Source organism: Streptomyces sp. YIM 121038 (genome assembly GCF_006088715.1).
GTDB lineage: Bacteria > Actinomycetota > Actinomycetes > Streptomycetales > Streptomycetaceae > Streptomyces.
Genome location: NZ_CP030771.1, coordinates 2,119,619 through 2,176,934 on the forward strand (window position 1 = coordinate 2,119,619; position 57,316 = coordinate 2,176,934).

Sequence of the window (57,316 nt, forward strand, 5' to 3'; positions counted from 1 at the left end):
GCGCCCTCGGAGGCGAGGCGGCGTGCGGTGGCGAGGCCGATGCCGCTGCCGGCGCCGGTGATGACGGCGGTGCGGCCGACGAGGCGGCGGCAGACAATCTCTTCGGTCACTGGGCGGGCCCTTCCGTGCTGATGAAGACGTTCTTGGTTTCGGTGAAGGCGGCGAGCGCGTCCGGGCCGAGCTCGCGCCCGAGCCCGGACTGGCCGTAGCCGCCGAAGGGGGTCCAATAGCGCACGCTGGAGTGCGAGTTGACGGACAGGTTGCCTGCCCGCACGGCCTGGGACACGCGCAGCGCCCGGCCCACGTCCCGGGTCCAGATGGAGCCCGAGAGGCCGTACTCGGTGGCGTTGGCGAGGCGGACCGCGTCGGCCTCGTCCTCGAAGGGCAGCACGACCGCGACCGGCCCGAAGACCTCCTCGACGGCGACCGGCGACGTGGGCCCGGCGTCGGTGAGGACGGTCGGCGGGAACCAGAAGCCGGGCCCTTCGGGGGCGCTGCCGCGGATGCCCGCCCCCGGGGGCACGTACGACCGCACCCGGTCCAGCTGGGCCCGCGAGATCAGCGGGCCCATCTGGGTCTTCTCGTCGGCCGGGTCGCCGACGACGTACGACTCGACCAGGGGCGTCAGGAGCTCGACGAAGCGGTCGTACACGGAGCGCTGCACGAGGACGCGGGTGCGGGCGCAGCAGTCCTGGCCCGAGTTGTCGAGGAACGAGCCGGGGGCGGCGAGGGCGGCGGCCTCCACGTCGGCGTCGGCGAAGACGATGTTGGGGCTCTTCCCGCCGAGTTCGAGGGTCACGCGCTTCACGCGGTCCGCGCACTTGGCCATGATCTGCTTGCCGACGCGGGTGGAGCCGGTGAACACGATCTTGGCGACGCCGGGGTGCTCGACGAGCGCGTTCCCGGCGACGGCGCCCTCGCCGGGCAGGACCTGGAAGAGGCCCTCGGGAAGGCCCGCCTCCAGGGCGAGTTCGGCCAGCCGCAGGGCGGTCAGCGGGGTGGTCTCGGCGGGCTTGAGGACGACCGCGTTGCCCGCCGCGAGGGCCGGGGCGGTGCCCCAGGCGGCGATGGGCATCGGGAAGTTCCAGGGCGCGATGACGCCGATGACGCCGAGGGGTTCGAGGATCGTGACGTCGAGGCCGCCGGGGACGGGGATCTGGCGGCCGTTGAGGCGCTCGACGCCGCCCGCCGCGTAGTCGAACAGGTCGCGGGCGTTGCCCGCCTCCCAGCGCGCGTTGCCGATGACGTGCCCGGCCTCGCGGACCTCCAACCGGGCGAGTTCCTCGATGTGGCCGTCGATGACGGCGGCGAAGCGGCGCAGCAGGCGCGCCCGGTCGGCCGGGGCGACGGCGGCCCACGCGGCCTGCGCGGTGACGGCGCGGGCGACGGCCGCGTCGACGTCGGCCGGGCTCGCGGCGGGGACCGTCGCGACGACGTCCTCCGTCGCCGGGTTCAGTACCTGGAGTTCTTCGAGCAAGACGTGCCTCACATGCGTTCGAAGGAGCGGCGCAGCTCCCAGTCGGTCACCGCGGAGTCGAAGGCGTCCAGCTCGACCCGCGCCATGTTGCGGTAGTGCGCGACGACCTCGTCGCCGAACGCGGCCTTGGCGACGGGGCTGTTCTCCCACAGCTCGGCGGCCTCGCGCAGCGTCGTCGGGACGTGTTCGTAGTCGGCGGTGTAGGCGTTGCCCGTGCACGCCTCGGGCAGTTCGAGGCGCTGCTCGATGCCGTACAGGCCCGCCGCGACCAGGCCCGCGACCGCCAGGTGCGGGTTGACGTCACCGCCGGGCAGCCGGTTCTCGAAGCGCAGCGAGCGGCCGTGGCCGACGACGCGCAGGGAGCAGGTGCGGTTGTCGTAGCCCCAGGCGGCCGCGGTCGGCGCGAAGGAGCCGGGCTGGAAGCGCTTGTACGAGTTGATGTGGGGCGCGTAGAGGAGGCTGAAGTCGCGCAGCGCCACGAGCTGCCCGGCGAGGAAGTGGCGCATGACGGGCGACATGCCGCCGGGCCCGTCCCCGGCCATGGCGTTGTTGCCGTCGGCGTCCTGGAGCGAGAGGTGGATGTGACAGGAGTTGCCCTCGCGCTCGTTGTACTTCGCCATGAAGGTGATCGACACGCCTTCCTGGGCGGCGATCTCCTTGGCGCCGGTCTTGTACAGCGCGTGCTGGTCGCAGGTGACGAGGGCCTCGTCGTAGCGGAACACGATCTCGTGCTGACCCGGGTTGCACTCGCCCTTGGCGGACTCCACCGTCAGGCCCGCGCCCGCCATCTCGTTGCGGATGCGGCGCAGGAGCGGCTCGATGCGGCCGGTGCCGAGGACGGAGTAGTCGATGTTGTACTGGTTGGCCGGGGTCAGGCCCTGGTAGCCCGCGTCCCAGGCCTGCTCGTAGGTGTCCTTGAAGACGATGAACTCAAGCTCCGTGCCGACGTGCGCGCTGTAGCCGTGCTCGGCGAGCCGCTCCAGCTGGCGGCGCAGGATCTGGCGCGGGGCCGCGACCACGGGTGAGCCGTCGTTCCAGGCCAGGTCGGCGATGAGCAGGGCGGTGCCCTCGTGCCAGGGCAGGCGGCGCAGGGTGGACAGGTCGGGGCGCATGGCGAAGTCGCCGTAGCCCCGGTCCCAGGAGGACATCGCGTAGCCGTCGACCGTGTTCATCTCCGTGTCGACGGCCAGGAGGTAGTTGCAGCCCTCCGTGCCGTGCTCCAGGACCTCGTCCAGGAAGAACGGGGCGGCGAACCGCTTGCCCTGGAGCCGCCCTTGCATGTCGGGGAAGGCCAGGACGACAGTGTCGATCTCGCCGCTCGCCACGAGGGCACGCAGCTCCTCGACACCGAGCGGGGGTGTGCGGTCTGCCACGGGAAAAGCCTCCTTGGGTCAGCCGAGTGGCCATAAGGTATGGGCAAGAACCATTGCTTGGGAAGGGGGTACGGGCAGATGTCCCACGCGCGGGGCGAGGATCGCCTCATTCAGGTGCTGCGACCGGTCCGGGCGGGCAACGGCTTCGAGGAGGCCCTGGAGCAGATCCTCCAGGTGGTCCGCCTCGGCCTGGTGCCCGGCGGCGAACGGCTGCCCGCGGAGCGGGAGTTGGCCGATCTGCTCGGCATCAGCCGGGTCACGCTGCGCGAGGTCCTGAAGGTGCTCCAGGACCAGGGCCTGGTCGAGTCGCGGCGCGGGCGCTACGGCGGCACCTTCGTGCGCCCGCGCGCCGGGGCGCCGGGCGAGGCCGAGCTGCGCCGCCGGGTCACCGACGTGGACGTGGAGGACGCGCTGCGCTTCCGCGAGGTGCTCGAAGTGGGCGCGGCGGGCCTGTGCGCGGCGCACGGCCTCACCGCCGAGCAGACCGGCCGGCTGCGCGAGGCCCTGGCCCGCACCCATGACGCGCCGCTCGCCGACTACCGCCGCCTGGACACCCTGCTGCACCTCACGCTCGCCGAGCTGTCCGGCTCCCCCACGCTGGCCGCGCAGTACGCGGCGGTCCGCGCGACGGTCAACGACCTGCTCGACTGCATCCCCCTGCTCGTGCGCAACCTGGAGCACTCGCAGCGCCAGCACACCGCCCTCGTGGAGGCCGTGCTCGACGGCGACGCGGACGGGGCGCGGGAGATGATGCGCGAGCACTGCGCGGGCACGGCGGCGCTGCTGCGGGGATTCCTGACCTGAGCCGCGGGCGCGCGGGCACCCTCGCGCGGGCCGGACGAGCGCCCCTTCGCGGGCCGGACGAGCGGACCCCCTGCGGGCCGGACGAGCGGACCCCCTGCGGGCCGGACGGTTAACCAGCACGTTACGCACGGGTCTTGCTTTCTGTCCGCCCGCACCGCGAAGGTATGCCTCCACACCGCAAAGGTATGCCGTCAATCCATTGAATCCCGCAGGGGGAGCCCCGCATGAGCCTGGAGTCCACGGAACCGCCGAAGGCGCGCGCCGCCGAAGGCGACGACTATCTGGAGCGGCGCGCCCTGCGCCGCGGCAACGCGGGATGGGTGCTGCTCACCGGCCTCGGCGTCGCCTACGTCGTCTCCGGCGACTACTCGGGCTGGAACTCCGGCCTGAAGGAGGGCGGTTTCGGCGGCCTGGCCATCGCGATGGCGCTCATGGGCGTGATGTACACCTGCATGGTCTTCTCGCTCGCGGAGCTGTCGTCCGTCCTGCCGACGGCGGGCGGCGGCTACGGCTTCGCGCGCCGCGCCCTCGGCCCCTGGGGCGGCTTCCTGACCGGCACGGCGATCCTCATCGAGTACATCCTCGCGCCCGCCGCGATCTCCATCTTCATCGGCGACTACGTGGAGTCGCTCGGCCTCTTCGGCCTGGAGTCGGGCTGGCCGGTCTACCTCGCCTGCTTCGTGATCTTCATCGGCATCCATCTGTGGGGCGTCGGCGAGGCGCTGCGGTTCAGCTTCGTGGTCACGGGCATCGCGGTGGCGGCGCTCCTGGTGTTCGCGGTCGGCGCGTTCATGGACTTCGACGGCTCGAAGCTCAACGACATCCCCGTGGACCACGACGCCTTCGGCGCCACCTCGTGGCTGCCGCTCGGGATCCTGGGCATCTGGGCGGCGTTCCCGTTCGGCATGTGGTTCTTCCTGGGCGTGGAGGGCGTACCGCTCGCGGCCGAGGAGACGAAGGACCCGGCGCGCACGCTGCCGCGGGCGATCCGCTGGTCGATGCTCATCCTGGTCGCGCTCGCGCTCCTGACGTTCTTCGCCTCGGCCGGCGCGCGCGGCTCCGCCGCCCTCCAGTCGACCGGCAATCCGCTGGTGGACGCGCTCCAGCCGGACGGCGAGCGCACGGGCCTGAGCCGCGTCATCAACTACGCGGGCCTCGCGGGCCTCGTCGCCTCCTTCTTCTCCCTGATCTACGCCGGTTCGCGCCAGCTCTTCGCCCTGTCCCGGGCGGGCTACCTGCCCCGCTTCCTGTCCCTGACGAGCAGCCGCAAGGCGCCCTACCTGGGGCTGCTCGTGCCGGGCGCGATCGGCTTCTCGCTCGCCGCCGCCAGCGGCGACGGCGCCCGCATGCTGAACGTGGCGGTCTTCGGCGCGACCATCTCGTACGCCCTGATGTCGCTCTCCCACATCGTGCTGCGCCGCCGCGAGCCGGGCCTGGAGCGGCCCTACCGCACGCCCGGCGGGATCCTGACCTCCTCGGTGGCGCTCGCCCTCGCCTGCGCCGCCCTGGTGGCGACGTTCCTGGTGGACGTCACGGCGGCGTTCATCGCGCTCGGCGTGTACGGAGTGGCGATCGCGTACTTCGGCCTGTACAGCCGCAAGCATCTGGTGGCGCGGGCACCGGAGGAGGAGTTCGCGGCCCTGGCCGCGGCAGAGGCCGAACTGGAACGGAACTAGCGCGAGTGCAGAGGGAGCAGAAGGTGAACGGGAACGGCAAGCGTCCGCTGATCGGCGTGAGCACCTATCTGGAGGCCGAGGCGCGCTGGGGCGTGTGGACGCTGCCCGCCGCGCTGCTGCCCGCCGGGTATCCGCGCCTGGTGCAGGCGGCGGGCGGCCTCGCGTCGATGCTGCCGCCGGACGACCCCGCGTACGCGGCGGACGTCGTGGCCCGCCTCGACGGCCTGGTCGTCGCGGGCGGCCCCGACGTGGAACCGGCCCACTACGGCGCCGCGCGCGAGGACCGCACGGGCCCGCCCGCGAGGGAGCGGGACGCCTGGGAACTCGCCCTGATCCGGGCCGCCCTGGCCGCGGGCACGCCCCTGCTCGGCATCTGCCGCGGCATGCAGCTCCTCAACGTCGCCCTGGGCGGCACCCTGATCCAGCACCTGGACGGCCACGCGAAGGCCCCCGGCGTCTTCAGCACGCACGCGGTCACGCCGGTCCCCGGCACGCGGTACGCCGCGGCCGTGCCCGACGCGGCCACGGACGTGCCCACGTACCACCACCAGGCGGTGGACCGCCTCGGCCGGGGCCTGCTGGCCTGCGCCCACGCGGACGACGGCACGGTCGAGGCCGTCGAACTGCCGGGCCCCGCCTGGGTCCTGGGCGTGCAGTGGCACCCGGAGGCGGGCACGGACACCCGGGTGATGGAGGCGCTGGTACGGGCCGCGGCAGCGCGCGGCTGAGCGCTCGGCCGACGGTACCGCGCCGGGCGGCCGCGGGCCCGTTGTAGCTGGTCGCGCAGTTCCCCGCGCCCCTACGGGGCACTCCCCCGCGTGAGCCCGAGCAGCTCCCGCGCGGGCCCGGCAGGCACGTGCCCGGTCGGCCACACGGCCCGCAGCTCGCGGCGCAGCCGCACCCCCTCCACCGCCACCCGCACCAGACGGCGGGCGGCCAACTCGTCACCGAGGGCCAACTCGCTGACCACAGCGGGCCCGGCCCCGCTCACGGCGGCCGACTTCACCGCGGTGGTGGAGGACAGCTCCATGAGCGGCGCCGCGAGCCCGCCGAGGGCCGTGTCCAGGACCTGCCGGGTGCCGGAGCCGCGCTCGCGCAGGATCAGCGGGGTCCCGGCGAGCTCCGGGGCGGCGAGCGGCGCGCGCCGCCGCGCCCAGGGGTGGCCGGGCGCGACCACCACGATCAGCCGGTCGTGCCCGATCACCGCCGCGTCCAGGCCGGTCGGCACCTTGAGGCCCTCCACGAACCCCAGGTCCGCGTCGCCGCCGAGGAGCCGCTGCGCGACCTCGGCGGAGTTGCCCGCGAGCAGGGAGACGGCCGTGTCCGGGCGCCGGGCGCGCAGCGCGATCAGCCAGCCGGGCAGCAGGTACTCGGCGATGGTCATGCTCGCGGCCACCCGCAGGCGCGAGTCCCTGCGGTCCCGCAGCGCCTGCGCGCCCGCGTCGAAGGCCTCGGCCGCCTCCACGACCCGCCGCGCCCAGTCGGTGACGAGGGCGCCCGCCTCCGTCAGCCGCGAGCCGCGCGGGGAGCGGTCCACCAGCGCCACGCCGAGCTGCCGCTCCATGGACCTCACGCGCCCGCTCGCGGCGGGCTGGGAGATGCCGAGCTCCCGCGCCGCCCGGCCCAGGCTGCCGAGCCGGGCCACGGCGAGCAGCAGCTCCAGGGCCGCCAGGTCCGGCACCCGGTGCGCGAGCGGCACCCCCGGCACGGGGTCCGAAGGGCCGGTCCGGTCCGGCGGGGGCGACGACGCTGAGCTCATAACTCCAGGTTATGCCCTCATAGCTCCAAGATCTCTGGTGGGCCGGGCCGCCGGAGCGCACCGTGGAGTCATGGTCACCGCAGCACACAGTCGCCCCCGGGTGCGCCCCGGCACCCCGCTCGCCGCCGTCCGGCACCTCGGCCCCAACTGGTACGCGTCCGTCATGGGCACCGCGATCATCGCCAACGCGGGCGTCGCGCTGCCGTACGACGTACCGGGTCTGCGCACGGCCTGCGCCGCCGTGTGGGCGCTGTCCCTGCTGATGCTGACCGTGCTCCTGCTCGCGCGCGCCGCGCACTGGGCGCACCACCGGGACCAGGCCCGCGCCCATCTCCTCGACCCGGCCGTGGCGCCGTTCTACGGCTGTCTGTCCATGGCCCTGCTCGCGGTCGGCGGCGCCACCCTGCTCGTCGGCCGGGACTGGATAGGCGTCGGCGCGGCGGTCGTCCTCGACACGGTCCTGTTCACCGCCGGGGCGGCGCTCGGCCTCGTGGCCGCGGTCGCCATCCCGTACCTGATGGTGGTCCGGCACGAGATCGCCGCCGACCAGGCGTCCCCGGTGTGGCTCCTTCCCGTCGTGGCCCCCATGGTCGCCGCGGCCCTCGGCCCGCTGCTCGTGCCCCATCTGCCGCCCGGCCAGGCCCAGCGGGCCCTGCTCTACGCCTGCTTCGCGATGTTCGGCGTCAGCCTGCTCGCCACCCTGGTGATGCTTCCGCTGATCTTCGCCCGCCTGGTCACCGGGCCCCCGCTGCCCCTCGCGCTCACCCCCACCGTCTTCCTGGTCCTCGGCCCCCTCGGCCAGTCCACGACCGCAGCGAACAAGTTCGCCGACGTGGCCCAGGGCGTCCTGCCCGCCCCCTACGACCAGGGCTTCGCGGTCTTCGCCGTGCTGTACGGCGTCCCGGTGCTCGGCTTCGCCCTGATGTGGCTGGCCCTCGCGACCGCGATGGTGGTCCGCGCCCGGCGCGCGGGCATGGGCTTCGCGATGACCTGGTGGGCCTTCACCTTCCCCGTCGGCACCTGCGTCACCGGTGCCGCGGGCCTGGGCCGGCACACCGGTCTCGCCGCCTACGACTGGCTGGCCGTAGCCCTCTTCGCCGTCCTCGTGACCGCGTGGTCGGTGGCCCTGGTGCGGACGGCCCGGGGCCTGCTCAGCGGACGGCTGCTCGCAGCGCCGCGCTGAGCACCCCCGGCGCCTCGCGCAGCGACGGTCCGTACCAGGTGAGGTGGCGCCCGCTGACCAGTGCGGCGGGCGTCCCCGCGAAGGCCTCGGGGCCGTCGTCGGGCGTGAAGCGGTACGGCTCGTCCGGGAGCACCACCAGGTCGGGGCCCGCGGCGCGCAGCTCGTCGAGCGGGACGCGGGGATAGCGCTCGGCGTGCGCCGCCCAGGCGTTGTCGACGCCCAGGCGCGCGAGCAGGTCCCCCGCGAACGTGTCGCGGCCGAGCACCATCCAGGGCCGCCGCCAGATCGGCACGGCCGCGCGCAGCCGGGCGGCCTGCCGCGGCGGGTCGTCCCAGGCGTCCTCGGCCTCGGCGAGCCACCGCGGCCGGGCGGGACCGCCGCAGGCGGCGAGCGCCCGGGACAGCTCACGGAACGCCTGCTCCAGGCCGCGCACCTCCGTGACCAGGACCTCCAGGCCCGCGGCGCGCAGGGCGGCCAGATCGGCGGGGCGGTTCTCCTCCTCGTTGGCGAGCACCAGGTCGGGGGCGAGCGCCACGACCGCGGGGACGTCCGGGTTCTTCGTGCCGCCGATCCTCGCCACGCCGAGGTCGTCGAGGTCCGCCGGGTGGCTGCACCACGCGGTGGCGCCGACCAGGGCGCCCGGCACCGTCACGGCGACCGCTTCGGTCAGGGACGGCACCAGGGAGACCACCCGGGCGGCGGGCATCGCTCAGCGCCGCCCCGCGTCCAGGGCCTCGATGTGGTCGCCCACCGCGACGACGAGCACCCGCGCGTCGGCGGCCGTGGCCCGCCAGCGGTGCCGCACGCCGCCCGTCAGATACAGGGAGTCCCCGCGCCCGAGGCGGTAGGCGCGGCCCTCGGCCTCGACCTCGACGGCGCCCGCGATGACGTACATCAGCTCGTCGTTGCGGTGCTGGAACTCGCGGCCCTCGTCGTGGTCGCCCAGGTACTCGAAGGCGTGCAGCTGGTGGTGGCCGCGCACCAGGTCCCGTACGTGCGTCTCGCAGGTGCCGCCCGCCAGGCTCACCTCGTCGTCGGCGCGCACCAGATCGACCGTGCCGGTCGGGTCGGCGGCGGCGAGCAGTTCCACGGCGGTGGTGCCGAGCGCGTCCGCGACCCGCTCCAGGGAGCGCATGCTGGGGCGGGCCCGCTCGTTCTCGACCTGGCTCAGGAACGGCACCGACAGGCCGCTGCGCCGGGAGACGACCGCGAGGGTGAGCTCCAGCTGACGGCGGCGCCGCCGTACGGCCGAGCCCACCCGGAGGTTTTCCTTGTGCTCGTCCATCGCCTCGGCTCCCTTCTTCTCTTGCGCGCTTGGGCCGACTCGGGCGAGCCAGTGCCTTCACCCTGATGGGTTTTCTGCACCCTACGCATGTTCGCCAAACGGTTTTACCCAGTTGGGCGGTCCGTGTGCAGGTTCCAGCCGGGCGCTGGGGCGCGCGCCGTCGCGGGTTGACCGCGCCGCGCGCTCGTCGTCCAACGCCCCTCGGACCGGAAATCGTCGCCGCAGGGCCCGCCGGACCGCAACTCCGGCAACTCCCGGGCCCGCCCGGCGCACCTTCTCCGCCCTCGTCGGGCCGCGTCCGGGCACGCGTACGCCCGCCCACCCGTCCCGAAGCGGGCGGGTGGGCGGGCGTGAATCCGCCGCGAAGCGACGGGGCACCACGACGGCGCGGACTGCTTCAAGCCGTCGGCCACGCCGTCGGCGGGGCCGAAGGCCGGGCGGCCCGGCCGTCGGCTACTGCGGAGTCATCCGGTCCGGGACCTCCGGGTGCTCCTTCAGCCAGGCGGCGACGGCCTGCTCCTCGTGGCCCTTGCCGCGCTTCTTGATCTCGTTCTCCAGACCCGCGAGCTCCGACTCGCTCATCTTGAACTTCTTGAACCACTTCGTGAGCTGCGGGTACTGCTCGGGGAACTTCTTGCTGGTGATCGTGCGGATCGTGTCGCCCTTGCCGAAGGCGCCCTTGGGGTCCTTCAGCTTGGTCAGGCCGTACTCGCTGTACGCCCAGTGCGGCGACCACAGCAGCACCGCGACCGGCTCCTTCTTGGCGTACGCGCGCTTGAGCTCGGCGAGCATCGCGGGCGTCGAACCGCTGGCGATCTTGTACTCGCCGTTCAGCCCGTAGCCGGGCATGACCTCGTCCTTGAGCTTCTGCATGACGCCGGTGCCCGGCTCGATACCGACGATCTTGCCGCCGAACGTGCCGCCCTTGCCCTTGAGGTCGTCGAGCGACTTGACGCCCTTGACGTAGGACGGCACGGCGACTTCCAGGGACGTCGGGCTGTACCAGGTGCCCATGTCGACGAGGTTGTCCTTGTGCTTGTCCCAGTAGTTCTTCTGAGTACTGGGCAGCCAGGCGTCGAAGTTCACGTCGATGTCGCCCTGCGCGAGGCCGGTGTAGACCGGACCGACGTCGGACTGCGACAGCTTCATCTTGTAGCCGCGCCGCTCCAGGACGTTCTTCCACAGGTACGTGACGGCCACGTCCTCGTCCCAGGGGAACCAGGCGACGTTCAGGGTCCGCTTGGCCTCGGCCGGAGCCGCGCCCTTGCCCGCGGCCACCGGGGCCCACTTGTCGACCAGGCCGGGGTTCTTCTCCAGCCAGGCCCGCACGGCCTGCTGCTGGTTGCCCTTGCCCGCCTTGTTGATCTCCGCCTCAAGACCCGTGAGCTGCTTCTCGCTCATCTTGAAGTCCTTGAGCCACTCGGCGACCTCGGGGTGATCGCCGCCGAAGCCCTTGCGGGACAGGGTGTGCACGCCGTCGCCCTTGCCCCAGGCGCCCTTGGGGTCCTTGAGCTTCTTCAGGTCGAACTCGCTGTACGCCCAGTGCGGCGACCACAGGGTCACGACGATGGGCTGCTTCTTGGCGTACGCGCGCTTGAGCTCGGCGAGCATCGCGGGCGTGGAGCCGTCGACGACGTCGAAGTCCTTCTCCAGGCCGTACGCCTTGAGCACCTCGTCCTTGAGCAGCTTCATCATGCCCGCACTGGACTCGATGCCGATGACCTTGCCCTTGAAGGTGCCCTTCTTGCTCTTGAGGTCCTCCAGGGAGTCGACGTCCTTCATGTACGAGGGGACGGTCAGCTCCAGGGACGTCGGCCCGTACCAGCGGCCGAGGTCGTCCAGCTTGTCGCCGTACTTCTCCCAGTACGAGGCGTGCGTGGTCGGCAGCCAGGAGTCCGTCTGGAAGTCGATGCCGCCCTGGGCGAGCGAGGTGTAGAGCGGGCCCGCGTCGAGCTGCTTGGCGTTCACCTTGAAGCCGCGCTGCTCCAGGATCTCCTTCCACAGGAAGGTGGAGGCGACGCCCTCGTCCCAGGGGATGTAGCCGACGTTCAGCTGCTTGCCGTGGCCGACGTTCTTGCCGTCCGCGGCGGTGGTCGCGTCGTCGTCCGAGCCGCCGAAGACGCCCACGCCGCCCGCGACGAGCGCGAGGACGACGACGCCGATCACCGCGAAGGCCGGGCGCGGCCGGTAGCTCCACAGCTTCAGGCCCTGCGCGGCACGTGCCTTGGCGGCGGCGCGGCGGCCGAGCGGGGAGACCTGGGTCCCCAGGGACGCGGTCATGCGGTCCAGGTAGATCGCGAGGATCACGATGGAGACGCCGGACTCGGCGCCGAGGCCGACGTCCAGCTGGCCGATGGACTCGTTCACGTCGGCGCCGAGGCCGCCGGTGCCGACCATGCCCGCGATGGCGGCCATGGACAGACCGAGCATGATGACCTGGTTGACACCGGCCATGATCGTCGGGAGCGCGAGCGGCAGCTGGACGCGGAACAGCACGTTGCGCGGTGTCGTACCGAACGCCTCGGCCGCCTCGACCAGCTCCTTGTCGACCTGGCGGATGCCCAGCTCGGTCATGCGCACGCCGGGGGCCAGGGCGAAGATCAGGGTCGCGACGATGCCCGCCGGGCCGCCCATGCCGAAGAACAGGATGGCCGGGATGAGGTAGATCATCGCGGGCAGCGTCTGCATCAGGTCGAGCACCGGCCGCAGCAGCGCGCTGACCCGGTTCGAGCGGGCCGCCCAGATGCCGAGCGGCACCGAGACGACCAGGGCGATGATCGTCGCCACGAGCACCAGGGACAGCGTGATCATCGCGTTGTCCCACAGTTCGAGGGAGTCGATGAACGCGAAGCCGACGAAGGTGAGGGCTCCCGCGGTCAGCCCGCGCAGCCAGAACGCCACGACGGCGAAGATGCCCGCGAGGAGCAGCGGCTCGGGCGCCTGAAGGACGTCGATGATCGTGTCGTTCATGCCGCTGAGCACGGACTCGATGAAGCTGAACAGCCAGTCGAGGTGTTTCGTGAGCCAGTCGACCGCGTCGTTGACCCAGTCGCCGAGATGAATCCTAGGCACCGCTGCTCACCTTGCCCACGCTCTTGCCGCCGTCGTCCCCGGCGTTCCGCCCGTCCTCGACCGCGTCGCCCGCGGCCGCGGCCGCGGCCTTGACCTGCTCCGGTATGACGGCACTCACGGCGGGCTCCTGCTGCGTGGCCGGCTCCCCGAGCACGGCAAGCAGCCGCGCCCGCGGTACGACGCCGACGAGCGCCCCGTCCGCGCCGGTCACGGCGACGGCGACGCCGCTGGTGGAGCACGGCGTGAACAGCTCGATGATCGGGGTGTCCTCGGCCACCGTCGCGGGCGCGGCCTTGAAGACGTCGGCGGCGGTGCGCAGCTCGGTGCCCTCGGGCGTCGTGGTCCCGTACACGGTCTCCGGGTCGGCCATGATGGCGCCCGCGGTCAGCACCCGGGCGCGGTCGACGTCCTGCGTGAACGCGGCGACGTAGTCGTTGGCCGGGGTGACCAGGATGTCCTCGGCGCTGCCGGTCTGGACGATGCGGCCGTCGCGCATGACGGCGATCTGGTCGCCGAGGCGCATGGCCTCGTTCAGGTCGTGGGTGATGAAGACGATGGTCTTCTTCAGCGTCTTCTGGAGTTCGAGGAGCTGGTCCTGCATGTCGCGCCGGATCAGCGGGTCGAGGGCGCTGAACGACTCGTCCATGAGCAGCAGGTCGGCGTCCGTGGCCAGGGCGCGGGCCAGGCCCACGCGCTGCTGCATACCGCCGGACAGCTCGTCGGGCCAGGACTTCTCCCAGCCCTTGAGCCCGGCGAGTTCGAGCGCCTCGGTGGCCCGGCGCTCGCGCTCCGCGCGCGGCAGGCCCTGGACCTCGAGGCCGTACGCGGCGTTCTCCAGCACGCTGCGGTGCGGGAACAGCGCGAAGTGCTGGAACACCATGCTGATCTTGCGGGACCTGACCTCGCGCAGCTCGCGAGGGCTGAGCTTCGTCAGGTCCTGGCCGTCGAAGAGCACCTGCCCGGCCGTCGGTTCCGAGAGCCCGTTGAGCATGCGCAGCAACGTGGACTTGCCGGATCCGGAGAGACCCATGACGACGAAGATCTGGCCCGGCTCGACGGTGAAGGACGCGTCGACCACCGCGGCGGTGGTCCCCTCGGCGCGCAGTTCCTCACGGTCGGCTCCGGCGCGGAGCCTGGTCACCGCGTCGTCGGGTCGTCTGCCGAACACTTTGTACAAGTGCTCGGCTTGCAGCCTGGACACATACACCTCTCGGGTCGAACGAAGACGGCCCGCCTCCCCCGCCGGCGGGCCGTGGAGCGACACGGGATCGCCCGTTCACCCGTCAAGAAGTTGAAAACGAGACGGGTCGCTCCGCGTGCGCGCCTGCCCCCGCCGCCACCACCCAAACCAGGAAGTGTCCCAGGTCACAAAAGGCCACACTTGTCCCGAGTGCCGGTTCCCGGCCGGGCGGCCCTGGGGCGCCCCCGCGAAGCCCCGCCGCCCGTGCGGCAAGATGCACTCGTGACCCACCAAACCCGACGGCTCATGCTGCTCGACACGGCGTCCCTGTACTTCCGGGCCTACTTCGGCGTCCCCGAATCCGTGAAGGCCCCGGACGGCACCCCGGTCAACGCGGTCCGCGGCCTGCTCGAATTCATCACCCGCCTCGTCCAGGACCACCGCCCGGACGACCTGGTCGCCTGCATGGACGCGGACTGGCGCCCGCACTGGCGCGTGGAGCTGATCCCCTCGTACAAGGCGCACCGCGTGGCGCAGGAGTCCCCGCAGGTCTCCGCGGCCCCGGACGTCGAGGAGACCCCGGACACCCTCTCCCCCCAGGTGCCGGTCATCGAGGAGGTCCTGGACGCCCTCGGCATCGCCCGCGTCGGCGTGGCGGCGTACGAGGCGGACGACGTGATCGGCACCTATGCGGCCCGCGCCACCGGCCCGGTCGACATCGTCACGGGCGACCGCGACCTGTTCCAGCTGGTCGACGACGCGCGCGGGATCCGCGTCCTGTACCCGCTCAAGGGCGTCGGCACCCTCCAGATGACGGACGAGGCCCTGCTGCGCGAGAAGTACGGCGTGAACGGTCCGGGCTATGTGGACCTGGCCCTGCTGCGCGGCGACCCCAGCGACGGTCTGCCCGGCGTGCCCGGCATCGGCGAGAAGACCGCGGCGAAGCTGCTCGACGCCTTCGGCGACCTGGCCGGGATCATGGCGGCGGTGGACGACCCGAAGTCCAAGCTGACGCCGTCGCAGCGCAAGCGCCTGGACGAGGCCCGTCCGTACGTGGCCGTCGCGCCGACGGTGGTGCGGGTCGCGAGCGACGTGCCGCTGCCGGATGTGGACGTCGCGCTTCCGCACGCGCCGCGCGATCGGGCCGCCCTGGACGCGCTCGCCGCCCGCTGGGGCCTCGGCGGTTCGCTCGGCCGACTGCTGACCACGCTCGAGGCGTGAGCAAGGGCCGGATGTTAGGTTAGGTGAACCTAACAAGCTGGATCAGGGGAGGCACACCATGGCAGAGCGGCCCGCACGCAAGAGTCCCACGCCTCATGTCGCGCAGGTCGTCCGCACCGAACGGCTCACCCCCCATATGCAGCGGGTGGTCCTCGGCGGCGACGGCCTGGCGGAGTTCACGACCGGCGACTGCACCGACCACTACGTGAAGCTCCTGTTCGCCCCCGCGGGCGTGACCTACCCCGAGCCGTTCGACCTCCAGCGCATCCGCGAAGAGCTGCCGCGCGAGCAGTGGCCCGTCACCCGTACGTACACCGTGCGCTGGTGGGACCCCAAGACGCGCGAGCTGGCCCTGGACTTCGTCGTCCACGGCGACCAGGGCCTCGCCGGGCCCTGGTCGCTGCGCGCCGAGCCGGGCGACACGGTGCGCCTGCTCGGCCCCGGCGGGGCCTACGCCCCGGACCCGGCCGCCGACTGGCATCTGATCGCCGGTGACGAGAGCGCGCTGCCCGCGATCGCCGCCGCCCTCGAAGCCCTGCCGGAGGGCTCCGAGGTGCGCGCCTTCGTGGAGGTCGAGGGCCCCGAGGAGGAGCAGGTCATCGCCACCGGCGCGGAGGTCGTCTGGCTGCACCGCGCGGGCCGCCCGGTCGGCCAGGCCCTGGTCGAGGCCGTGCGCGCCCTGGACTTCCCCGCGGGCACCCCGCACGTCTTCGTGCACGGCGAGGCGGGCTTCGTGAAGGAGCTGCGCCGCGTCCTGCGCGTCGAGCACCAGATCCCGCGCGAGCGCCTGTCCATCTCCGGCTACTGGCGCCTCGGCCACAACGAGGACGGCTGGCAGGCCTCCAAGCGCGACTGGAACGCCCAGGTGGAGGCCGAGCAGGAAGCGGCCTGACCGCCGCGCTCCGCCTCCGCCCCTCCCCCGGCACCCGGGCCGTACCCCTCCCCCGCGGGGTACGGCACCGGCTACGCGCGGATCCGCGCGTGCAGATGCATGTCGTGCCAGCCGTCCCCGTGCAGGACCGCGCTGCGCTGGACGCCCTCGGCGACGTAGCCCGTCTTCAGGGCCACGCGGCAGGACGCCTCGTTGAGCGTGGAGTGGCGCAGTTCGAGGCGGTGGAAGCCGAGGCCGTCGAAGGCCCAGGTGGTCAGCGCCGACACCGCGCGCGGGGCCACGCCCCGGCCGCGGGCGCGCGGCATGGTCCAGTAGGCCATCTCCGCCTGGCCGTCGATGAAGTTGATCATGCGCAGGGCGACCCGGCCGAGGACCTCGTCGGTGTCCGCGTCGACGGCGGCCCACTGGGCGCTGGTCTCCTCCTCGTACTCCGTGCGCCAGGTCTCCAGCCACTGGCGGACCTCCTCCTCGGAGTCGGCCACGCGCGCGTGCCAGCGCTGGAGGACGGGGTCCTGGAAGGCCTCGTAGACGGCGGGCGCGTCCTTGGCGGCCCAGGGGCGCAGAAGGAGGCCGCCGGAGGCGGGCAGGGTCGGCTGCGCCCGGCCCGCGAGGGCGCCGGGCTCGACCGCGTTCGAGATCATGAAGGGCATGCCCCTCATAGTGCTGCCGGAGCCCGGCGCGGCACAGCGGTTTTCGCCACCGGATCCGGGCCGCCCCGCGGGCCGCGCCCCTCGACCGCCCCGTACGCTGGGCCGACGTGAGACGAAAGCCGCGCGTGCCCCCGGCACCGCTCCCCCAGCGCGACGGCGTCGACCCGGTGCGGGTGCGCCTCCCGGCGGACGGCACCTGGGCGACCGTGCGCGACCACCTCGTGGCGCGGCTCGCCGCCGAACCGGGTGTCGTGGACCGGATGCTGCGCGAGGGCCGGATCGTCGGCGCCGACGGCACGCCGCTCGCCCCGGACACCCCGTACGCCGCGGGCCTGTACGTGTGGTTCCACCGGGATCTGCCCGCCGAGCCCCGGGTGCCGGGCGCCCTCACCGTCGTCTACCGCGACGAGCACATCGTCGTCGCCGACAAGCCGCACTTCCTCGCGACCATGCCGCGCGGCAGCCACGTGACGCAGACCGCGCTCGCCCGGCTCCGCGCCGACCTCGGCATTCCCGCGCTCGGCGCCGCGCACCGCCTGGACCGGCTCACCGCCGGGCTGCTGCTCCTCACCGTGCGGCCCGAGGAGCGCGGCGCGTACCAGACCCTCTTCGCCGACCGGCGGGTGCACAAGGAGTACGAGGCCGTGGCCGCGTACGACCCGGCCGTCGCGCTGCCCCGCACCGTCCGCAGCCACATCGTGAAGGAGCGCGGCGTGCTCGCCGCCTACGAGGTGCCGGGCGCCGGGCCGAACAGCGAGAGCCGCGTCGAACTGCTCGCGCACGACGGCCGCATCGGGCGCTACCGGCTCGTCCCGCACACCGGCCGCACCCATCAGCTGCGCGTCCACATGAACGCCCTCGGCCTGCCCCTGCTCGGCGACCCGCTCTACCCGGCGGTGCTCCCGGCGGTGGCGCCGGACGACTTCCGGCGCCCGCTGCAACTCCTCGCCCGCTCCCTGGAGTTCACGGACCCGCTCACGGGCGCGGCGCACCGCTTCGTCAGCGAGCGGACCCTGGACGCCTGGTCGTCGTACGGGACGTGGGCCGACGGCTGAGCTACCGGAGCGGCCTCCGGCAGCCCCGGCTCTAGTAGCCCCGCCACCACTCCAGGAAGCGCCGCCACGCGCCCTTGCGGCGGGCCGGCGTCTGCGCGGCCGCCGGGGCCGCGGGGGCGTTCGCCGCGGGCTGCGGTGCCGGGACCGCGGGCGGAACCTGCGCCTCCGGCAGCGGCGACGACACCTCCCAGCTCGTGCGCGGCGTCGGCACCTGCGCCATGGGCCGGGCGGTGACGTCCTGCGGCGGCCGCTTGCCGAACGTCACCGGAAGCGACACCAGATGCCGGGACAGGATCGACGAGCGCCAGGACAACTCGTCCTCGTCCACGGCCAGTTCGACGTCGGGGAGCCGCATCAGGAGCGCGTCCACGCCGGTGTCGGCGATGGCGCGCCCGATGTCCTGGCCCGGGCACTCGTGCGGCCCGCCGCTGAAGGCGAGGTGGGAGCGGTTGCCCTGCATGTTGGCGGACAGGTCGGGGCGCACGACCGGGTCGACGTTGCCGGGCTGGATGCCGAGCAGGAGGCCGTCGCCCGCCTTGATCTGCTGGCCGCCGAGCTGGGTGTCCTGCTTGGCGAAGTAGCCGACCATCGCGCTGAACGGCGGTTCGTCCCACAGCGACTGCTCGACCGCCTCGGGGACGGTCATCTGGCCGCCGCTGAGCTGGGCGCGGAAGCGCGGGTCGGTGAGCACCATCCGCAGCACGTTCGCGATGAGGTTCGCCGTCGCCTCGTACGCGGCGATGAGCACGAGGCGCAGGTGCTCCGCCATCTCGGTGTCGGTGAGCTGCTGCGGCTGGGCGATGAGGGCGCTGGTGAAGTCCTCCTCGGGCTGGGTGCGGCGGCGCACCACGTGCCGGGTGAGGGCCTCCATCACGTACGCGTTGCTGGCGATGGCCGTCTCGGTGCCCTTGATCATGTCGCGGGCGGCCTGCACCATGCGGTCACTGTAGTCCTCGGGCATGCCGAGCACGTGCAGCATCACCATCATCGGCAGGTGCTCGGCGAACTGGCCGACCAGATCGGCCTCGCCCTTCTCGCAGATGCCGTTGAGGAGCTTGTTGCTGTAGCGGTTGATGTGGCGGCGGATGCCGCGGTGGTCGAGGCCCGCCATGGCGCCGGTGACCGCGCCGCGCAGCCGCTGGTGCTCGGCACCCTCGGCGAAGCTGCACATCGGCTGCCAGGTGAACACGGGCGCGAGCGGGTGGTCGGGCCCCGCCTTGCCCTCCTTGACGGCGCTCCACACGCGGGAGTCGCGGGTGTACTGCGAGGGCGTGCGCACCATGTGCAGGTTCTCGCTGTGGCCGAGGACCGCCCAGACGCGTACGTCGTTGTGGATCAGCGCGGGAGCCACGGGGCCGTGCTCGGCGCGCAGCTTCTCGTACACGCCCGCGAGGTCCTCGTCGGCCTCGGGTCCGTACAGGCGGCGCAGTCCGTCCGGGCCCAGCGACGCGCCGTGGTGCGCGGGGCAGCCGGGCGGCGCCGCGGTGCCGGCCGCGGGGCCGGACGAGGCGGGAGAGGGAGGTGAGGAGGGAGTCGTCACGGTGGTCGCTCCGGGGTCGCGAAGGGTCGTGCGGCCGGGCCTAGGCCCGGGCCATGGCGAGGGAGTGCAGATAGTGCATGAGGGTGAGGAGCGCGTCGCGGCTGGAGGAGCGCCGCCGCGCGTCGCAGTGCACGATCGGCACCTCCTTCTCCAGGTCGAGTGCCGTACGCAGGGCCTCGACGGGGTGCCGGGGCGCGTCCGGGAAGTCGTTCACGGCGATGATGAACGGGACGCCGCGCTCCTCCAGGCGGCCTATCACGTCGAAGCTCACTTCGAGGCGGCGCGTGTCGATGAGCACGACCGCGCCGAGCGCGCCTTCGAAGAGGCCGTTCCACAGGAACCAGAACCGCTCCTGGCCGGGAGTGCCGAACAGATACAGGACCAGTTCGTCGGAGATGCTGATGCGCCCGAAGTCCATGGCGACGGTCGTGGCGGTCTTGGTCTCGGAGCCGTAGTTGTCGTCGACGCCGATGCCGGCCTGCGTCATGGTCTCTTCGGTGGTCAGCGGGCGGATCTCGCTGACGGAGCCCACCATCGTGGTCTTGCCGACCCCGAAGCCGCCCACGATGACGATCTTCACCGCGGCGGCGGCCGTGGCGGGCAGGACGTCCTGCTCGCGCGGCCCGGCACAGGCGCCGGAGGTGAGCGTGTCAGAGCTTTTGAAGTCCATGCATCACCGCTTCGAGGAGGGAACGGTCGGGGAGCGCGGAGCGCACGAGCGGAGCGCGCGCCTGCACTAAGTCCGCCGCGAGCAGCTCCGTGAGGAGCACGGTCACCACGCTGAACGGCAGCACCAGATAGGCCGAGAGCTCCGCCACGGACAGCGGGGTCCGGCACAGGCGCAGCAGGGCGGAGTGCTCCGGCTGCGCCGTCGGCGACGGCTGTCCTTTGGCGACGATCAGCGTGACCAGGTCGAGCGGTGCCCGCTCGGAGTCCTCACCGGTGAGGATGTAGAGCCGGGCCGGGTTGGCGGCGGGCTCCTGGCTGCGGCGCTCCCGCTGCGCGGTTACCTCGGCCTGGAAGCGGGGGTCGTGGGGATCGTCGTACGGGGGGTCTTGCGGATGAGTCATACGGCCTGCCCGTCTCGCCGCGGCGGGCTCGTCAGGTGGGCGCCGATGCGCACGACGAGGTCCCGCATGCGGTTGCCGATCAGGCCCGCGTCCACGGTCTCGTCGGCGAGCACGGCCAGGAAGGCTCCGGCGCCCGCGGCCATCATGTAGAAGTAGCCGCCGTTGACCTCGATGATGACCATGCGCATCTTGCCGTCGCTCTCCGGGATCTCGGTGGCGACGGCCGCGGCGAGGCTCTGGAGTCCGGCGCAGGCGGCGGCGAGGCGGTCGGCGCCGTCCGGGTCGCCGCCGTGGCGTGCGATGCGCAGGCCGTCGGCGGAGAGCACCACGATCTGCCGGGTGCCGTGCACGCCGTCGGCGAGCTCCTTGAGCATCCAGTCGAAGTTGGCCCGCTGCTGGATCACTTCCAGCCCCCCTCGTCGGCGTGGTCGGTGCTGCCGTGGTCGTTCTCGGTGCGGTGGTGCTGCGGGGCCGCCGGGTCGTCCGGCCGGTCGGCCGGGTCCTCGCCGTTGACGCCCTTCATGAAGGCCTCGATCCACAGACCGGGCTCGGGCTCCTCCTTCTGGGCGGGCGGGCTGACGGCCTGCGGGGGCGCGGCGGCCATGGCCGCCTCGGCGCGCCGCTGTGCCTCCGCCTCCTGCGCGTAGCGCTGGCTGAGGGGCATCTTGACTCGACTCCTGCGCTGGGGAAGGCCGTTGGCCGTCCACTCGGTGACTTCGGGGATCTCGTCCTCCATGGACGCGGTGAGCGGCATGGAGGGGCGCGGCACGGTGGTGACCTTGCGCGGCTTCTTGCGCCGGATGTCGCGGGCCTCCTCGATGACCGTGCCGTCGGCGTTGACGCGCGGTACCGCGGAGGCGCCGATGCCGTGCGCGAGGCCGTGCGCGGGTTCGGCGGTGAGCATGTCGCGCGGCACGATGAGGACGGCGCGCACGCCGCCGTAGGCGGACTGCCGCAGGGAGACCTGCATGTCGTACATCTGCGAGAGCCGTCCCACGACCGCCATGCCGAGCCGCGGGGTCTCGCCGAGGTCGTTCAGGTCCATGCCCTGCTGGGCCTGTTCGAGCATGCGCTCGGCGCGGCCGCGGGCCTCCTCGCTGAGGCTGACGCCGCCGTCCTCGATCTCGATGGCGATGCCCGTCTGCACCTCGACCGCGGTGACGTGCACCCGGGTCTGCGGCGGGGAGTAGCGGGTGGCGTTGTCGAGGAGTTCGGCGCAGGCGTGGATGAGCGGCTCGACCTTGGTGCCGTGGATGGCGACCTTGGCGATGGAGTGCAGGTCGACGCGCTGGTACTCCAGGATGCGGGACATGGCGCCGCGCAACACGCTGAACAGCGGGACGGGCTTGGGCCACTGCCGGCCGGGCCGGGCCCCGCCGAGGACCGTGATCGAGTCGGCGAGACGGCCGATGAGGGCCGTGCCGTGGTCGATGCGCAGCAGGTCGTCGAAGACCTCGGGGTTGCGGCCGTGGAACTCCTCCATCTCACGGAGTTCCGCGGCCTGTTGGTGGACGATGGACTGCACGCGGCGGGCGATGTTGACGAAGGCGCGCTGGGCGTTCTCGCGCATCGCCTCCTCGCGGTCCAGGATGTCCAGGATAGAGCGAAGGAGCACGCGCTGCGAGAGCGGCAGACGGCGGTTGGTCTCGTCGCCGTCGATGACGTGGCGGACGACCTCAGAGGGAGCCTCGCCCTGCCGGACCCGGTAGAGGGTCTCGGGCAGCAGCTCCTGCCCGAGTCGTTCGGTGTCCTCGTCGACGGCCGCGATGCGCCGCTCCAGGTGGGCGACCCGCTCCGCGTGACTCCTGCGCAGCTCCCGGATGGTACGGGCGCGGCGTACGGCCTCGGCGCCCACGGCGATCACCACGAGCGTGGCGACGGCGCCGCACCAGGCCACGGCGGTCCGGGCCGGGGCCGCGACGGCGGCGACGGCGGCTCCGGTCGCCGCGGCCATCACCATGGCGGGCAGCAACAGCACGCGTGCGTAAGGGACTTCTCGGCCACCGGGAGGCGATTGAACACTCACCATGTATGCCCTCTGAACACTCGTCTTGGGGGGAGGAAGTTGGGGGAAGGGGGATGTGCACGGGGTGGTGCGTGGGGGTTCGGGTGATGTCTGGGAAATCTGGTGGTGCGCGGGGGTTCAGGTAGTACCTGGGAAAACGACGTGGTGCGCGGGGAGTTCGCCATGTGGGGGGAGTGCGTGGGGAGTTCTGCATGTGAAGGTGGTACAGGGGGGTTTGGACACATACAGGAAAGCGAAGTATCGAACTAGCAGCCATAAAGCGCGAACAAGTGCGCGAATCTGTCGCAACTCGTTCAACTCGTCGCGCTCCGGGCGAGCTTAGTCCGCTCGCATCACGCTGGAGTCATATTCGGCAACCCTCTGCGAGCGCCCGCCAACACGCCTACACTCAGCCCTATTTACACGTATCGCGATCACTCGAACGCATGCGGTGAGGGCGTCGAACGGCGGCGTGCGAGCGCCGCCGCCCCGCCCACCGCCGCACCCCGACCGCCTGTACGACCCCCGGCCTCCCCCGCGTGTACGAGGCCGACGTCAACCCCCGGCGCCGGTGACGGCCCCGGCCGGTACGCGAGTGGCCCCCGCCGAGTCACCCGGCGGGGGCCACACCCTTCGCTCACCGTCCACGCCGACGGCGCCGCGCTCAGCCGACGGAGCTGTACGCCACCACTCCGCGAAGGAGCTGGTCGACCGCCTTGCGGGCGTTCCTGGCGACCGTGCTGCCCTCGCCGGAGGCCGCCGCGGAGATCTGCCCGAGCACGTCGATGACCTGCTTGCACCAGCGCACGAAGTCACCGGCGGGCATCTCCGCCTCGCGCAGCACCTCGTCGAGGCCCTTGCCGCTCGCCCACATGTACGCCGCCCAGGCGAAGCCCAGGTCGGGCTCGCGCTGGCCGACGCCCTCGGTCTGGCTGATCCGGAACTCCTCCTCGAGGGCGTCGAGGCGGCCCCAGATGCGGACCGTCTCGCCGAGCGCGGCCTTGGCCCTGCCGGAGGGCAGCTTGGGCGCGAGCGCGTCGTCGCTGAGCCGCGCCTCGTACACCAGCGCCGAGACGCACGCGGCCAGCTCGGCGGGGTCGAGGCCCTCCCACACCCCGGCGCGCAGGCACTCGCTGGCCAGGAGGTCCAGCTCGCCGTACAGCCGGGCGAGGCGCTTGCCGTGCTCGGTGACCTCGTCGCCGCGCAGATAGTCCAGCTCGGTCAGGAGGGCGACGATGCGGTCGAAGGTGCGCGCGACGGTGTTCGTCCGGCCCTCGATGCGGCGCTCCAGCTGGTGCGTGTCGCGCTTGAGGCGGTGGTAGCGCTCGGCCCAGCGGGCGTGGTCCTCGCGCTCGTCGCAGCCGTGGCAGGGGTGGGCGCGCAGCTCGGTGCGCAGCCGGGCGATCTCCCGGTCGTCGGCGGCGGCCGCGCGGCCCTTGCGGTGCCGCTCGGGCGCGATGTGCCCGGCCTTGGTGCGCAGCGCGGAGGCCAGGTCGCGCCGGGACTGCGGGGAGCGGGCGTTGAACGACTTGGGGATGCGCATCCGCTCCACGGGCTCCACCGGCACCGGGAAGTCCATCGCCGCGAGCCGCTTGACCTGCCGCTCGGCGGTGAGCACCAGGGGGCGCGGGCCGTCCTGGTGGTCGAAGCCGCGGTGGCCGTTGGCCCGCCCGGCGGGCAGGCCGGGGTCGAGGACCAGGGCGAGGCCCGCGTACTTGCCCGTCGGCACGTGGATCACGTCGCCCGGCTTGAGCTTCTCCAGGGCGGCCGCCGCGGCGGCCCTGCGCTGCACGACGCCCTGCTTGGCCAGCTCGGTCTCGCGGTCCTTGAGCTCCCTGCGCAGCCGCGCGTACTCCTCGAAGTCGCCGAGGTGGCAGGTCATGGAGGCCTTGTAGCCCTCCAGGCCCTCCTCGTTGCGCTGCACCTGGCGGGAGATGCCGACGACCGAGCGGTCGGCCTGGAACTGCGCGAAGGACGTCTCGAGCAGCTCGCGCGAGCGGTGGCGGCCGAACTGCGCGACCAGGTTCACCGCCATGTTGTACGACGGCTTGAAGCTGGAGCGCAGCGGATAGGTGCGCGTGCCCGCGAGGCCCGCCAGGTGCTCGGGGCTCATGGCGCGCTGCCAGAGCACCACCGCGTGGCCCTCGACGTCGATGCCCCGGCGCCCGGCGCGGCCGGTCAGCTGGGTGTACTCGCCCGGGGTGATGTCGGCGTGCTGCTCGCCGTTCCACTTCACGAGCTTTTCCAGGACGACGCTGCGCGCGGGCATGTTGATGCCGAGGGCGAGGGTCTCCGTGGCGAAGACGGCCTTGACCAGACCGCGGACGAACAGCTCCTCCACGACTTCCTTGAAGGTGGGCAGCATGCCCGCGTGGTGGGCGGCGATGCCGCGCTCCAGGGCCTCGAGCCACTCGTAGTACCCGAGGACGTGCAGGTCCTCGTTCGGAATGGAGGCCGTGCGCTCCTCGACCAGTTCGCGCACCGCCAGGCGCGCCGTGTCGTCGTTCAGCCGCAGGCCCGCGTACAGGCACTGCTGGACGGCGGCCTCGCAGCCCGCGCGGCTGAAGATGAACGTGATGGCGGGCAGCAGGCCCTCGGCGTCGAGCCGCTCGATGACTTCGGGGCGCGAGGGCGTCCAGATCCGGGACCGCTGGCGGCGCTCGCGCTCGCGGTCGGCCTCGCGGACCATCTTGCCCTTGCGGCGGTCGCGCGGGTTGTACCCCCGGCTGGCCTCCATGCGGGCCATGCGGGTCAGGTCGGGGTTGACCGTCTTGCGGCGGCCCTCCTCCTCGAAGAGGTCGTACATCCGCCGGCCGGCGAGGACGTGCTGGAACAGCGGCACCGGCCGGTGCTCGGAGACGATCACTTCGGTGTCGCCCCGGACCGTGTCGAGCCAGTCGCCGAACTCCTCGGCGTTCGACACCGTGGCCGAGAGGGAGACCAGGGTGACCGACTCCGGCAGGTGGATGATCACTTCCTCCCAGACGGCGCCGCGGAAGCGGTCCGAGAGGTAGTGCACCTCGTCCATGACCACGTAGCCGAGGCCGAGCAGGGACTGGGAGCCCGCGTACAGCATGTTCCGCAGGACCTCGGTGGTCATGACGACCACCGGCGCCTCGGAGTTGACGCTGTTGTCACCGGTGAGCAGGCCGACCCTGTCCGCGCCGTAGCGCTTGGCGAGGTCGGCGTACTTCTGGTTGGAGAGCGCCTTGATCGGCGTGGTGTAGAAGCACTTCTTGCCCTGCTGGAGGGCGAGGTGCACGGCGAACTCGCCGACGATCGTCTTGCCGGAGCCCGTGGGCGCGGCGACCAGCACGCCCTTGCCCGCCTCGAGTGCCTGACAGGCCTCGATCTGGAAGGGGTCGAGGCCGAATTCGTACATCCCGCGGAAGGACGCGAGTGCGGTGGCCTGCTCGGCAGCGCGCTGCCGCGCTGCCGCATATCGCTCGGCCGGTGAGAGGTCCTCTGTCATCGTGCTTTCGAGCCTACCGGCCACCGCTGACATCGGACGATCATTATCGGGGCCGACGGAAACACTCCAGGTCAGGGGCGGGGCTCCCGGTCGGGAGCCGCCCCTTCAGGGGCCGAGGACCCGGACGGCAGCGGGGACGCACTCCGCGGTCAGGGGCAGTGCCCCGAGCCGCTCCCCGTCGGCGTACGCGGTGACGTCCGGGGCCGCGAGCTCGACCTTCGCGGCGCGGTGCACGGTGACCTTGGGATGGCCCAGATGCGTTCCTCTGTAGACCCGCGGGAACACCGTCAGGAGCGTGGTGCGGCTGCAGGCGCCGACGACCGTGACGTCGAAGAGGCCGTCACTCGTGTCGGCCCCGGCGCAGATCCGCATGCCGCCCCCGTACGAGGAGCCGTTGCCGACCGCGACCAGCGTGGCCTCGATCTCGCGCACCTCGCCGCCGTCGAGGGTCAGGCGGTACGGGATGGGCTTGAGGGCGGCCAGCTCGGCGACCATCGCCAGGTCGTACTTGAAGCGTCCGGCGGGCCGGCGCATGCGGTTGCCGCGGTCGTTGACCCGCGAGTCGAAGCCGGAGGCGAGGACCGTGCCGAACCAGGTCTCCCCCACCCGGCCGAGGTCGACGTCCCGCGTCCGGGCGCCCTTGAGCGCGTCGGCGACCAGCGCCCCGGCGGCCGCGGGCGCGCGCACGGGCAGGCCGAGGGCGCGCGCGAAGTCGTTGCCCGTGCCCACGGCGATCACGCCGAGCGGGGTGCGGGTCCCGGCGACGGCCTGGAGGGCGAGGCTCGCCATGCCGTCGCCGCCGACGGCTATCAGCGCCCCGGTGCCGCCGTCGACGGCGGCGCGGGCCCGGCGCAGCGCGTCCCCGGCGTCCTCGCCGATGACGGTGCGCACCGAGAAGCCGGACGCGCGCAGCGCCGCTGCGGCGGGCTGGGCGGCGTGCGCGCCGCGGCCGCGGCCCGCGGTGGGATTCACGAAGAGGGTGATCTCGCTGGTCACTGGGCGGACCCTACACAGCGCGCCGCCCGGCAACCAGAAGGGGCCGGACGCGATGGGCGTCCGGCCCCTGTGCTGTGCTGCGCTCCCGATGACGCCGGGGGTCAGGTGACGTCGTCGTAGCCGTTGTACTTCGATGAGCGGCCGCTGTCGCCGTTCACCTGCTCCGGCACGGTCCTGGCCGCGGGGACGGGCTCGTTGTCGTCCACCGGCTGCGGCGTGAGGTCGAGCTCGGAGGCCTCGTCGTCGTCCAGCTCCGCGTCCGGGTCGGCGCGGCGGCGACGCTTGTCGTTGAGGATGGAGAAGCCGACGGCCAGGAAGTACAGGACCACGATGGGGCCCGCGAGGGCGATCATGCCGAACGGGTCGGTCGTCGGCGTCGCCACGGCGCCGAAGACGAACACGCCCATCACGACTCCGCGCCACCAGGTGAGCATGCGGCGTCCGGTGACGATGCCCGTCATGTTCAACATGACGAGCAGCAGGGGCAGTTCGAAGGAGACACCGAAGACCAGGACCATCCGGACGCTGAAGTCCAGGATCTTGTCCATCGGCAGGATGTTCTCCGAGCCGTCCGGAGTGATGCTCAGCAGCACCCGCATGCTGATGGGCATGATCTCGTACGCCAGCCAGGCGCCGCCGAAGAACAGCGGCACGGCGGCGGCGACGAAGGCATAGGTGTACTTGCGCTCGTTCTTGTGCAGGCCGGGCGCGATGAAGGCCCAGAGCTGGTACAGCCAGATCGGGCTGGCCACCACGACACCGACCATGAGGGAGACCTTCACCGTGGTGGTGAACGGCGAGAGCAGGTCCATGTACGCGACCTTGGCGCAGACACCGCCCGTGGTGGGCTTTCCGTCCTCGCAGCGCGGCACGGGGTCGGAGAGGAACTCCATGAGTTCCTCGCTGTAGAACGCGGCGATGATCGACACGACGACGATCGCCAGCATTCCCTTCGCGAGCCGGTTGCGGAGCTCACGCAAATGGTCCGCGAGGGGCATCCGCCCCTCGGGGTCCCTCTCCTTCTTGCGGGCAGACTTGAGCAACCCACGTCCTCATCTCGTGCGGCAGGCCGGCCGCCGGGGCCGGCCTTGGGTCAGCGCTTCGTCGTGTGGTCGGTCGGCTCGGCGACCGGACGGGAGCTGCTCACATCGCCGGGAGCCGCCTGGATGGTGCGCTGCTGCGGAGCGGTCGTGTCGGCGGGCGGGTCGGCCGGGGCGGCCTCGTCCTGCTTGCCGTCCGACTTCATCGCCTTGGCCTCGCTCTTGAGGATGCGCGCCGACTTGCCGAGGGACCGGGCCATGTCCGGGAGCTTCTTCGCACCGAAGAGCAGGACCAGGATGACGAGGATCAGGATGATCTCGGTGGGGCCGAGCCTACCCATAGCTGTCTACCTTCTTCACCGAGGCGTCAGATTTCGGGACCGGCTGTCGGACAGTCGTCCGACCACCGGGCTTGGCAGCGATCGTAACCCCCTGGAGTAAACGCGGGGCAATCCCCGTGCATACTCCCAGTTGCGGCCCGCGCCTCACATTTCGGACCACTTCAGCAGCGTACCCGCAGGGTCGGGGGAGGCGGCAGGCCGCATACCGGTGGGCGACGGCCACCTCGGCAAGTCGCCCCGCGGTCCGGTCCGGTGTCACCCCTCGCCCGTCCGGCCTCCGCGGGCGCCGCGCCGTCCGCGGGCGCTCAGCCGACGTCCCGGCTCGCGCGGGCCACCCCGGCCGCCGCCCGCTCCAGGTCCTCGGCGGCGCTGTTGATCCGCCGTGTGGTCTCGGTCACTTGCCGCCCGAGCCGCTGGGCCTCCACGAAGACCTTGATCGCGAACACACCCAGAACGGCGAGACCGCAGAATCCCACGGCCACCGCCAGCATCGCCCAGAACATGCGTCGAGCCTAGACGGTGGAGTGCAGGCGCAGCGTGCGCACCCCGCCACCGGTGAGGAGTTCGACGATGCGCTCCCCCGCGGGCTTGCGCACGGCGGTGCCGCACTCGGGGCAGGTGAAGGAGTAGAAGGTGGTGCGGCGGCTGGCACCGATCGCCAACCGCAGCGCACCCGCCGCCAGTTCGAAGCGCGCGCGGCAGTCGGGGCAGGCGGCCTTGAAGAGGACGGCCACCGGGCGGGGCGTAAGGGGCATCAGTGACATACTGCGCAAGTCTCCTCGGCTCTGTTCTCCGCGCTCTCCACACTCCACCGCGCGGGCTCCCACACACCACCGCGCGAGCGCTGCGGCCTCGCTCCGATCCGCCGCGGCCCCGTCCCGCGTCGCACCTCGCCGTCGTGCGTCGGCACACGGTCGCACCTCGGCCCGCGCCACCGCTTCGGCGCACGGTCGTGCCCCGGCGCACGGCCACGCCCGGGCACGCGGTCGCACACGGCAGAGGGGTCGCGTCGGGCCGCCGGGTCGCGCCCCGGCCGGAACTGGCCCGATGACCCACGGTCAGGTCCGGGTGCGAGCCCGCCCGACGACGCACGGTCACGCCCTGCCGAGAACGGAATCCACCCCGCGCCCACGGCCCTCGCCGCGCCCCCGGGCCGCGCCGCGCGACCGCGCCGGACGGCACCGCTCCCCCGGCCCCGGTCACAGCCACCGCCGACCGGCATCCGCGCCCCGGTGGAGCACCTGCTACGGGCGCCGGCTTCCGGACGATCCGCCGCCGCGCGCTCCCTCACCGTGCCCCGCGCCCTCACGCCCCACGCTCACCCGACGCGCCGGGACCCGGCGCGAGGGGCTCACGCCCGTCCCGCTCGCCCTCGCACGCCAGCTCGTCGTACGCGGCCAGCGCCTCCCGGGCGGCCTCGCGGGCGCTGTCCGCCAGGTCCCGCGGCGAGACGATGCGGCCGTCGCCGCCCAGGCGCAGCGCCAGACGCCGCAGCGACGCCGGGTCGGGGGTGCGCAGGGTGATGCGCAGACCGCCGTCGGGCAGCTCCTCCGCGCTGTCGTGCGGGTAGTACTCCGCGACCCAGCGGCCGCCGGGACCCACCTCCACGACCACCTCGGGATCCTCGGCGGCGGGCTGCACCAACGCCTCCGACAGGTCCCGCAGCTCGATCTCCGGCGGCGCGGACGGCTCGTCCAGGACCTTGATCTCGGCGACCCGGTCGAGCCGGAAGGTGCGCCGCGCCTCGGAGCGGCGGCACCACGCCTCCACATAGGTGTGGCCGACGCTCACCAGCCGGATCGGGTCGATCTCGCGCTCGGTCAGCTCGTCCCGCGCGGGCGAGTAGTAGCGGATCCACAGCCTGCGCCGCTCCGAGATCGCCCGGTCCACATCGGCGAAGACCCCGCCCTCGGACTCGAACGTCACCGAGAGCCGCGAGCTGGCACCGGCCGCCTCACCGGCCGCCGCCTCCAGCTTCGCGGTGGCCCGCAGCAGGGCGAGGCGGTCGCTCTCGCGCAGGCCCGGCAGCGTCGCCACCGCGCGCGCCGCCACGAGCAGCGCCGTCGCCTCGTCGGCGGCGAGCCGCAGGGGCTCCGCCGCGTCCGCCCCAAGGGCGTCCGGATTGTGCCACCAGATGCGGTCGCCGTCCGTGTCGATGTCGAGCAGGTCACCCCCGCGGAAGCTGGTCCCGCACAGCGGCAGGACGTCCAGGTCGGAGATCAGCTCGTCCTGGCTGATGCCGAAGGCCCGCGCGACGTCCGCGACGCGCGCTCCGGGGCGCTCGCGCAGATAGGTCACCAGGGACAGCATCCGCCGGGTCTGGTCGATGGCGTTCGCGGCCATTGCTCGCTCTCGTCCCCTCAGCCCTTGGCCACGGCACGCAGCCGGTCCACCACGTCGGCCCGCAGCTCGGCGGGCTCAAGCACCACCACGTCGGGCCCGAACTCCACCAGCCAGGCGTCGAGCCCGTGCCCGTACGGAATCTCCAGCTCGTCCCAGTCGCCGTCCAGCTCCCGCGTGCCCACGGCGCGGGCGCGCAGCGGATAGCCCGCGCCCTTGCGCAGCCGGATCAGTGCGGTGCGGTCCGCCTTCTCGCCCGCCCAGCTCGCCACGGTCTCCCGCACGGTCACCACGTCGGGCACCTCGGCCCGGAACTTGCCCGCCCGCGAGCGGACCTTGCCCGTGATGCGGGAGAGGCGGAAGACCCGCTCGTCCTCGCGGTCCCGGTCCCAGCCCGCCAGATACCAGTGGCCGCGCCAGCACTCGAGCGCCCACGGCTCGACGTGGCGCTGCCCGGGCCGGGCCGCCGTCGCCTTGCGGTAGTCGAAGACGACCGGCCGGCGGTCACGGCACGCCAGCATCAGCGGTTCGAACGCCGCCTCGTGCACGGGAATGCGCGGCTCCAGGGCGCCGTGCGCCTCGTACGGATCGACGCCCTCGGGCAGCCCCGCCGCCCGCAGCTTGTGCAGCGCGCCGCTCGCGGCACCGGCGAGCCTCGCCTGCTGCCACACCTTCGCGGCGACGCCGAGGGCCGCGGCCTCCTCGGCGTCCAGCGTGATCGGCGGCAGCCGGTTGCTGTCCCGGCGGGCGAGATAGCCCGTCTCGCCGTCCAGGTTCTCCACCGTCTCGATGACGAGGCCCAGCTCCCGCAGATCGTCCTTGTCGCGCTCGAACATGCGGTTGAAGGACTCCTCGGCCGCCGCGGCGGCGGCCCCCGGTCCGGCGGCCGCGCCCCTGCCGGACCCGGCGGCACCCCGCCCCGGCCCGAAGGCGGCGCCCCTCCCCGGCCCGAACGCTTCGACGTACGCCTCGATCGACTCCCGGAGCTCACGCTTGCTGAGCGGACGCCTCGTCCCGAGCAGACACAGCGCCAGACTCATCAGCCGCTCGGCCTTGGCAATGGCCATCGACGCCCTTTCTCGGCCGTGCTCCCCGGTGGACGGCCGCCCGCCGCCCCAGGTGCCCCGCTCACCAGTGCTTCCGAACGATGACCGTACCGCTACGGCGTGTCGTGGCAAAAGCCGAGGGCACGGCGCACGCCCCGGGCGCCCGTCCGCGGCGGTGACGGAAGACGACGCGGGGGCCCGTGCCGACACCGGCACGGGCCCCCGCGGACAACCTCAGCCGCACGGCACGAGCCGCCGCGGCCGGGTCAGCCGTCTCAGACGGACACGAGGTCACAGACGAAGATCAGCGTCTCACCCGGGGCGATGCGGCCGCCACCGGCGCCACGGTCGCCGTACGCCAGGTGCGCCGGGATGGTCAGCTCGCGACGGCCGCCGACCTTCATGCCCTGCACGCCCTGGTCCCAGCCGGCGATGACCTGTCCGGCACCGAGCTGGAACTCCAGCGGGTTGCCGCGGTTCCAGGAGGCGTCGAACTCCTCACCGGTGGAGAAGGCCACGCCCACGTAGTGGACCTTGACGAAGTCGCCCGCCTTGGCGACGGCGCCGTCCCCCTCCCAGAGGTCCTTGACCTGCAGCTCAGTGGGGGGCTCACCGACGGGGAAGTCGACCTCGGGCTTGTCGATGCTCACGAAAAACTCCTGCTCATATGCGTGATGGGCAACCGGGACAGTCTGCCATCCGTCCCAGGGTCGATCACATCTTGGCGAGGATGTCCACGGAGAAGACCAGCGTGGAGTCCTTCTTGATGGGGCTGTTCTGCGGCGGCTTGTCCGCGTACCCGTCCTTCGGCGGGACGACGACCAGGACGCGGCTGCCGACCTTCTTGCCGGTCAGGCCCTGGCGCCAGCCCGGGATGACCTGAGCGAGCTGGAACTGCGCGAGCTGACCGCTCTTGTACGAGGAGTCGAACTCCTTGCCGTCCGCCCACAGCACGCCCTTGTACTGGCACAGGAGCGTGTCGCTCTCCTTGACCTCGTCGCCCTCGCCCTCGATGACGTAGGTCGCCACGACCTTCTTGGGGGCGGCCGTCTTCGGCACGTCGACCTTGGGGGCCTTGCCGTCGGTGTTCGTCCCGACCTTCGGCAGGTCCTTGTTGTCCTGCGCCACGTCGTCGCCCTTGGCGGAGCTCTTCGGGCCGTACGTGTTCACGATGTCGACGACGAAGACCAGGGTGTCCGTGCCCTTGATGCCCGCCTGCTTGTTGCCCTCCTTGCCGTAGCCGAGGGCCGGGGGGATGGCGAGCTCGACGCGGCTGTCGACCTTCCTTCCGACCAGACCCTGGTCCCAGCCGGGGATGACCTGGCCGACGCCGATCGGGAAGATCGTGGGCGCCTTGCGGTCGTAGGAGTTGTCGAAGACCTTCGCGGTGTCCCAGATCTGGCCCAGGTAGTGGGCCTGGAGATAGTCGCCCTTGGCGACCTCGACGCCCTTGCCCGCGATGATCGTCTTCACCGCGAGATCGGTGGACGGCTTGCCGGAACCCTTGGCCACCGTCGGCTTCTCACCGAACTTCGTGCCCTTCGTGATCTCGGGCACAGGTCCGTCGACGATCTTGCCCTTGGGGGGCGTGGAGTTCGTCGGGGAGTTGCTGTCCTTGGGCTTGGCCTTGTCGGACTTGTCGTCACCACATCCGGCCAGGGTCAGCAGGCCGGCCGGAACGGCCAGGAGGAGTGAGCGTCGGCGCACGGTGGGGGCCTCGTATCGTTCGATCTTGTCAGTTGGCGTGCGCGCAACTCTACGCAGTGAGAAGGGCGCCGCACGAGGAACGTGCGGCGCCCCGCGTTGCGTTCCCGCCACGCACTGACGTCTCACCGGTCCCGGGGACCGGCCGAACGACGGCGGGCCCGGCCCGCCGGCCCCTCACATCCCGGCGATGAGCTTCTCCACCCGGTCGTCCACCGAACGGAAGGGGTCCTTGCACAACACCGTGCGCTGCGCCTGGTCGTTCAGCTTCAGGTGCACCCAGTCGACCGTGAAGTCCCGGCGCTGCTCCTGGGCCCGGCGGATGAAGTCGCCGCGCAGCCGCGCCCGGGTCGTCTGCGGCGGCACCGACTTGCCCTCGAAGATCTTCAAGTCGTTGCAGATCCGGGCGGCTTGCCCCTTCCGCTCCAGGAGGTAGTACAGGCCCCGGCGGCGGTGGATGTCGTGGTACGCGAGGTCTATCTGGGCGACCCTCGGGTGCGACATCGTCATGTTGTTCTTCGCCCGGTAGCGCTCGATGAGCTTGTACTTCATCACCCAGTCGATCTCCGTGGCGATGCGGTCCAGGTCCTCGGACTCGATCGAGTCCAGGGTGCGCCCCCACAGCTCGAGGACGCGCTCGACCGTGCCCGTGCGGATGCCGCGGCGCTCGACGAAGTCCACCGCCTTCTCGTAGTACTCGCGCTGGACCTCCAGGGCCGAGGCCTCCCGGCCGCTGGCGAGGCGGACCTTGCGGCGGCCCGTCGTGTCGTGGCTGACCTCGCGGATCGCCCGGATCGGGTTCTCCAGGGTCAGGTCCCGCATCACCGTGCCCGCCTCGATCATGCGGAGCACCAGATCGGTCGCGCCGACCTTCAGGAGCATCGTCGTCTCGGACATGTTCGAGTCGCCGACGATCACGTGCAGGCGGCGGTAGCGCTCGGCGTCGGCGTGCGGCTCGTCACGCGTGTTGATGATGGGACGGGACCGCGTCGTCGCCGACGACACGCCCTCCCAGATGTGCTCCGCCCGCTGGCTCACGCAGTAGACGGCGCCCCGCGGCGTCTGCAGCACCTTGCCCGCGCCGCACAGCAACTGCCGGGTGACGAGGAACGGAATCAGGATGTCCGCGAGGCGCGAGAACTCACCGTGCCGTGCCACGAGATAGTTCTCATGGCAACCATATGAGTTTCCCGCCGAGTCGGTGTTGTTCTTGAACAGATAGACGTCACCCGCGATTCCCTCCTCGTGCAGGCGGCGCTCGGCGTCGACGAGCAGGCCTTCCAGAATGCGCTCGCCGGCCTTGTCGTGGGTGACCAGCTCGGTCACGTTGTCACACTCGGGTGTCGCGTATTCCGGGTGTGAGCCCACGTCGAGATACAGGCGGGCGCCGTTCCGCAGAAAGACGTTGCTGCTGCGGCCCCATGACACAACACGGCGGAAGAGGTAGCGCGCCACTTCGTCAGGCGACAGACGGCGCTGTCCCCTGAACGTGCACGTGACACCGTACTCGTTCTCCAGCCCGAAAATGCGGCGGTCCATGCCAGAACATTACGCCCGATGCCCCGCACTGAAACCGGGTTCGACGGTACCGTTTCGATCAGTTTCTGAAGCGGTCGCACCGGCCTCGGCCGCGACGACCACACCCGCACCACGCACCACGAGCACCCTCCTGGTGCACAACAGCACCAGCACGGCGGCCGCTCCGGCGAGGCCCGGCACCGCGAAACCCCACTCCGTGCCGCCCTGCTCCACCACCGGTCCACCGGCCGCCGTGCCCACCGCGGTCCCCACCGTGAACGTCGTCACCAGCCACGAGAACGCCTCCGTGACCGTGCCCCGCGGAGCGTGCCGGTCCACCACGATGAACGCGCACGCGAGCGCCGGCGCGAGGAACACCCCCGCCAGCGACGTCAGCACCACCATCCCCACCGCGCCCGGCGTGAGGACCAGCGGCAGATAGAAGACCGCGAGCAGCGCCACCAGGACCACAAGGCGCCGCTCCGGCACCCCGCTCCACGGCCGCGCCCCGTAGACCACGCCGCCCAGCAGGGCCCCCAGGCCCAGGCCCGCCATCATCCAGCCGTAGACCGCGTCGCCGCCGTGCGCGTCCGCGTAGCTGACGCCCGCCACCGTGATCGCCCCGAGCGCGGTCCCCACGCACAGGAACGCGCCGAGGAGCGCGAGCAGCCCCGGCGAGCGCAGGGCCCCGAGCCAGTGCGCCTCCCGGGGCGCCGAGCGCCACGCGCGCGAGGGCCGCGACACCACCACCGACAGCGCGCCGAGCACCCCGATGGCGTTCACCACCAGGAGCGCCGCCTGCGCCGACCACAGCGACACGATGCCCGTCACCAGCAACGGGCCGACGGTGAACATCACTTCCTGCGCCACCGCGTCCATCGCGTACGCCGTGTGGACCTGCTCCTCCTTGCCGAGCACGTCCGGCCACAGCGCCCGCAGACCGCCCTCCAGGGGCGGCGTGAACACTCCGGCGATCACCATCGCGAGATACGCGGCGACCGGCGCGTTCGGCCCCGCGACCGCGAAGAGCGCCATGCCGAGCGCCGACGCCACCGCCGCCGGCAGCATCACCCGCGGCTGCCCGTACAGGTCCACCAGCCGTCCCAGCAGGGGCTGGCCCACCGCCGTCGCCACCCCGTACACCGCCGCGAGGGCACCCGCCAGGCTGTACGTCCCGCCCTCCGCGCGGACGAAGAGGACGATGGCGATGGCCGCCGTCGCATTGGGCAAACGGCCCACAAGTGTGCCCGCGAGCAGCCGCGTCGCGTAGCGCGCGCGCAGGATCTCGCCGTAACCGGAAGCCATCAGTGAGCTCTCCTCGCCCGCCCGTGCGCCGCAGCGCCCCGAGTGTTACGTATAACGTCGCGGGGTCATACGTACCATGAGCGCTGTTCACAGTCCACCAAGTACTCCGCCCCGCGGCGGCGACCACCCACACCAGGAGACGTCCGTGGCAAGGCCCCAGCACGACACCACGGCCCCCCGCCCCACCAGCCGCGACGTCGCCCGCGCAGCCGGCGTCTCGCAGGCCACCGTCTCCCTGGTCCTCGGCGAGAAGTGGCAGGGCCGCGTCGCCGAGCGCACCGCCGAACGCGTCCGCGCCGCCGCCCGCGAACTCGGCTACCGCCCCAACCTCGCCGCCCGCAACCTCCGCCTCGGCCGCACCCGCACCGCGCTCCTCGTCGTCCCCGCGCTCACCAACGAGTTCTTCGCCCGGCTGCACACCGGCGCCGCCCGCGTCGCCGCCCGGCACGGCTTCAGCGTCGTCCTCTACCCCTCCCCCGACAGCGTCGGCCCCAGCGGATCCACCACCCAGGCGCCCCGCGTCAGCGACCCCTTCGGCTCCGCCCGCGCCGCCCTCGACGGCGTCCTCGCCTCCTCCATGGCCTCCGAGGCCCTCGCCACCCTCCGCGGCGACGCCCTCCCCCTCGTCATGCTCGACAGCGACCCCGCCCACAGCCTCGGCGCCGCCACCGTCAACCTCGACATCGCCGACGGCACCCGCCAGGCCACCGAGCACCTCCTCGCCCTCGGCCACCGCGACCTGCTCCACCTCACCGCGGACATCGACTCCTGGACCTTCGACGTACGCCGCCACACCCTCGCCGCCACCCTGCACGGCACCGGCGCACGCCACCGCACCGTCAAGGCCGCCCTCACCGTCGACGAGGCCCGCACCGCCACCGAAGCCGCCCTCACCGCGCCCGGCCCCCGGCCCACCGCCCTCATCTGCGACGACGACGTCCTCGCCGCGGGCGCCTGCAAGGCCGCGCGCCGCCTCGGCCTGCACGTCCCCGACGACCTCAGCGTCACCGGCTTCGACGACCTGACCCTCGCCACCGCCGTCGAACCCGAGCTCACCACCGTCCGGCTGCCCGCCGAGGACTTCGGCGAGCAGGCCATGACCACCCTCCTGGACGTCCTCGACGGCCGCACCCCCGAGCCCGCGCCCCTGCCCGTCCAGCTCGTCGTCCGCGGCTCCACAGCACAGAGCCCCGCACCCCGGCGCTGACGCACCGGGGCACGGGGCCCTCCGCGAAACCTCGGACCGCTACTCCTGGGACGAACCGCCCTCGGAGGTCTCGCCCGACTCGGCGTCGGCCTCCGCGTCCGAGGACGCCTGAGCCGCGGCCTCGCCGCCGAGCAGCCGCTCCAGCTGGCCGCCCACGATCCGCTTGAACTTGCGCTGCTGCGGACGCGTCCGGTCCAGAACCGCCACTTCGAGCCGCTCCGCCGGGATCTCCCGCTCACTGCCGTTCGTATCCCGCGACAGCGACTGCACCGCCAGCTTCAGCGCCTCCGCGAGGGTCATCCCGTCCCGGTGCCGCTGATCCAGATACGTACTGATCTGCTCCGCATTGCCGCCGACCGCGACCGAGCCGTGCTCGTCCACGATCGAGCCGTCGTGCGGCAGCCGGTAGATCTGGTCCCCGTCCGGGGTCGTACCGACCTCCGCGACGACCAGCTCCACCTCGTAGGGCTTCTCGGCATTGGACGAGAAAATCGTGCCCAACGTCTGCGCGTACACGTTCGCCAGACCACGGGCCGTCACATCGTCACGGTCGTACGTATATCCCCGCAGATCCGCGTAGCGGACACCGCCAATTCGGAGGTTCTCGTACTCGTTGTACTTGCCGGCCGCGGCGAAACCGATCCGGTCGTAGATCTCGCTGAACTTGTGCAGCGCACGGGACGGGTTCTCACCGACGAACACAATGCCGTCGGCGTACTGCAGCACAACCAGACTGCGACCGCGAGCGATGCCCTTGCGGGCGTACTCCGCCCGGTCGGCCATGGCCTGCTGGGGTGAGACATAGAACGGCGTCGACACCGGCTATCCGTCCCTTTCTGTCAAAACTTCACAACAACAACGGAGTACTCAGAGCAGTGCTGCGCGGGGCCCGTCCGGCTGCTCGAGACGCCGCTCCAGAATCGAGCGCGCGATCGCGGAGGACTCCTCCTCCGACAGCCTCCGGAAGCCCTCCTCGGAGATCACCGTCACGATGGGATAGATCCGGCGCGCCACGTCCGGGCCGCCGGTCGCGGAATCGTCGTCCGCCGCGTCGTACAGCGCCTGTACGACCAGCGTCGTCGCCTGCTCCTCCGTCAGGTCGTCGCGGTACAGCTTCTTCATGGAGCCGCGCGCGAACACCGAACCGGAACCCGTCGCCGCGAAGCCGTGCTCCTCGCTGCGGCCGCCCGTCACGTCGTACGAGAAGATCCGGCCCCGCTCGCGGTCCACGTCATACCCCGCGAACAACGGGACCACGGCCAGGCCCTGCATCGCCATGCCCAGATTGCTCCGGATCATGGTCGACAGGCGGTTCGCCTTGCCCTCCAGGGAGAGCTGGACGCCCTCGACCTTCTCGAAGTGCTCGAGCTCCAGCTGGAACAGCTTGACCATCTCCACGGCCAGACCGGCCGTACCGGCGATGCCCACCGCCGAGTACTCGTCGGCCGGGAAGACCTTCTCGATGTCACGCTGCGCGATGACGTTCCCCATCGTCGCCCGCCGGTCGCCGGCGAGCACCACGCCGCCGGGGAACGTCGTCGCGACGATGGTCGTGCCGTGCGGCGCCTCGATCACGCCCTGCGTCGGCGGCAACGTCCGCTTGCCCGGGAGCATTTCCGGCTGGTGCGAAGCGAGGAAGTCCACGAAGGACGAGGACCCAGGCGTCAGGAAGGCAGCCGGTAGACGCCCGGTGCTACGAGTGTTGGCTTCCACGGGTTTCCTTCCAAGTAATCAGCGGCCCGGCTCATGGCGTCCGTGTCCTCCGCCAACAAGCCGATGGCTGTATTGCAGTTGAAGCAGAGTACGCCCCGGACCCTACCCGTCTCATGGCAGTGATCCACATGCTCCGCCGGGGCTTTGAGGCAGATCACGCACAGCCCCCTCTGGGCTGCGATCATCTCGTCCCGCTGCGCTTCGGTCAGCCCGTACTTGCTTTTGAGGTGCGCCTCGCGATCCTCGATGGCCCGACACGCTTTACAGCGCGACGACAGGCCATCTGAGGCGTTCGCGTTGCGGTGCCACTCACTGTGGGGCTTCACCTCATCACACCCGTGACAGCGCTTGCATCCGGTCGGCACAGCAGGGTTCTTGAGCTCGCGACGTTCCCGCCGCTTCCTTTGATCCCACTGCTTCGCATACTCGCGAGCGCAGACCTTGCAGTAGTCCTGCAAGCCGTCGTCCCGCCCCTTGTGCCGACCGAACGCACTGACAGGGAGGGACTCCTCACAGCGAGGGCATCGCTTCACTTCCCTGGCGTTCACGTACGTGGACTACTGTCCACCCTTCTGCACGAATGACCTCACGAAGTCCTCTGCGTTCTCCTCGAGTACATCGTCAATTTCGTCAAGAACCGAGTCGACGTCGTCGCTCAGCTTCTCCTGGCGCTCCTTGAGGTCCTCGGAAGCCTGCGCGTCCTGGGTCTGCTCCTCGACCTCCTCGGTGGAACGCGTCGCCTTCTGCTGTCCGCCGCCGGTGTCCTTGGTCGCCATCTACCTCACCCCGCTCGGTTAGACGTTCTTGATCAGACCCTACAATCCGGGTCCGACATCGGCCCCGCACTTCATGGAACGTGCGGGGCCCACCTCTGTGATTCCCCGGCCGTCGCGCTTTCAGCCGCGGTTCAGCCTCCGGAGAGCACGCGGACCAGATCTTCCGCCGTGCGACACCGGTCGAGCAGCTCCTTCACGTGATTACGCGTTCCGCGAAGGGGCTCCAGGGTCGGGACCCGCTGGAGGGAGTCCCGGCCGGGAAGGTCGAAGATCACCGAGTCCCAGGAGGCCGCCGCGACGTCGTCGGCGTACTGCTCCAGGCAGCGGCCGCGGAAGTAGGCGCGGGTGTCCTCGGGGGGCTTGGTGCGGGCCCGCTCGACGTCGGACTCGTCCAGGAGCCGCTTCATCTTGCCGCGGGCCACGAGGCGGTTGTAGAGGCCCTTCTCGGACCGCACGTCGGCGTACTGGAGGTCGACCAGGTGCAGCCGGGCGGCGTCCCAGTCGAGGCCGTCACGGCGGCGGTAGCCCTCCATGAGTTCCCGCTTGGCGACCCAGTCGAGCTCTCCGGAGAGGCTCATCGGGTCGTGCTCCAGACGGTTGAGCACGTCCTCCCAGCGGGCCAGGACGTCCTTGGTCTGGTCGTCGGCGTCAGCTCCGTAGCGCTCTTCGACGTACTTGCGGGCCAGCTCGAAGTACTCCATCTGGAGTTGTACGGCCGTCAGGGTGCGGCCGCTACGGAGCGTGATCAGGCGCTGGAGGGACGGGTCGTGGGAGACCTGGTGGAGGGTGCGGACGGGCTGGTCCACGGCGAGGTCCACGGCGATGAAGGCGTCCTCGATCATGGCGAGGACGAGGGAGGTGGTGCCGAGCTTCAGATAGGTGGAGATCTCCGAGAGGTTCGCGTCACCGATGATCACATGGAGGCGGCGGTACTTCTCGGCGTCGGCGTGGGGCTCGTCCCGGGTGTTGATGATGGGCCGCTTGAGGGTGGTCTCCAGGCCGACCTCGACCTCGAAGTAGTCGGCGCGCTGGCTGATCTGGAAGCCGTGCTCGTGGCCGTCCTGGCCGATGCCGACGCGGCCCGCGCCGGTGACGACCTGGCGGGAGACGAAGAAGGGCGTGAGGTGGCGCACGATGTCCGAGAAGGGGGTCTCCCGCTTCATCAGGTAGTTCTCGTGCGTGCCGTAGGAGGCGCCCTTGTTGTCGGTGTTGTTCTTGTAGAGGTGGATCGGCTGGGCGCCGGGGAGCTGGGCCGCGCGCTCGGCGGCCTCGGCCATGATGCGCTCGCCGGCCTTGTCCCAGAGGACGGCGTCGCGGGGGTTGGTGACCTCGGGCGCGCTGTACTCGGGGTGCGCGTGGTCGACGTAGAGGCGTGCCCCGTTGGTGAGGATGACGTTGGCGAGGCCGATGTCCTCGTCGGTGAGCTGGCTGGCGTCGGCGGCTTCGCGGGCGAGGTCGAAGCCCCGTGCGTCCCGCAGCGGGTTCTCCTCCTCGAAGTCCCAGCGGGCGCGTCGCGCCCGGTGCATCGCCGCGGCGTAGGCGTTGACGATCTGGGACGAGGTGAGCATGGCATTGGCGTTGGGGTGGCCGGGGACGGAGATTCCGTACTCCGTCTCGATGCCCATTACTCGCCGTACGGTCATGCGGCCCTCCTTGCCCGGCGGCGCCCTCGGTCGGGGGCGCAGCTCAAGTACCGCTGGTGCTCCGGTGCGTGTGCGGTGCCCGTCCCCGCACTGCGCGACTCGGCGGTAGGAAAGAGCCTAGAACGCCTCTGCGCTGGTGGGGAGATCATTTTCTGCTTTGCTCTCGCTGGGTTCGGGACGCGGCCGCGAGGTGTCCGCGAGCGGCGGAAAACAGTCGGCTGCGGGTACCCGTGGAGGGCACCCGCAGCCGCCCTAATTTCCTACAGGTACTGACCGGTGTTCGCCACCGTGTCGATGGAGCGTCCGGTGTCGGCGCCCTGCTTTCCGGTGACGAGCGTACGGATGTATACGATCCGCTCGCCCTTCTTTCCGGAGATGCGGGCCCAGTCGTCCGGGTTGGTGGTGTTGGGCAGGTCCTCGTTCTCCTTGAACTCGTCGATGCAAGCCTGGAGGAGGTGAGCGACCCTGAGGCCCTTTTGGTTCTGTTCGAGGAAGGCCTTGATGGCCATCTTCTTGGCGCGGCCGACGATGTTTTCGATCATGGCGCCGGAGTTGAAGTCCTTGAAGTAGAGGACTTCTTTGTCGCCGTTGGCATACGTGACTTCGAGGAAGCGGTTCTCCTCGGATTCGGCGTACATCTGCTCGACGACGGACTGGATCATCGCGTGCACCGTGGCGGCCTTGTCGCTGCCGTGCTCGGCGAGGTCGTCGCCGTGCAGCGGGAGGCGCTGGGTGAGGTACTTGGCGAAGATGTCCTTGGCCGCCTCGGCGTCCGGGCGCTCGATCTTGATCTTCACATCGAGGCGTCCGGGGCGCAGGATGGCGGGGTCGATCATGTCTTCGCGGTTGGAGGCGCCGATGACGATGACGTTCTCCAGGCCTTCCACGCCGTCGATCTCGGCGAGCAGCTGCGGGACGATGGTGTTCTCCACGTCCGAGCTGACGCCGCTGCCGCGGGTGCGGAAGAGGGATTCCATCTCGTCGAAGAAGACGATGACGGGGGTGCCCTCGCTCGCCTTCTCCCGGGCCCGCTGGAAGACCAGGCGGATGTGGCGCTCGGTCTCGCCGACGTACTTGTTGAGGAGCTCGGGCCCCTTGATGTTGAGGAAGAAGCTCTTCCCCGCGGGCTGGCCGGTGACCTCGGCGACCTTCTTGGCAAGGGAGTTGGCGACGGCCTTGGCGATGAGCGTCTTGCCGCAGCCGGGCGGGCCGTAGAGCAGGACGCCCTTGGGCGGCCTGAGTTCGTGCTCCTTGAAGAGGTCGGGGTAGAGGTAGGGGAGCTCGACCGCGTCGCGGATCATCTCGATCTGGCCGCCGAGGCCGCCGATCTTGTCGTAGCTGATGTCCGGGACCTCTTCGAGGACCAGTTCCTCCACTTCGCTCTTCGGTACGACCTCGTAGACGTAGCCGGAGCGGGGTTCGAGCAGGAGGGCGTCTCCGGCGCGGATGGTCACGTCCAGGAGCGGCTCGGCGAGCCTGACCACCCGCTCTTCGTCGGTGTGCCCGAGCACGAGGGCCCGTTCGCCGTCCTCGAGGATCTCCTTGAGGGTGACGATGTCTCCGACGCGCTCGAACTCCATGGCCTCGACCACGTTGAGCGCTTCGTTGAGCATGACTTCCTGGCCGCGCCTGAGCTCGTCGAGCTCGACGCTCGGGCTGACGTTCACCCGGAGTTTGCGGCCGCCGGTGAAGATGTCGGCGGTGCCGTCCTCATTCGCCATGAGGAAGACTCCGAAGCCTGCCGGCGGCTGTGCGAGCCGGTCGACTTCTTCCTTGAGGGCCACGATCTGGTCGCGGGCCTCGCGGAGGGTGTTGGCGAGCCGTTCGTTCTGTGCGGATACGCCGGCCAGGTTGGTCTGCAGCTCGACGATCCGCTCTTCGAGAATCCTCGTGTGCCGCGGAGAGTCGGCGAGCTTGCGTCGCAGGACGGCGATTTCCTGCTCGAGATAGGCAACCTGACCGGCTGGGTCTTCAGACCCTCGCCCCGGCCGGATGCCGCGGTTGATGTCGTCGTCGTGGGCTGCCACGGTCCTCACCTCCTCCAAGGGGAGCTGGACGCTTCCTGACCCTACCTGGGTGGGTGCTGATTGAAACCCCTAGATCACAAAGACGGTGGGGGTGTGTCCGATCTTCACCCTTGCGCTCTCCCTCACGCCAGGGGAATACCCACCGAACAACATCGGAAAGCTGCCGGTTGTAGGGTCGAACTGTTCAACACCCGTCAGGGGTGGCCGGACTTGCTGCAAAGTCGGCCGGGCCTGGCGCAGTTTCGGCAGGAGAGATGACCGTGGGGCACGACGCTCGGACCGTCGGTGAGGGGCAGGACTCCCTCGAGGTCTGGATCGATCAGGATCTGTGTACCGGGGACGGGATCTGCGCTCAGTACGCGCCTGAGGTCTTCGAGCTGGACATTGACGGTCTGGCGTATGTGAAGGATGCGGACGACGAGCTGTTGCAGGCTCCTGGGGCGTCGACGCCGGTTCCGCTTCCGCTGTTGCGGGACGTGGTGGACTCGGCGAAGGAGTGCCCCGGGGACTGTATTCACGTACGTCGGGTTTCGGACAAGGTCGAGGTCTATGGGCCCGACGCAGAGTGACCGAATAGCTTCGCTGCGTTAGCGAGCGCGTGTCACCTGGGCCCGTATCCGCCGTGTGAGGCGGGTGCGGGCCCTCTTCGCTGTCTCCGGGTGTCATCGGGCGGGGCGGGTGGTGCCGGGCCCGGCCCGTCACACGCTGCGGGCCTCGCCGCTTGTCGAGCGGGTGAACGCGCCGTTCTTCCAGCGCCACTTGGTCGCGTCGCGCCGGTCGGGGCAGCAGCGGGGCACGTCGGGCGAGGAGTAGCCGAGGAGCGTCGCGGAGACGGTGGTGCCGCGCACGCGCAGGTCCTGGACGGTGCTGCGGTCCTTGGGGTCGACGAGGGTGGCCACGATGCGCGGGGCGCCCCGGTGGGACCTGGTGAGGACGTAGACGCCGTCGGGCGGGGTGCCGGAGCCCGCCAGGCAGTGGACGGCGACCACCGCTTCGGAGCGGCCGTCGCCGTCGAGGTCACCGGTGGCCTTCTGGGCCACGACGGGCTTGGCGGTGCCGCAGTTCAGGGGGTACGCGACGGCCGCCGGGTCGGGTGCGGGGGCGGCGGCCTTGGATTCCGTTTCGGTGCGCGTCGGGGCGGCGGTGGCCGGGTCGGGACCCAGGAAGGCGGAGGCCGCGACGACGGCGGCGAGGGCGGCCGCGGTGGCGACCCAGTGGATGGGGCGCGTGGCCCACGGCTGGTTCACCGCGTGAGCCAGTTCCGGGACGGCGGGGTGCTGCACGAGGAGTGTCTCCTGTGAGGGCTGTGCCGGTGGTGGTGGGATGGCCAGCATCGTGTCACACCTCACAGGGGCGCGGAACACCGGGGTACGGCCTGGTCGCGGGTGCTCAACAGGACGGCGCCGCCGCCGGGTTCCCGTGCTACTTCGGGAACTCGGCGACGGCGCCGGTGCGTTGGAAACGGCGGGTGTGGCCGCCGTGGTGCTGCCGCGGGGCCCGTCGGGGCCGGTGCCTCAGCGGGGGTTGCCGCCGTCGGCGTTCGGACCGCTGTAGTCCTCGCCGTAGGCGCCCTTGGCGGGGCGACGGCGGCGCATGGGCGGCTCGACGCCGTCCGCGAGGCGGCGGGCGGTGAGCAGGAAGCCGGTGTGCCCGATCATGCGGTGGTCGGGGCGGACGGCCAGGCCCTCGATGTGCCAGTTGCGGATCATCGATTCCCAGGCGGTCGGCTCGTTGAAGCCGCCGAGCTCGCGGATGGACTCGACGGTGCGGGCCAGCTGCGTGGTCGTGGCGACGTAGGCGCACAGGATGCCGCCGGGGACGAGCGCCTTGGAGACGGCCTCCAGGCACTCCCAGGGGGCGAGCATGTCGAGGATGACGCGGTCGACCTCGGTGTCGGACAGATTGTCCTGGAGGTCGCCCACGGTGAGCTGCCAGGCGGGGTGGGGGCCGCCGAAGTAGCGCTCCACGTTCTGCTGGGCGATCTCGGCGAAGTCCTCGCGGCGCTCGTAGGAGTGCAGCATGCCCTGGTCGCCGATGGCGCGCAGCAGGAAGGCGCTGAGCGAACCGGAGCCCACCCCGGCCTCGACGACGCGGGCGCCGGGGAAGATGTCGGCGAAGGCCAGGATCTGCCCCGCGTCCTTGGGGTAGACCACGGCGGCGCCGCGGGGCATGGACAGGACGTAGTCGGGGAGCAGGGGGCGCAGCGCGAGGTACGCGACGTTCCCCGTGGTGCGGACAACACTGCCCTCGGGCGCGCCGATCAGCTCGTCGTGCGGGAAGGAACCCTTGTGGGTGTGGAAGTTCTTCCCGGCTTCGAGCGTGAACGTGTAGTGGCGTCCCTTGGGGTCGGTGAGCTGGACCTGGTCCCCGACCTTGAAGGGCCCGCGACGGCGGGCGGCACCGGTCGGTTCGGACATGTGACCAGCCTACCGGCCGTGGCGGGTGCCGCCGACCACCGGCGGGGCGGGGCGGCTCAGGTGGGCCGGGCCATGGCCTTGACGAAGGCGCGCTCGACGTCGGCCGCGGACAGGACTCCGTAGATCTCGCCCGAGGTCTCGACGACGAGGTACTCGGTGGCGGGGGTGGCGCGCAGCCGGTCGAGCAGCTCCTCGCCCGCGAGGTCGGCGGGGACGCGCATGCCCTCGGTGATGTCCTGGGCGAGGCCGCTGACCGTGACCCAGGGGCGGCGGTGCTCGGGGACGCCGACGATGGCGGCCTCGCGGACGACGGCCATGGGGTCGCCGTCGGTGTCGACGACGACGAGGGCGCGGGCGCCGGCCGCGTTGGCCCGGCGCAGGGCCTCGGACAGCGGCGTGTCGGTCTCCACCGGGACGGCGCGCCGGGTCAGGGCGCGGGCGCGCAGCTCGGGCAGGTGCTCGCGGAGGCGGGCCATGCGCAGGCTGTTGCCCGCGCCGGTCCAGATGATGGCGGCGAGGATCGCGGCGAGCAGGGCGTCGGTGACGGTGTCCATGCCGCCGAGGTCCTGGGCGTCGCCGCCGAGCGCGCCGGACTGGTTGAGGACGGGCAGTCCGACGAGGACGGAGATGGCGAGGGCGCGGCCGACCCAGGCGGCGGCGACGGTGCCGCTCATCGGCCTGCCGGTGATCTTCCAGACGACGGCGCGGAGCATGCGGCCGCCGTCCAGGGGCAAGCCGGGCAGCAGGTTGAAGATCGCCACGATGAGGTTGGAGATCATCAGGCCCGCGAGCAGGACGCCGGGCACGGTGTCGGGTTCCACGGCGCGCATGGCGACGTAGAAGACACCGGCGAGCACGAGGGAGAGCAGGGGGCCGACGAAGGCGAGCACGAACTCGCGGCCGGGGGTCTCGGACTCCTTCTCGATCTCGCTGACGCCGCCGAAGAACTGGAGCTGGATGCGGCGCACCGGCAGCTTGAAGCGGAGGGCGGCCACGGTGTGGGCGAGTTCGTGCACGAGCACGGAGGCGTAGAAGGCGACGGCGAAGAACAGCGAGACGAGATAGCGGGCGCCGCCGAGCTCGGGCAGGACGCGGTCCAGTTGGTCGCCGAAGACCCAGGTGATGAGGGCGGCGACGAGGAACCAGCTGGGCGCCACGTACACGGGCACCCCGAAGGGGCGGCCCATGAGGAGACCGCCGCCGGGGTTCTTGGGCTGCTCCTTGGCGGGGTCGCCACCGGCGCGTCCGCTGCTCGCCGCGGGGCGCGGCTTGCCGATGTCCACGCGGGGCGGCGTGGGCGCCGGGGGTTCGGGGGCCGCCGGGGGTTCGGGGGCCCGCGCGGGGTTGGGCCGCGAGGCCGGTGCCGGGGGGCTGGTGGGCGCGGCGGTGCCGGGCTCGGGGGTCTGGGGCTCCGTGGTCTGGGGCTCCGTGGGCTCGGGCCTCGCTGCCGGGGAGGCGGGGGCCTCGGGCCTGGGGGTCTCGGGCTCGGAAGCCCCGGGCTTCGGCGTCACGGGGACCTCGGGCTCGGGGGCCGCGGGCCTCGGCGCGGCGGACTCGGAGGCCGCGGGCTTCGGTGCCACAGGGACCTCGGGGTCGGAGGCCGCGGGTTCGGAAGCCGCAGGCTTCGGTGCCACGGGGCCGGAGGCCGCAAGCGCAGAGGCTGCGGCCTCGGGAGCCTCGGCCTCGGGGGCTGGAGTCGTGCGCTTCGGGGCCGCGGGCTCGGAAGGCCCGGGCTTCGGCGCCGCGGGCTCGGGCGCCGTAGGGGCGGAGGCGGCGGGCTCGGTGCTGGGCGGTTCAGGCGTCGCGGGCTTCGAGGGCTGTGGCAACGCCGGGGCCGAGGGCTCCGCGGGGGTGCCGCCCGTCGGGGAGGCCGAACGCTCCGCGGGAGTGCTGTCCGTCGAGGGGGCCGAGGGTTCGGCGCCGCCGCTCGTCCGCTCCGGAGCCGGGCCGTCCGTCGTCCGCTCCGGGGCCCCGGCCGTGGGGTCCGGTGTCGGCTCGGGGCCGGGACCGTCCGTCTCCGGGCGTGCCGGATGCGCGCCCGCCGGGTCGCGCTCGGGCGTGCTGTCGGACCGCGGCCTGCCGCTCCCGCCGCTTTCGTCCACGGTGTCCCCTCGTTCGAAGCGTCCCCCGCTCCTGCCGTGGGCGCGGGTGCACGCACGATCATGCAGGGCGAGAGGGTCTGTCGTCGATGGTATGCGGCCGTTGTCAGTGGTGGGTCGTAGGGTCTGGGGTCATGGAGACCAGGACCGACGCCGCCGCGGCGTCCGCGACGGCCGCGCGCCCGGCCTCGCTGTCGCCCTCGCGCGCCAGCGACTTCATGCAGTGTCCGCTGCTCTATCGCTTCCGGGTGATCGACAAGCTGCCGGAGAAGCCGAGCGAGGCGGCCACGCGCGGCACGCTGGTGCACGCGGTCCTGGAGAGGCTCTTCGACGCGCCCGCGGCGGAGCGGACCGCGCCGCGCGCCAAGGCCCTGGTGCCGGGCCAGTGGGACCGGCTGCGGGAGGCGAAGCCGGAGCTGGCCGAGCTGTTCGCGGACGACGCGGAGGGCGAGCGGCTCGCGCGCTGGCTCGCGGACGCGGAGCGCCTGGTCGAGCGGTGGTTCACGCTGGAGGACCCCACGCGTCTGGAGCCTGCGGAGCGGGAGCTGTTCGTGCAGGCCGAGCTGGAGTCCGGCCTGAAGCTGCGCGGGATCATCGACCGGGTGGACGTCGCGCCCACGGGCGAGGTCCGGATCGTGGACTACAAGACGGGCAAGGCCCCCCGCCCGGAGTACGCGGAGGGTGCGCTGTTCCAGATGAAGTTCTACGCCCTGGTGGTGTGGCGCCTGAAGGGTGTGCTGCCGCGCCGCCTCCAGCTGGTGTATCTGGGCAGCGGCGACGTGATCACGTACGACCCGGTGCCCGCGGACCTGGAGCGGGTCGAGCGCAAGCTGCTCGCGCTGTGGGAGGCCATCGTCGCCGCGACGGAGACGGGCGACTGGCGGCCGCGGCCGACGAAGCTGTGCGGCTGGTGCGACCACAGGGCCGTCTGTCCGGAATTCGGCGGCACTCCCCCGCCGTATCCGCTCGCGGTGAGGCCGCCCGAGTCGGGCGGCGACGAGCAGGGCAGAATGGGCCCGGGCTAGGCGAAGGAGAGTTACGTGGCCATCCGCGTCCTACTGGTCGACGACCAGCCGCTGTTGCGCACCGGTTTCCGGATGATCCTGGAGGCCGAGCAGGACATCGCGGTCGTCGGCGAGGCCGGAGACGGCCTGCAGGCTCTGGACCAGGTACGGGCGCTGCAGCCCGATGTGGTCCTGATGGACATCCGCATGCCGCGGATGGACGGGGTGGAGGCCACCCGGCAGATCACCGGGCCCGGCCGGGACGGCCCGGCGAAGGTGCTCGTCCTCACCACGTTCGACCTCGACGAGTACGTGGTGGAGGCGCTGCGCGCGGGCGCCAGCGGCTTCCTCCTCAAGGACGCTCCGGCGAACGAGCTGGTGCAGGCCATCAGGGTGGTCGCGGCCGGTGAGGCCATGCTGGCGCCGAGCATCACGCGGCGGCTGCTCGACAAGTACGCGGGGCATCTGCCCTCGGGCGACGAGCCGGTGCCGGACACGCTGCACACACTGACCGAGCGCGAGGTGGAGGTCCTCAAGCTGGTGGCCCGGGGGCTGTCCAACGCGGAGATCGCCGCGGATCTGTTCGTGAGCGAGACGACCGTGAAGACCCACGTGGGGCACGTCCTGACGAAGCTGGGGCTGCGTGACCGGGTGCAGGCCGCGGTGTACGCGTACGAGAGCGGTCTGGTGCGGCCCGGGGCTCAGTAGCCGCCGCGCCCGGTGGTCCCGGCGGTCACCGCGGGCCGGCCCGGGACACAGCGATGCGGGCCCTGCTTCCTCCCGGAAGCAGGGCCCGCATCGTTTCTGCTCGTCCTTGCTCAGGCTAGTCCTTGCTCAGCTCCCAGAAGCGGAACACGGTCGACGCGTCGAGGCAGGACTCCACGCCGTAGACGTTCTCGCGGACGACGGCGTACTGCTTGGCCTGCCAGACCGGGAGGAGGGGGACCTCGGTGGCGACGAGGTCCTGGAGCCGGCCGTAGTCCTTGTCGGTCGAGGTGCGGTCGCTCTGCGCGGCCGTCGACGGGATGATCTTCTCGGTGATCGTGTCGTTCTCGTAGCGGTTCGACAGGACGTTGCCCTTGCCGAAGAACGGCTGCGTGAAGTTGTCCGGATCCGGGTAGTCCGGCACCCAGCCCTTGACGTACACGCCGTACTTGCCGGCCTTGATGTCCTTCTCGTACTGCTCGAACTCGACGGACTTCACGTCCGCCTCGAACAGGCCGCTGGCGTTGAGCTGCTTGGCTATGGCGCGCAGCTCCTGGTCGGTGGCCGGGCCGTAGCGGGACGGCGTGGACCACAGGGTGAGGCGGACCTTGCTGTCGTAGCCGGCCTGGTGGAGGGCCTGGGAGGCCTTGTCGCGCTGCGGACGGGCGCCGTAGGTGTCGAAGAACGCGGTGTTGTGGCCGCCGATGCCGGCCGGGACGATCGAGTACAGCGGCGTGGCCGTGCCCTGGTACACCTGGTCGACGAGCGCCTCGCGGTCGAGCAGATAGGCGATGGCCTTGCGCACGCCGGCCTTGCCCGCGACCGGGTCCTTGACGTTGAAGACCAGGTGCTGGACCTCGGCGCTGGTGCCCTCGACGACCTGGAGCTTGCGGTCGTTGTCCTGCTGGATGTCGGAGATGTCCGCGGCGGCGAGGCCTCGGTAGGCGACGTCGATCTTCTCGTCGGTGATCGCCTGCTTGAGGGCCTTGCGGTCGCCGTGGAAGAAGCGGAGCGTGACGCCCTCGTTCTTCGGCTTGGCGGAGCCGTGGTAGCTGTCGTTGACGGCGAAGACGGCCTGGTCCTTGCTGAAGGAGTCCAGCTTGTAGGGGCCGGAGCCGATGGCCTCGCCGTCGGCGCGGAGCTTGTTCGCCGGGTACTCGCGGTGGTCGACGATGGAGCCCGCACCGGAGGCGATCTTGCTGGGGAAGGTCGCGTCGGGGACCTTCAGCTTGAAGACGACCGTCTTGGCGTTGGGCGTCTCGACGCGGTCGAGCATCGGGAACATCAGCGCCGGGCCCTTGCCGTCGTTGATGTTCATCATGCGGTCGAAGGAGAACTTGACGTCCTTCGAGGTGAGGGCGTTTCCGTTGCTGAACTTCAGGCCCTGGCGCAGCGTGCAGGTGTAGACCTTGGTCCGCTGGTCGGTGAAGCCGCACTTCCTGGCGGCCTCGGGCTCCGGTTCGGTGGCGCCCTTGGGGAAGCTCAGGAGCGACTGGAAGACGTTGTTGAACAGGAGCCAGGAGCCCGGGTCGTAACCGGAGGCCGGGTCGGTGGCGACGACGTCGTCGGACATGCCGACGACCACGGAGTCGCTGTCGTCGGCCGATCCGGAGGACTCGGAGCCACAGCCGGTCAGCAGGGCGGCGGCCAGGCCCGAGGAGAGGGGGAGGGCCAGCCACGGGTTACGGATTTTCACTTGCGTGCCTTGTCGTTGTCTCTGTCGGCGTGTGGGGCGTCGATCAGTCGCCCACGCCACGGGCGAGCTCCCACAACTGCAGGTTGGAGGAGGAGTTGAGAGCCCATTCGACGCCTGTGATGTCGTCACGGGCGGCGATGTACTGCTTGCCCTGCCACAGCGGGAGCACCGGGACGTCCTCGGCCACGATGTCCTGGATCCGCTCGATGCTCTTGGCGGCGCTGAGGCGGTCGGCCTCGCGGCGTGAGGTGGGGATCAGTTCGTTGTTGATGGTCCGGTTGCGGTAGGGCGAGCTGAGGAAGTTGTCCTCGGCGAGGAACGGCGCCAGGAAGTTGTCGGCGTCCGGGAAGTCGGGGAACCAGCCCATGCCGTAGACGTCGTACTTGCCCTGCTGGGCGGCGGCGCGGAAGGTGTTCCAGACGTCGCCCTTGATCTTGACGTCGAAGAGGCCGCTGTCGTTGAGCTGCTGGCTCAGGACCTCGAACTCCTTCTTCGTGGCCGGGCCGTAGTGGTCGGTGGTGTAGTGCAGCGTCAGCTTCACCGGCGTGTCGATGCCCGCCCCGGCGAGCAGCTCCTTGGCCTTCTTGACGCTGGGGTCGTTGTAGCGGTTGAAGAAGGAGTTGGAGTGGCCGGTGATGGTGGTCGGCACCAGCGAGTACAGCGGGTCGGCGGTGGAGCCGTAGACCTTGCCCACGAGCGCGCCGCGGTCGATGACCTGCGCCATGGCCTGGCGGACGGCCTTGTCCTTCACGCTCGCCGCGTCGGTGTTGAAGGCGAGGTAGCGGATCTCCAGGCCGGGCATGTCGACGAGGTCGAGGTTCTTGCCCGGGTTCACGTCGAGCTGCTTGATCTGCTCAGGCGACATGGTGCGGGTCATCAGGTCGATGTCGCCGTCCTCCAGCGCCTTGCCCATGGCGGTGGAGGTGGCGAAGGTGCGCAGCTCGACCTTCTTGTTCTGCGGGGAGAAGGAGCCCTTGTAGTTCGGGTTCTTGGTGAAGACGGCCTTGACCAGCTGGTCGTTCTTCACTTCCTGCTTGACGGTGTACGGCCCGGAGCCGTCGAGGTCGAAGCCCTCGCGCAGCTTGCCCTTGCGGTAGTGGTCGGGGCTGACGATGCCCGCGGTCGGCGTGGCGAGCTTGTACGGGAAGGTCGCGTCGGGGGTCTTCAGATGGAAGACGACGCCGCGCTCGCCCTGGACCTCGATGGTCTCGACGTTGGACACGAGCTGGGCGGAACCGCTGGGGTTGGTGACCTTCATGTCGCGCACACGCTCGATGGAGAACTTCACGTCGGCGGCGGTCAGCGGCTTGCCGTCGGCGAACTTGAGGTCCTTGCGCAGGGTGCAGGCGTAGCGCTCGTTGCCGGTGTCGGTGAAGCCGCACTTCTGGGCCGCCTCGGGCTCCGGCTCGCCGCCGCCCCCGCGCGGCAGGGCCATCAGCGTCTGGAGGGTCTGGCGCAGTACGTTCCAGGACCCGGCGTCGTAGGCGTACGCCGGGTCGAACGGAGCCGGTACCTCTTTGGAGGCCCTGAACCGGTCGGTGGTGCCCGCTGCGATGGGGTCGTCGCCGTCCCCGCTGCCCGAACCGCCACACGCGGCAAGCGCGGGGGCGAGCAGACCTATCAGGGCCGGCAGCACCAAAGTCTTGCGGTTCATGCTGGACGTTCTCCAGAGCTCTTGATCCCGTGTTTCCGGCAACGGCGGGGTGGGGTTGATAGGGGCACGGGGGGTGGCGGCGATGTTCTCGCGACGAGATTAGTCCGCGCCCTTAGGGGCGTTGACGGAGACCGGAGTTGGGCTGCCATCACGCAGGGATACGGGGTGTGGACGCACCGATAACGCGACAGTGGAAGGTTTCGTGCACCGTCGGGCCAATCGGGACACAAGGGCATGTCCCCCCAGGGGTACACCACCCCATCTGCACAAGTCGGCGCAGCTGTCGACCCTCTTACCAGTGGGAAAGGTCACACTTTCAACTGGGCGCGCTGTCTGGGCTTTTCAGCCATGGGCCGGTGGTTGGCCGGTTCTCCGCAGCCCCGGAGGCGCTCGGCTCCGGGGCGGGCCGGGGCGGTCAGCGGCGCGGGGCGGGCGTGTTCATCAGGCCGCGCAGGAACGACAGGTCGACGTGTTCGAGCGAGGGTACGACGGTCCGGCCCGCGGCCGGGCCGATGGGCGCGACGGACGGCACGGCCACCACGCGGCAGCCCGCGGCCTCGGCTGCGGCCACGCCGGTCGCGGTGTCCTCGATGACCGCGCAGCGGGACGGGTCGGCGCCGAGCCCCGACGCGGCGAGCAGATACGGGTCGGGGTGCGGCTTGGTGCGGGCCACCTCGTCGCCCGCGACGGTCAGGGCGAAGTGGTGGGCGCCGATGGAGCCGAGGACGCGGTCGATGATGCGCCGGTGCGAGGCGGAGACCAGGGCCGTCGGCACCTCGTGGGCGGAGAGCTCGGCGAGCAGTCTGGCGGCGCCCGGCATCAGCGGCAGGGCGCGGCTGATGCGGTCCTCGAAGCCGTCGTTGAGCAGGACCGTCAGCTCGTCGAGGGTGATGTCGGCGCCGGTGGCCTCGATGAGGAAGCCCGCGCTGCGGGACATGGGACCGCCCACCACGACGTCGCGCCAGGCCTCGTCGAGCCGGTGGCCGAGCGCGGCGAACACCTCGACCTCGGCGTCCCACCAGAAGCCCTCGGTGTCGACGAGCGTTCCGTCCATGTCGAGGAGAACGGCCTGCAGCGCGGAGCCTTCGGCCGTTCGTGTTCCGAATGCGGGGACCGTACTGGTCATCCGTACACCTCCATGAGGGACGAGAAGGCCGGCCCCAGAAGGGGACCGGCCTGTACTGGACCGACCAGTGTACGACTCGTCCGGTGTGAATGCTCTTGGGTTACGGCCGGGGCGGAGCGACTTCAGCGGGCGTTGAAGTACTTCGCCTCCGGGTGGTGCAGCACGATGGCGTCCGTGGACTGCTCGGGGTGGAGCTGGAACTCCTCGGAGAGCTGGACGCCGATGCGCTCGGGCCGCAGGAGCTCGGCGATCTTCGCGCGGTCCTCCAGGTCCGGGCAGGCGCCGTAGCCGAGCGAGAAGCGCGCGCCGCGGTACTTGAGCGCGAACATGTCCTCGACGTCGGCGGGGTCCTCGCCGCCGAAGCCCAGCTCGGCGCGCACGCGCGCGTGCCAGTACTCGGCGAGGGCCTCGGCCAACTGCACGGACAGGCCATGCAGTTCCAGGTAGTCGCGGTAGGAGTCGGCGGCGAACAGCTCGGCGGTGGCCTCGCCGATCTTCGAGCCGACGGTGACGACCTGGAGGCCCACCACGTCGGTCTCGCCGGACTCCTCGGGGCGGAAGAAGTCCGCGAGGCACAGGTGGCGGCCGCGGCGCTGGCGCGGGAAGGAGAAGCGGGTGCGCTCGTTGCCCTGCTCGTCCAGGATGATCAGGTCGTCGCCCTTGGAGACGCAGGGGAAGTAGCCGTAGACGACGGCGGCTTCGAGCAGGCTCTTGGTCTGCAGGTCGTCGAGCAGACCGCGCAGCCGGGGCCTGCCCTCGGTCTCGGCGAGCTCCTCGTACGTCGGCCCGTCGCCGGTGCGGGCCTGCTTCAGGCCCCACTGGCCCTTGAACAGGGCGCCCTCGTCCAGCCAGGAGGCGTACTCCTTGAGCTGGATGCCCTTGATGACGCGGGTGCCCCAGAACGGCGGCGTGGGCACGGGGTTGTCGACGGCGACGTCGGAGCGGGCCGGGCCCTCGGGCTCCTTGACCTCGACGGCGGCCGTGTCCCGCTTGGGCACGCGGCGCTGCTTGAGCTCGGGCAGGGTGGCGCCGGGCACGCCGCGCTTGACGGCGATGAGGGCGTCCATCAGGCGCAGGCCCTCGAAGGCGTCGCGGGCGTAGCGGACCTCGCCCTCGTAGATCTCGTGCAGGTCCTGCTCGACGTAGGCGCGGGTGAGGGCGGCGCCGCCGAGGATGACCGGGTAGTCCGCGGCCATCTGGCGCTGGTTCAGCTCCTCCAGGTTCTCCTTCATGATCACGGTGGACTTGACCAGGAGGCCGGACATGCCGATGACGTCGGCCTTGTGTTCCTGCGCGGCGTCGAGGATCGCGGCCACGGGCTGCTTGATGCCCAGGTTGACCACGTTGTAGCCGTTGTTGGACAGGATGATGTCGACGAGGTTCTTGCCGATGTCGTGGACGTCGCCGCGGACGGTGGCGAGGACGATGGTGCCCTTGCCCTCGGCGTCGGACTTCTCCATGTGCGGTTCGAGGTGGGCGACGGCCGTCTTCATGACCTCGGCGGACTGGAGCACGAACGGCAGCTGCATCTGACCGGATCCGAACAGCTCGCCGACGACCTTCATGCCCTCCAGGAGGGTGTCGTTGACGATGTCGAGGGCCTTGCGGGTCTCCAGGGCCTCGTCGAGGTCGGTCTCCAGGCCGTTCTTCTCGCCGTCGATGATGCGGCGCTGGAGGCGCTCGTCCAGCGGCAGGGCGGCCAGCTCCTCGGCCTTGCCCGCCTTGAGGGACTTGGCGGTGGCGCCCTCGAAGAGCGCCATCAGCTTCTGCAGCGGGTCGTAGCCCTCGGCGCGGCGGTCGTAGATCAGGTCGAGGGCGGTGGTGACCTCCTCCTCGCTGAAGCGCGCGATCGGCAGGATCTTCGAGGCGTGCACGATCGCGGAGTCGAGGCCGGCCTTGACGCACTCGTCCAGGAAGACGGAGTTCAGCAGGATGCGGGCGGCCGGGTTGAGGCCGAAGGAGATGTTGGACAGGCCGAGCGTGGTCTGGACGTCCGGGTGGCGCCGCTTGAGCTCGCGGATCGCCTCGATGGTGGCGATGCCGTCCTTGCGGGACTCCTCCTGACCGGTGCAGATGGTGAACGTCAGGGTGTCGATGAGGATGTCCGACTCCAGGATGCCCCAGTTCCCGGTGAGGTCGTCGATGAGCCGCTCGGCGATCTCGACCTTCTTCTCGGGGGTGCGGGCCTGGCCCTCCTCGTCGATGGTGAGGGCGATGAGGGCGGCGCCGTGCTCCTGGGCCAGCTCGGTGACCTTGGCGAAGCGGGACTCGGGGCCGTCGCCGTCCTCGTAGTTCACGGAGTTGATGACGGCGCGGCCGCCCAGCTTCTCCAGGCCCGCCTGGATGACGTCGACCTCGGTGGAGTCCAGGACGATGGGCAGCGTGGAGGCGGTGGCGAAGCGTCCGGCGAGCTCCTCCATGTCCGCCACGCCGTCGCGGCCCACGTAGTCGACGCACAGGTCGAGCATGTGGGCGCCCTCGCGGATCTGGTCGCGGGCCATCTCCACGCAGTCGTCCCAGCGGGCGTCCAGCATGGCCTCGCGGAACTTCTTGGAGCCGTTGGCGTTGGTCCGCTCGCCGATCGCGAGGTACGACGTGTCCTGGCGGAACGGGACAGTCTGGTAGAGCGAGGCGGCGCCCGGCTCGGGGCGCGGGTCGCGCGTGGTCGGGGTGAGTCCGCGCACGCGCTCGACGACCTGGCGCAGGTGCTCGGGCGTCGTGCCGCAGCAGCCGCCGATGAGGGACAGGCCGTACTCGCTGACGAACGTCTCCTGGGCGTCGGCCAGCTCGGCGGCCGACAGCGGGTAGTGGGCGCCGTCCTTGCCGAGGACGGGCAGGCCCGCGTTGGGCATGCAGGCGAGCGGCACGCGCGAGTGGCGGGCCAGATAGCGCAGGTGCTCGCTCATCTCGGCCGGGCCGGTCGCGCAGTTGAGGCCGATCATGTCGATGCCGAGGGGCTCCAGGGCGGTGAGCGCGGCGCCGATCTCCGAGCCGAGGAGCATCGTGCCGGTCGTCTCCACCGTGACGGAGCAGATCAGCGGCAGGTTCGCACCGGTGGCCTCCAGGGCGCGGCGGGCGCCGAGCAGGGCCGACTTGGTCTGGAGCAGGTCCTGGGTGGTCTCCACCAGGAGCGCGTCGGCGCCGCCGGCGATCATGCCTTCGGCGTTCTGCTGGTAGGCGTCGCGCAGCAGCCGGTACGGGGCGTGGCCGAGGGTGGGCAGCTTGGTGCCGGGGCCCATGGAGCC

At 71.5% G+C, this 57,316-nt stretch carries 50 protein-coding genes (2 of these 50 cut by a window edge); 11 read left to right on the forward strand and 39 right to left on the reverse strand.

Going from position 1 to position 57,316, the window contains the following annotated elements; translation table 11 throughout:
* The 3 genes in view from C9F11_RS08490 to C9F11_RS08500 are tightly spaced (at most 8 nt apart) and all read right to left on the reverse strand, a layout consistent with a single transcriptional unit that may run on beyond the window.
* A protein-coding gene (locus tag C9F11_RS08490; protein WP_138958667.1) for a 3-oxoacyl-ACP reductase crosses the window boundary here: on the reverse strand, window positions 1-110 show its 5' portion. 673 nt of this gene lie to the left of the window's left edge; the window shows 110 of its 783 coding nt (coding positions 1-110); it begins with the start codon at window positions 108-110; the stop codon falls past the left edge of the window.
* Window positions 107-1,477: an aldehyde dehydrogenase family protein gene (locus tag C9F11_RS08495; protein ID WP_138966242.1), complete on the reverse strand. Its 1,371-nt coding sequence runs from the start codon at window positions 1,475-1,477 to the stop codon at window positions 107-109. The genes C9F11_RS08490 and C9F11_RS08495 overlap by 4 nt, the downstream gene beginning before the upstream one ends.
* Before the next feature lie 8 nt (window positions 1,478-1,485).
* The gene (locus tag C9F11_RS08500) at window positions 1,486-2,850 is read right to left on the reverse strand and encodes a glutamine synthetase family protein (RefSeq protein WP_138958668.1); all 1,365 of its coding nucleotides are present in this window, start codon (window positions 2,848-2,850) and stop codon (window positions 1,486-1,488) included.
* A gap of 78 nt (window positions 2,851-2,928) precedes the next feature.
* Here C9F11_RS08500 and C9F11_RS08505 point away from each other — a divergent pair, with 78 nt between their 5' ends.
* From C9F11_RS08505 to C9F11_RS08515, 3 genes are all read left to right on the forward strand, one after another.
* Window positions 2,929-3,654, forward strand: coding sequence for an FCD domain-containing protein (locus C9F11_RS08505; RefSeq protein WP_138958669.1), 726 nt, complete (start codon window positions 2,929-2,931; stop codon window positions 3,652-3,654).
* Between the two features lie 224 nt (window positions 3,655-3,878).
* Window positions 3,879-5,330: an ethanolamine permease gene (gene eat / locus C9F11_RS08510; protein WP_138958670.1), complete on the forward strand. Its 1,452-nt coding sequence runs from the start codon at window positions 3,879-3,881 to the stop codon at window positions 5,328-5,330.
* Window positions 5,331-5,353: 23 nt separating this feature from the next.
* Window positions 5,354-6,058, forward strand: a complete 705-nt coding sequence (locus C9F11_RS08515; RefSeq protein ID WP_138958671.1) for a gamma-glutamyl-gamma-aminobutyrate hydrolase family protein — start codon at window positions 5,354-5,356, stop codon at window positions 6,056-6,058.
* A gap of 71 nt (window positions 6,059-6,129) precedes the next feature.
* Here C9F11_RS08515 and C9F11_RS08520 read toward each other — a convergent pair whose 3' ends face one another.
* Window positions 6,130-7,089, reverse strand: coding sequence for a LysR family transcriptional regulator (locus C9F11_RS08520; RefSeq protein ID WP_138958672.1), 960 nt, complete (start codon window positions 7,087-7,089; stop codon window positions 6,130-6,132).
* Between the two features lie 70 nt (window positions 7,090-7,159).
* On the opposite strand from C9F11_RS08520, the gene C9F11_RS08525 reads away from it, so the two are divergent.
* Window positions 7,160-8,272, forward strand: coding sequence for a TDT family transporter (locus C9F11_RS08525; protein WP_138958673.1), 1,113 nt, complete (start codon window positions 7,160-7,162; stop codon window positions 8,270-8,272).
* Here C9F11_RS08525 and C9F11_RS08530 read toward each other — a convergent pair.
* The 4 genes from C9F11_RS08530 to C9F11_RS08545 all read right to left on the reverse strand — a co-directional run bounded on the left by C9F11_RS08530 (window position 8,241) and on the right by C9F11_RS08545 (window position 13,830).
* Complete coding sequence (locus C9F11_RS08530; RefSeq protein WP_138958674.1) at window positions 8,241-8,978, reverse strand: helical backbone metal receptor; 738 nt, start codon at window positions 8,976-8,978, stop codon at window positions 8,241-8,243. The two genes, C9F11_RS08525 and C9F11_RS08530, sit on opposite strands and share 32 nt — an antisense overlap.
* A gap of 3 nt (window positions 8,979-8,981) precedes the next feature.
* Window positions 8,982-9,557, reverse strand: a complete 576-nt coding sequence (locus tag C9F11_RS08535) for an XRE family transcriptional regulator (protein WP_138958675.1) — start codon at window positions 9,555-9,557, stop codon at window positions 8,982-8,984.
* A 453-nt stretch (window positions 9,558-10,010) separates the two neighbouring features.
* A complete protein-coding gene (locus tag C9F11_RS08540; protein ID WP_138958676.1) occupies window positions 10,011-12,629 on the reverse strand; it encodes an ABC transporter permease/substrate binding protein in 2,619 nt (872 codons plus the stop codon).
* Entirely contained in the window at window positions 12,622-13,830 is a 1,209-nt protein-coding gene (locus tag C9F11_RS08545; RefSeq protein ID WP_138958677.1) for a glycine betaine/L-proline ABC transporter ATP-binding protein, read from the reverse strand. Before C9F11_RS08545 ends, C9F11_RS08540 begins: the two co-directional genes overlap by 8 nt.
* 285 nt (window positions 13,831-14,115) lie before the next feature.
* On the opposite strand from C9F11_RS08545, the gene C9F11_RS08550 reads away from it, so the two are divergent.
* Complete coding sequence (locus C9F11_RS08550) at window positions 14,116-15,030, forward strand: 5'-3' exonuclease (protein WP_138966244.1); 915 nt, start codon at window positions 14,116-14,118, stop codon at window positions 15,028-15,030.
* A gap of 58 nt (window positions 15,031-15,088) precedes the next feature.
* Window positions 15,089-15,922 (forward strand): siderophore-interacting protein, encoded by an 834-nt coding sequence (locus tag C9F11_RS08555; RefSeq protein WP_138958678.1) that lies wholly within the window; start codon window positions 15,089-15,091, stop codon window positions 15,920-15,922.
* A 71-nt stretch (window positions 15,923-15,993) separates the two neighbouring features.
* Here C9F11_RS08555 and C9F11_RS08560 read toward each other — a convergent pair whose 3' ends face one another.
* Entirely contained in the window at window positions 15,994-16,572 is a 579-nt protein-coding gene (locus C9F11_RS08560) for a GNAT family N-acetyltransferase (protein ID WP_138958679.1), read from the reverse strand.
* Window positions 16,573-16,679: 107 nt separating this feature from the next.
* Here C9F11_RS08560 and C9F11_RS08565 point away from each other — a divergent pair, with 107 nt between their 5' ends.
* Complete coding sequence (locus tag C9F11_RS08565; protein WP_138958680.1) at window positions 16,680-17,627, forward strand: pseudouridine synthase; 948 nt, start codon at window positions 16,680-16,682, stop codon at window positions 17,625-17,627.
* A gap of 31 nt (window positions 17,628-17,658) precedes the next feature.
* Here C9F11_RS08565 and C9F11_RS08570 read toward each other — a convergent pair whose 3' ends face one another.
* From C9F11_RS08570 to C9F11_RS08650, 17 genes are all read right to left on the reverse strand, one after another.
* Window positions 17,659-19,071, reverse strand: coding sequence for a cytochrome P450 (locus C9F11_RS08570; RefSeq protein ID WP_249402152.1), 1,413 nt, complete (start codon window positions 19,069-19,071; stop codon window positions 17,659-17,661).
* A 136-nt stretch (window positions 19,072-19,207) separates the two neighbouring features.
* Window positions 19,208-19,837, reverse strand: a complete 630-nt coding sequence (locus C9F11_RS08575; protein ID WP_138958682.1) for an ATP/GTP-binding protein — start codon at window positions 19,835-19,837, stop codon at window positions 19,208-19,210.
* Window positions 19,818-20,237: a DUF742 domain-containing protein gene (locus C9F11_RS08580; protein ID WP_138958683.1), complete on the reverse strand. Its 420-nt coding sequence runs from the start codon at window positions 20,235-20,237 to the stop codon at window positions 19,818-19,820. The genes C9F11_RS08575 and C9F11_RS08580 overlap by 20 nt, the downstream gene beginning before the upstream one ends.
* A complete protein-coding gene (locus C9F11_RS08585; RefSeq protein ID WP_138958684.1) occupies window positions 20,234-20,641 on the reverse strand; it encodes a roadblock/LC7 domain-containing protein in 408 nt (135 codons plus the stop codon). Before C9F11_RS08585 ends, C9F11_RS08580 begins: the two co-directional genes overlap by 4 nt.
* Window positions 20,638-22,266: an ATP-binding protein gene (locus tag C9F11_RS08590; protein ID WP_138958685.1), complete on the reverse strand. Its 1,629-nt coding sequence runs from the start codon at window positions 22,264-22,266 to the stop codon at window positions 20,638-20,640. The genes C9F11_RS08585 and C9F11_RS08590 overlap by 4 nt, the downstream gene beginning before the upstream one ends.
* Before the next feature lie 640 nt (window positions 22,267-22,906).
* Window positions 22,907-25,714, reverse strand: coding sequence for a DEAD/DEAH box helicase (locus tag C9F11_RS08595; RefSeq protein ID WP_171075675.1), 2,808 nt, complete (start codon window positions 25,712-25,714; stop codon window positions 22,907-22,909).
* Between the two features lie 105 nt (window positions 25,715-25,819).
* On the reverse strand, window positions 25,820-26,710 hold the full coding sequence (locus tag C9F11_RS08600) for a diacylglycerol kinase (RefSeq protein WP_138958687.1): 891 nt from the start codon (window positions 26,708-26,710) through the stop codon (window positions 25,820-25,822).
* Between the two features lie 101 nt (window positions 26,711-26,811).
* Entirely contained in the window at window positions 26,812-27,708 is an 897-nt protein-coding gene (gene tatC / locus C9F11_RS08605) for a twin-arginine translocase subunit TatC (protein ID WP_138966246.1), read from the reverse strand.
* Window positions 27,709-27,803: 95 nt separating this feature from the next.
* Entirely contained in the window at window positions 27,804-28,091 is a 288-nt protein-coding gene (gene tatA / locus C9F11_RS08610) for a Sec-independent protein translocase subunit TatA (protein WP_138958688.1), read from the reverse strand.
* A 305-nt stretch (window positions 28,092-28,396) separates the two neighbouring features.
* Window positions 28,397-28,594: a hypothetical protein gene (locus tag C9F11_RS08615; RefSeq protein WP_138958689.1), complete on the reverse strand. Its 198-nt coding sequence runs from the start codon at window positions 28,592-28,594 to the stop codon at window positions 28,397-28,399.
* A 9-nt stretch (window positions 28,595-28,603) separates the two neighbouring features.
* Window positions 28,604-28,846: a phage terminase large subunit family protein gene (locus C9F11_RS08620; protein ID WP_225987050.1), complete on the reverse strand. Its 243-nt coding sequence runs from the start codon at window positions 28,844-28,846 to the stop codon at window positions 28,604-28,606.
* Window positions 28,847-29,396: 550 nt separating this feature from the next.
* Entirely contained in the window at window positions 29,397-30,434 is a 1,038-nt protein-coding gene (locus C9F11_RS08625; protein WP_249401645.1) for a WYL domain-containing protein, read from the reverse strand.
* A 17-nt stretch (window positions 30,435-30,451) separates the two neighbouring features.
* Window positions 30,452-31,498, reverse strand: a complete 1,047-nt coding sequence (locus C9F11_RS08630; RefSeq protein ID WP_138958690.1) for a WYL domain-containing protein — start codon at window positions 31,496-31,498, stop codon at window positions 30,452-30,454.
* A 254-nt stretch (window positions 31,499-31,752) separates the two neighbouring features.
* Entirely contained in the window at window positions 31,753-32,127 is a 375-nt protein-coding gene (locus C9F11_RS08635) for an FKBP-type peptidyl-prolyl cis-trans isomerase (protein WP_030684314.1), read from the reverse strand.
* Between the two features lie 64 nt (window positions 32,128-32,191).
* Entirely contained in the window at window positions 32,192-33,184 is a 993-nt protein-coding gene (locus C9F11_RS08640) for an FKBP-type peptidyl-prolyl cis-trans isomerase (RefSeq protein ID WP_138958691.1), read from the reverse strand.
* Between the two features lie 174 nt (window positions 33,185-33,358).
* Window positions 33,359-34,720, reverse strand: a complete 1,362-nt coding sequence (gene pafA / locus C9F11_RS08645; protein ID WP_138958692.1) for a Pup--protein ligase — start codon at window positions 34,718-34,720, stop codon at window positions 33,359-33,361.
* 9 nt (window positions 34,721-34,729) lie between these two features.
* Entirely contained in the window at window positions 34,730-36,004 is a 1,275-nt protein-coding gene (locus C9F11_RS08650) for an MFS transporter (RefSeq protein ID WP_138958693.1), read from the reverse strand.
* Window positions 36,005-36,149: 145 nt separating this feature from the next.
* Here C9F11_RS08650 and C9F11_RS08655 point away from each other — a divergent pair, with 145 nt between their 5' ends.
* Complete coding sequence (locus C9F11_RS08655; RefSeq protein ID WP_249401646.1) at window positions 36,150-37,211, forward strand: LacI family DNA-binding transcriptional regulator; 1,062 nt, start codon at window positions 36,150-36,152, stop codon at window positions 37,209-37,211.
* A gap of 39 nt (window positions 37,212-37,250) precedes the next feature.
* Here the strand turns inward: C9F11_RS08655 and prcA are convergent, their stop codons facing one another.
* From prcA to arc, 6 genes are all read right to left on the reverse strand, one after another.
* The gene (gene prcA / locus C9F11_RS08660) at window positions 37,251-38,030 is read right to left on the reverse strand and encodes a proteasome subunit alpha (RefSeq protein WP_138958695.1); all 780 of its coding nucleotides are present in this window, start codon (window positions 38,028-38,030) and stop codon (window positions 37,251-37,253) included.
* 48 nt (window positions 38,031-38,078) lie between these two features.
* On the reverse strand, window positions 38,079-38,924 hold the full coding sequence (gene prcB, locus C9F11_RS08665; RefSeq protein WP_138958696.1) for a proteasome subunit beta: 846 nt from the start codon (window positions 38,922-38,924) through the stop codon (window positions 38,079-38,081).
* The gene (locus tag C9F11_RS08670) at window positions 38,876-39,382 is read right to left on the reverse strand and encodes an endonuclease VII domain-containing protein (RefSeq protein WP_346347231.1); all 507 of its coding nucleotides are present in this window, start codon (window positions 39,380-39,382) and stop codon (window positions 38,876-38,878) included. Before C9F11_RS08670 ends, prcB begins: the two co-directional genes overlap by 49 nt.
* Before the next feature lie 99 nt (window positions 39,383-39,481).
* A complete protein-coding gene (locus C9F11_RS08675; RefSeq protein WP_030356241.1) occupies window positions 39,482-39,700 on the reverse strand; it encodes a ubiquitin-like protein Pup in 219 nt (72 codons plus the stop codon).
* 131 nt (window positions 39,701-39,831) lie between these two features.
* The gene (dop, locus tag C9F11_RS08680; RefSeq protein WP_346347232.1) at window positions 39,832-41,343 is read right to left on the reverse strand and encodes a depupylase/deamidase Dop; all 1,512 of its coding nucleotides are present in this window, start codon (window positions 41,341-41,343) and stop codon (window positions 39,832-39,834) included.
* Window positions 41,344-41,603: 260 nt separating this feature from the next.
* The gene (gene arc / locus C9F11_RS08685) at window positions 41,604-43,370 is read right to left on the reverse strand and encodes a proteasome ATPase (RefSeq protein WP_138958698.1); all 1,767 of its coding nucleotides are present in this window, start codon (window positions 43,368-43,370) and stop codon (window positions 41,604-41,606) included.
* Window positions 43,371-43,624: 254 nt separating this feature from the next.
* Between arc and C9F11_RS08695 the strand changes: the two genes are divergently transcribed.
* Entirely contained in the window at window positions 43,625-43,939 is a 315-nt protein-coding gene (locus C9F11_RS08695) for a ferredoxin (protein WP_138958699.1), read from the forward strand.
* A gap of 129 nt (window positions 43,940-44,068) precedes the next feature.
* Here the strand turns inward: C9F11_RS08695 and C9F11_RS08700 are convergent, their stop codons facing one another.
* The 3 genes from C9F11_RS08700 to C9F11_RS08710 all read right to left on the reverse strand — a co-directional run bounded on the left by C9F11_RS08700 (window position 44,069) and on the right by C9F11_RS08710 (window position 47,367).
* A complete protein-coding gene (locus tag C9F11_RS08700) occupies window positions 44,069-44,653 on the reverse strand; it encodes a hypothetical protein (RefSeq protein WP_138966250.1) in 585 nt (194 codons plus the stop codon).
* A gap of 231 nt (window positions 44,654-44,884) precedes the next feature.
* On the reverse strand, window positions 44,885-45,787 hold the full coding sequence (locus C9F11_RS08705; protein ID WP_138958700.1) for a tRNA (adenine-N1)-methyltransferase: 903 nt from the start codon (window positions 45,785-45,787) through the stop codon (window positions 44,885-44,887).
* Window positions 45,788-45,843: 56 nt separating this feature from the next.
* Window positions 45,844-47,367 carry a site-2 protease family protein gene (locus tag C9F11_RS08710; protein ID WP_249401647.1) on the reverse strand — a complete coding sequence of 508 codons (1,524 nt, stop codon included), beginning with the start codon at window positions 47,365-47,367 and terminating at the stop codon, window positions 45,844-45,846.
* Window positions 47,368-48,020: 653 nt separating this feature from the next.
* Between C9F11_RS08710 and C9F11_RS08715 the strand changes: the two genes are divergently transcribed.
* Together C9F11_RS08715 and C9F11_RS08720 are read left to right on the forward strand one after the other, a co-directional pair.
* Window positions 48,021-48,911 carry a RecB family exonuclease gene (locus C9F11_RS08715; protein ID WP_138958701.1) on the forward strand — a complete coding sequence of 297 codons (891 nt, stop codon included), beginning with the start codon at window positions 48,021-48,023 and terminating at the stop codon, window positions 48,909-48,911.
* A gap of 15 nt (window positions 48,912-48,926) precedes the next feature.
* Window positions 48,927-49,598, forward strand: coding sequence for a response regulator transcription factor (locus C9F11_RS08720; RefSeq protein WP_016639462.1), 672 nt, complete (start codon window positions 48,927-48,929; stop codon window positions 49,596-49,598).
* A 115-nt stretch (window positions 49,599-49,713) separates the two neighbouring features.
* Here the strand turns inward: C9F11_RS08720 and C9F11_RS08725 are convergent, their stop codons facing one another.
* From C9F11_RS08725 to metH, 4 genes are all read right to left on the reverse strand, one after another.
* Window positions 49,714-51,291, reverse strand: coding sequence for an ABC transporter substrate-binding protein (locus C9F11_RS08725; protein WP_138958702.1), 1,578 nt, complete (start codon window positions 51,289-51,291; stop codon window positions 49,714-49,716).
* Window positions 51,292-51,334: 43 nt separating this feature from the next.
* Complete coding sequence (locus tag C9F11_RS08730) at window positions 51,335-52,945, reverse strand: ABC transporter substrate-binding protein (protein WP_138958703.1); 1,611 nt, start codon at window positions 52,943-52,945, stop codon at window positions 51,335-51,337.
* A gap of 415 nt (window positions 52,946-53,360) precedes the next feature.
* Complete coding sequence (locus C9F11_RS08735) at window positions 53,361-54,071, reverse strand: HAD family phosphatase (RefSeq protein ID WP_138958704.1); 711 nt, start codon at window positions 54,069-54,071, stop codon at window positions 53,361-53,363.
* 122 nt (window positions 54,072-54,193) lie between these two features.
* Window positions 54,194-57,316: the 3' portion of a methionine synthase gene (metH, locus tag C9F11_RS08740; protein ID WP_138958705.1), read on the reverse strand. The gene runs 408 nt beyond the window's last position; the window shows 3,123 of its 3,531 coding nt (coding positions 409-3,531); the start codon falls outside the window, past its right edge; it ends in the stop codon at window positions 54,194-54,196.

What these genes read in the sequence shown, in the direction of transcription:
- C9F11_RS08505 (WP_138958669.1), top strand. Translation starts at nt 2,929, where the DNA reads ATGTCCCACGCGCGGGGCGAGGATCGCCTCATTCAGGTGCTGCGACCG.
- eat (WP_138958670.1), top strand. Translation starts at nt 3,879, where the DNA reads ATGAGCCTGGAGTCCACGGAACCGCCGAAGGCGCGCGCCGCCGAAGGC.
- C9F11_RS08520 (WP_138958672.1), bottom strand. Translation starts at nt 7,089, where the DNA reads ATGAGCTCAGCGTCGTCGCCCCCGCCGGACCGGACCGGCCCTTCGGAC.
- C9F11_RS08525 (WP_138958673.1), top strand. Translation starts at nt 7,160, where the DNA reads ATGGTCACCGCAGCACACAGTCGCCCCCGGGTGCGCCCCGGCACCCCG.
- C9F11_RS08530 (WP_138958674.1), bottom strand. Translation starts at nt 8,978, where the DNA reads ATGCCCGCCGCCCGGGTGGTCTCCCTGGTGCCGTCCCTGACCGAAGCG.
- C9F11_RS08535 (WP_138958675.1), bottom strand. Translation starts at nt 9,557, where the DNA reads ATGGACGAGCACAAGGAAAACCTCCGGGTGGGCTCGGCCGTACGGCGG.
- C9F11_RS08550 (WP_138966244.1), top strand. Translation starts at nt 14,116, where the DNA reads ATGCTGCTCGACACGGCGTCCCTGTACTTCCGGGCCTACTTCGGCGTC.
- C9F11_RS08555 (WP_138958678.1), top strand. Translation starts at nt 15,089, where the DNA reads ATGGCAGAGCGGCCCGCACGCAAGAGTCCCACGCCTCATGTCGCGCAG.
- C9F11_RS08560 (WP_138958679.1), bottom strand. Translation starts at nt 16,572, where the DNA reads ATGCCCTTCATGATCTCGAACGCGGTCGAGCCCGGCGCCCTCGCGGGC.
- C9F11_RS08575 (WP_138958682.1), bottom strand. Translation starts at nt 19,837, where the DNA reads ATGGACTTCAAAAGCTCTGACACGCTCACCTCCGGCGCCTGTGCCGGG.
- C9F11_RS08580 (WP_138958683.1), bottom strand. Translation starts at nt 20,237, where the DNA reads ATGACTCATCCGCAAGACCCCCCGTACGACGATCCCCACGACCCCCGC.
- C9F11_RS08590 (WP_138958685.1), bottom strand. Translation starts at nt 22,266, where the DNA reads ATGGTGAGTGTTCAATCGCCTCCCGGTGGCCGAGAAGTCCCTTACGCA.
- C9F11_RS08595 (WP_171075675.1), bottom strand. Translation starts at nt 25,714, where the DNA reads ATGACAGAGGACCTCTCACCGGCCGAGCGATATGCGGCAGCGCGGCAG.
- tatC (WP_138966246.1), bottom strand. Translation starts at nt 27,708, where the DNA reads ATGCCCCTCGCGGACCATTTGCGTGAGCTCCGCAACCGGCTCGCGAAG.
- tatA (WP_138958688.1), bottom strand. Translation starts at nt 28,091, where the DNA reads ATGGGTAGGCTCGGCCCCACCGAGATCATCCTGATCCTCGTCATCCTG.
- C9F11_RS08615 (WP_138958689.1), bottom strand. Translation starts at nt 28,594, where the DNA reads ATGTTCTGGGCGATGCTGGCGGTGGCCGTGGGATTCTGCGGTCTCGCC.
- C9F11_RS08620 (WP_225987050.1), bottom strand. Translation starts at nt 28,846, where the DNA reads ATGCCCCTTACGCCCCGCCCGGTGGCCGTCCTCTTCAAGGCCGCCTGC.
- C9F11_RS08625 (WP_249401645.1), bottom strand. Translation starts at nt 30,434, where the DNA reads ATGGCCGCGAACGCCATCGACCAGACCCGGCGGATGCTGTCCCTGGTG.
- C9F11_RS08630 (WP_138958690.1), bottom strand. Translation starts at nt 31,498, where the DNA reads ATGGCCATTGCCAAGGCCGAGCGGCTGATGAGTCTGGCGCTGTGTCTG.
- pafA (WP_138958692.1), bottom strand. Translation starts at nt 34,720, where the DNA reads ATGGACCGCCGCATTTTCGGGCTGGAGAACGAGTACGGTGTCACGTGC.
- C9F11_RS08650 (WP_138958693.1), bottom strand. Translation starts at nt 36,004, where the DNA reads ATGGCTTCCGGTTACGGCGAGATCCTGCGCGCGCGCTACGCGACGCGG.
- C9F11_RS08675 (WP_030356241.1), bottom strand. Translation starts at nt 39,700, where the DNA reads ATGGCGACCAAGGACACCGGCGGCGGACAGCAGAAGGCGACGCGTTCC.
- dop (WP_346347232.1), bottom strand. Translation starts at nt 41,343, where the DNA reads ATGACCGTACGGCGAGTAATGGGCATCGAGACGGAGTACGGAATCTCC.
- C9F11_RS08695 (WP_138958699.1), top strand. Translation starts at nt 43,625, where the DNA reads ATGACCGTGGGGCACGACGCTCGGACCGTCGGTGAGGGGCAGGACTCC.
- C9F11_RS08705 (WP_138958700.1), bottom strand. Translation starts at nt 45,787, where the DNA reads ATGTCCGAACCGACCGGTGCCGCCCGCCGTCGCGGGCCCTTCAAGGTC.
- C9F11_RS08715 (WP_138958701.1), top strand. Translation starts at nt 48,021, where the DNA reads ATGGAGACCAGGACCGACGCCGCCGCGGCGTCCGCGACGGCCGCGCGC.
- C9F11_RS08730 (WP_138958703.1), bottom strand. Translation starts at nt 52,945, where the DNA reads ATGAACCGCAAGACTTTGGTGCTGCCGGCCCTGATAGGTCTGCTCGCC.
- C9F11_RS08735 (WP_138958704.1), bottom strand. Translation starts at nt 54,071, where the DNA reads ATGACCAGTACGGTCCCCGCATTCGGAACACGAACGGCCGAAGGCTCC.